The 56,759-nt window shown below is 63.8% G+C and carries 54 protein-coding genes (1 of these 54 running past the window's edge); 39 read left to right on the top strand and 15 right to left on the bottom strand.

Annotation, left to right across the window (positions count from 1 at the left end; all coding sequences use genetic code 11):
- Positions 1-174: 174 nt before the first annotated feature.
- The 7 genes from RUW20_RS06080 (at position 175) to RUW20_RS06115 (ending at position 7,474) form a co-directional block, all read left to right on the top strand.
- The gene (locus RUW20_RS06080; protein WP_313951308.1) at positions 175-1,155 is read left to right on the top strand and encodes a YafY family protein; all 981 of its coding nucleotides are present in this window, start codon (positions 175-177) and stop codon (positions 1,153-1,155) included.
- 544 nt (positions 1,156-1,699) lie between these two features.
- Entirely contained in the window at positions 1,700-2,179 is a 480-nt protein-coding gene (locus tag RUW20_RS06085; RefSeq protein WP_313951309.1) for a mobile mystery protein A, read from the top strand.
- A 384-nt stretch (positions 2,180-2,563) separates the two neighbouring features.
- Entirely contained in the window at positions 2,564-3,211 is a 648-nt protein-coding gene (locus tag RUW20_RS06095; RefSeq protein ID WP_313951310.1) for a DedA family protein, read from the top strand.
- Positions 3,208-3,861 (top strand): phosphoribosylglycinamide formyltransferase, encoded by a 654-nt coding sequence (gene purN, locus RUW20_RS06100; RefSeq protein ID WP_313951311.1) that lies wholly within the window; start codon positions 3,208-3,210, stop codon positions 3,859-3,861. The genes RUW20_RS06095 and purN overlap by 4 nt, the downstream gene beginning before the upstream one ends.
- 12 nt (positions 3,862-3,873) lie before the next feature.
- Positions 3,874-4,887, top strand: a complete 1,014-nt coding sequence (locus RUW20_RS06105; protein WP_313951312.1) for a DUF3108 domain-containing protein — start codon at positions 3,874-3,876, stop codon at positions 4,885-4,887.
- 2 nt (positions 4,888-4,889) lie between these two features.
- Positions 4,890-6,146: an RsmB/NOP family class I SAM-dependent RNA methyltransferase gene (locus RUW20_RS06110; protein WP_313951313.1), complete on the top strand. Its 1,257-nt coding sequence runs from the start codon at positions 4,890-4,892 to the stop codon at positions 6,144-6,146.
- Positions 6,143-7,474: a mechanosensitive ion channel family protein gene (locus RUW20_RS06115; RefSeq protein ID WP_313951314.1), complete on the top strand. Its 1,332-nt coding sequence runs from the start codon at positions 6,143-6,145 to the stop codon at positions 7,472-7,474. The genes RUW20_RS06110 and RUW20_RS06115 overlap by 4 nt, the downstream gene beginning before the upstream one ends.
- 66 nt (positions 7,475-7,540) lie before the next feature.
- Here RUW20_RS06115 and RUW20_RS06120 read toward each other — a convergent pair whose 3' ends face one another.
- The 4 genes from RUW20_RS06120 to RUW20_RS06135 form a co-directional block, all read right to left on the bottom strand.
- On the bottom strand, positions 7,541-7,729 hold the full coding sequence (locus RUW20_RS06120; protein ID WP_313951315.1) for a hypothetical protein: 189 nt from the start codon (positions 7,727-7,729) through the stop codon (positions 7,541-7,543).
- A 5-nt stretch (positions 7,730-7,734) separates the two neighbouring features.
- Positions 7,735-7,890: a hypothetical protein gene (locus RUW20_RS06125; protein WP_313951316.1), complete on the bottom strand. Its 156-nt coding sequence runs from the start codon at positions 7,888-7,890 to the stop codon at positions 7,735-7,737.
- Between the two features lie 78 nt (positions 7,891-7,968).
- Positions 7,969-9,375, bottom strand: a complete 1,407-nt coding sequence (locus RUW20_RS06130; protein WP_313951317.1) for an ATP-binding protein — start codon at positions 9,373-9,375, stop codon at positions 7,969-7,971.
- Positions 9,362-10,084 carry a winged helix-turn-helix domain-containing protein gene (locus RUW20_RS06135; protein ID WP_313951318.1) on the bottom strand — a complete coding sequence of 241 codons (723 nt, stop codon included), beginning with the start codon at positions 10,082-10,084 and terminating at the stop codon, positions 9,362-9,364. The genes RUW20_RS06130 and RUW20_RS06135 overlap by 14 nt, the downstream gene beginning before the upstream one ends.
- 406 nt (positions 10,085-10,490) lie before the next feature.
- On the opposite strand from RUW20_RS06135, the gene RUW20_RS06140 reads away from it, so the two are divergent.
- From RUW20_RS06140 to RUW20_RS06195, 12 genes are all read left to right on the top strand, one after another.
- The gene (locus tag RUW20_RS06140) at positions 10,491-10,613 is read left to right on the top strand and encodes a hypothetical protein (RefSeq protein WP_313951319.1); all 123 of its coding nucleotides are present in this window, start codon (positions 10,491-10,493) and stop codon (positions 10,611-10,613) included.
- Between the two features lie 5 nt (positions 10,614-10,618).
- Complete coding sequence (locus RUW20_RS06145; RefSeq protein WP_313951320.1) at positions 10,619-11,152, top strand: flavodoxin; 534 nt, start codon at positions 10,619-10,621, stop codon at positions 11,150-11,152.
- Positions 11,153-11,475: 323 nt separating this feature from the next.
- Positions 11,476-12,942, top strand: a complete 1,467-nt coding sequence (locus tag RUW20_RS06150) for a metallophosphoesterase (protein WP_313951321.1) — start codon at positions 11,476-11,478, stop codon at positions 12,940-12,942.
- Between the two features lie 298 nt (positions 12,943-13,240).
- Positions 13,241-13,657, top strand: coding sequence for a YciI family protein (locus RUW20_RS06155; RefSeq protein WP_313951322.1), 417 nt, complete (start codon positions 13,241-13,243; stop codon positions 13,655-13,657).
- A gap of 92 nt (positions 13,658-13,749) precedes the next feature.
- Entirely contained in the window at positions 13,750-14,226 is a 477-nt protein-coding gene (locus tag RUW20_RS06160; RefSeq protein ID WP_313951323.1) for a VOC family protein, read from the top strand.
- 1 nt (position 14,227) lies between these two features.
- Entirely contained in the window at positions 14,228-14,590 is a 363-nt protein-coding gene (locus tag RUW20_RS06165; RefSeq protein WP_313951324.1) for a YciI family protein, read from the top strand.
- Entirely contained in the window at positions 14,517-15,083 is a 567-nt protein-coding gene (locus RUW20_RS06170; protein ID WP_313951325.1) for a nuclear transport factor 2 family protein, read from the top strand. Before RUW20_RS06165 ends, RUW20_RS06170 begins: the two co-directional genes overlap by 74 nt.
- A gap of 167 nt (positions 15,084-15,250) precedes the next feature.
- Positions 15,251-15,598, top strand: coding sequence for a GFA family protein (locus RUW20_RS06175; RefSeq protein ID WP_313951326.1), 348 nt, complete (start codon positions 15,251-15,253; stop codon positions 15,596-15,598).
- 46 nt (positions 15,599-15,644) lie between these two features.
- Complete coding sequence (locus RUW20_RS06180; RefSeq protein ID WP_313951327.1) at positions 15,645-16,040, top strand: VOC family protein; 396 nt, start codon at positions 15,645-15,647, stop codon at positions 16,038-16,040.
- Positions 16,037-17,314 (top strand): RNA polymerase sigma factor, encoded by a 1,278-nt coding sequence (locus tag RUW20_RS06185; RefSeq protein ID WP_313951328.1) that lies wholly within the window; start codon positions 16,037-16,039, stop codon positions 17,312-17,314. Before RUW20_RS06180 ends, RUW20_RS06185 begins: the two co-directional genes overlap by 4 nt.
- Positions 17,311-17,940, top strand: a complete 630-nt coding sequence (locus RUW20_RS06190; protein WP_313951329.1) for a class I SAM-dependent methyltransferase — start codon at positions 17,311-17,313, stop codon at positions 17,938-17,940. The genes RUW20_RS06185 and RUW20_RS06190 overlap by 4 nt, the downstream gene beginning before the upstream one ends.
- A 579-nt stretch (positions 17,941-18,519) precedes the next feature.
- Complete coding sequence (locus RUW20_RS06195) at positions 18,520-18,927, top strand: SH3 domain-containing protein (RefSeq protein WP_313951330.1); 408 nt, start codon at positions 18,520-18,522, stop codon at positions 18,925-18,927.
- Positions 18,928-19,065: 138 nt separating this feature from the next.
- Here the strand turns inward: RUW20_RS06195 and cynS are convergent, their stop codons facing one another.
- On the bottom strand, positions 19,066-19,509 hold the full coding sequence (gene cynS / locus RUW20_RS06200; protein ID WP_313951331.1) for a cyanase: 444 nt from the start codon (positions 19,507-19,509) through the stop codon (positions 19,066-19,068).
- 524 nt (positions 19,510-20,033) lie between these two features.
- Between cynS and RUW20_RS06205 the strand changes: the two genes are divergently transcribed.
- The 6 genes from RUW20_RS06205 to RUW20_RS06230 all read left to right on the top strand — a co-directional run bounded on the left by RUW20_RS06205 (position 20,034) and on the right by RUW20_RS06230 (position 28,877).
- Positions 20,034-20,888 (top strand): formate/nitrite transporter family protein, encoded by an 855-nt coding sequence (locus RUW20_RS06205; protein WP_313951332.1) that lies wholly within the window; start codon positions 20,034-20,036, stop codon positions 20,886-20,888.
- A gap of 55 nt (positions 20,889-20,943) precedes the next feature.
- Positions 20,944-22,680 (top strand): protein kinase domain-containing protein, encoded by a 1,737-nt coding sequence (locus RUW20_RS06210; protein WP_313951333.1) that lies wholly within the window; start codon positions 20,944-20,946, stop codon positions 22,678-22,680.
- A gap of 507 nt (positions 22,681-23,187) precedes the next feature.
- Positions 23,188-23,754 carry a DUF2760 domain-containing protein gene (locus RUW20_RS06215; RefSeq protein ID WP_313951334.1) on the top strand — a complete coding sequence of 189 codons (567 nt, stop codon included), beginning with the start codon at positions 23,188-23,190 and terminating at the stop codon, positions 23,752-23,754.
- Entirely contained in the window at positions 23,751-25,598 is a 1,848-nt protein-coding gene (locus RUW20_RS06220; RefSeq protein WP_313951335.1) for an Hsp70 family protein, read from the top strand. The genes RUW20_RS06215 and RUW20_RS06220 overlap by 4 nt, the downstream gene beginning before the upstream one ends.
- Positions 25,599-25,603: 5 nt before the next feature.
- On the top strand, positions 25,604-28,429 hold the full coding sequence (locus RUW20_RS06225; protein WP_313951336.1) for an Hsp70 family protein: 2,826 nt from the start codon (positions 25,604-25,606) through the stop codon (positions 28,427-28,429).
- Between the two features lie 250 nt (positions 28,430-28,679).
- On the top strand, positions 28,680-28,877 hold the full coding sequence (locus RUW20_RS06230; protein WP_313951337.1) for a hypothetical protein: 198 nt from the start codon (positions 28,680-28,682) through the stop codon (positions 28,875-28,877).
- Between the two features lie 59 nt (positions 28,878-28,936).
- Here the strand turns inward: RUW20_RS06230 and RUW20_RS06235 are convergent, their stop codons facing one another.
- The 5 genes from RUW20_RS06235 to RUW20_RS06255 form a co-directional block, all read right to left on the bottom strand.
- A complete protein-coding gene (locus RUW20_RS06235; RefSeq protein ID WP_313951338.1) occupies positions 28,937-29,434 on the bottom strand; it encodes an LEA type 2 family protein in 498 nt (165 codons plus the stop codon).
- A gap of 5 nt (positions 29,435-29,439) precedes the next feature.
- Positions 29,440-29,853: a secondary thiamine-phosphate synthase enzyme YjbQ gene (locus tag RUW20_RS06240; RefSeq protein WP_313951339.1), complete on the bottom strand. Its 414-nt coding sequence runs from the start codon at positions 29,851-29,853 to the stop codon at positions 29,440-29,442.
- A gap of 66 nt (positions 29,854-29,919) precedes the next feature.
- Positions 29,920-30,459 (bottom strand): DUF924 family protein, encoded by a 540-nt coding sequence (locus RUW20_RS06245; RefSeq protein ID WP_313951340.1) that lies wholly within the window; start codon positions 30,457-30,459, stop codon positions 29,920-29,922.
- A 394-nt stretch (positions 30,460-30,853) separates the two neighbouring features.
- Positions 30,854-32,497 (bottom strand): cation acetate symporter, encoded by a 1,644-nt coding sequence (locus RUW20_RS06250; RefSeq protein ID WP_409559319.1) that lies wholly within the window; start codon positions 32,495-32,497, stop codon positions 30,854-30,856.
- Positions 32,498-32,538: 41 nt separating this feature from the next.
- Complete coding sequence (locus tag RUW20_RS06255; RefSeq protein ID WP_313951342.1) at positions 32,539-32,856, bottom strand: DUF485 domain-containing protein; 318 nt, start codon at positions 32,854-32,856, stop codon at positions 32,539-32,541.
- Positions 32,857-33,206: 350 nt separating this feature from the next.
- On the opposite strand from RUW20_RS06255, the gene RUW20_RS06260 reads away from it, so the two are divergent.
- Both RUW20_RS06260 and RUW20_RS06265 read left to right on the top strand, forming a co-directional pair.
- Complete coding sequence (locus RUW20_RS06260) at positions 33,207-33,890, top strand: response regulator transcription factor (protein WP_313951343.1); 684 nt, start codon at positions 33,207-33,209, stop codon at positions 33,888-33,890.
- Positions 33,877-35,400, top strand: a complete 1,524-nt coding sequence (locus RUW20_RS06265) for a sensor histidine kinase (RefSeq protein WP_313951344.1) — start codon at positions 33,877-33,879, stop codon at positions 35,398-35,400. Before RUW20_RS06260 ends, RUW20_RS06265 begins: the two co-directional genes overlap by 14 nt.
- A 166-nt stretch (positions 35,401-35,566) precedes the next feature.
- On the opposite strand, the gene arfB is transcribed toward RUW20_RS06265, so the two are convergent.
- Positions 35,567-35,992: an alternative ribosome rescue aminoacyl-tRNA hydrolase ArfB gene (gene arfB / locus RUW20_RS06270; RefSeq protein ID WP_313951345.1), complete on the bottom strand. Its 426-nt coding sequence runs from the start codon at positions 35,990-35,992 to the stop codon at positions 35,567-35,569.
- Positions 35,993-35,999: 7 nt separating this feature from the next.
- Positions 36,000-36,575: a DUF1415 domain-containing protein gene (locus RUW20_RS06275; RefSeq protein WP_313951346.1), complete on the bottom strand. Its 576-nt coding sequence runs from the start codon at positions 36,573-36,575 to the stop codon at positions 36,000-36,002.
- Positions 36,576-36,808: 233 nt separating this feature from the next.
- On the opposite strand from RUW20_RS06275, the gene RUW20_RS06280 reads away from it, so the two are divergent.
- Complete coding sequence (locus RUW20_RS06280; RefSeq protein ID WP_313951347.1) at positions 36,809-37,942, top strand: NAD(P)/FAD-dependent oxidoreductase; 1,134 nt, start codon at positions 36,809-36,811, stop codon at positions 37,940-37,942.
- Between the two features lie 4 nt (positions 37,943-37,946).
- Entirely contained in the window at positions 37,947-38,378 is a 432-nt protein-coding gene (locus RUW20_RS06285; protein WP_313951348.1) for a putative toxin-antitoxin system toxin component, PIN family, read from the top strand.
- Positions 38,379-38,440: 62 nt separating this feature from the next.
- Here the strand turns inward: RUW20_RS06285 and yaaA are convergent, their stop codons facing one another.
- Positions 38,441-39,208, bottom strand: coding sequence for a peroxide stress protein YaaA (gene yaaA, locus RUW20_RS06290; RefSeq protein ID WP_313951349.1), 768 nt, complete (start codon positions 39,206-39,208; stop codon positions 38,441-38,443).
- A 170-nt stretch (positions 39,209-39,378) separates the two neighbouring features.
- Between yaaA and RUW20_RS06295 the strand changes: the two genes are divergently transcribed.
- Genes RUW20_RS06295 through maiA form a run of 3 tightly spaced genes read left to right on the top strand, consistent with a single transcriptional unit; the run spans position 39,379 to position 43,142 of the window.
- Positions 39,379-41,370, top strand: coding sequence for a site-specific recombinase (locus RUW20_RS06295; RefSeq protein ID WP_313951350.1), 1,992 nt, complete (start codon positions 39,379-39,381; stop codon positions 41,368-41,370).
- Positions 41,371-41,422: 52 nt separating this feature from the next.
- Positions 41,423-42,445: a fumarylacetoacetate hydrolase family protein gene (locus tag RUW20_RS06300; protein ID WP_313951351.1), complete on the top strand. Its 1,023-nt coding sequence runs from the start codon at positions 41,423-41,425 to the stop codon at positions 42,443-42,445.
- A gap of 49 nt (positions 42,446-42,494) precedes the next feature.
- Entirely contained in the window at positions 42,495-43,142 is a 648-nt protein-coding gene (gene maiA, locus RUW20_RS06305; protein WP_313951352.1) for a maleylacetoacetate isomerase, read from the top strand.
- Between the two features lie 152 nt (positions 43,143-43,294).
- On the opposite strand, the gene ppk2 is transcribed toward maiA, so the two are convergent.
- The gene (gene ppk2 / locus RUW20_RS06310; RefSeq protein WP_313951353.1) at positions 43,295-44,545 is read right to left on the bottom strand and encodes a polyphosphate kinase 2; all 1,251 of its coding nucleotides are present in this window, start codon (positions 44,543-44,545) and stop codon (positions 43,295-43,297) included.
- A 448-nt stretch (positions 44,546-44,993) separates the two neighbouring features.
- Here ppk2 and RUW20_RS06315 point away from each other — a divergent pair, with 448 nt between their 5' ends.
- From RUW20_RS06315 to RUW20_RS06325, 3 genes are all read left to right on the top strand, one after another.
- Positions 44,994-46,076 carry an ABC transporter substrate-binding protein gene (locus tag RUW20_RS06315; protein ID WP_313951354.1) on the top strand — a complete coding sequence of 361 codons (1,083 nt, stop codon included), beginning with the start codon at positions 44,994-44,996 and terminating at the stop codon, positions 46,074-46,076.
- An 80-nt stretch (positions 46,077-46,156) separates the two neighbouring features.
- Positions 46,157-49,819 (top strand): EAL domain-containing protein, encoded by a 3,663-nt coding sequence (locus RUW20_RS06320; RefSeq protein WP_313951355.1) that lies wholly within the window; start codon positions 46,157-46,159, stop codon positions 49,817-49,819.
- Between the two features lie 112 nt (positions 49,820-49,931).
- Positions 49,932-51,464: a DUF2235 domain-containing protein gene (locus RUW20_RS06325; protein ID WP_313951356.1), complete on the top strand. Its 1,533-nt coding sequence runs from the start codon at positions 49,932-49,934 to the stop codon at positions 51,462-51,464.
- Between the two features lie 81 nt (positions 51,465-51,545).
- Here RUW20_RS06325 and RUW20_RS06330 read toward each other — a convergent pair whose 3' ends face one another.
- Positions 51,546-53,834, bottom strand: a complete 2,289-nt coding sequence (locus RUW20_RS06330) for an SUMF1/EgtB/PvdO family nonheme iron enzyme (RefSeq protein ID WP_313951357.1) — start codon at positions 53,832-53,834, stop codon at positions 51,546-51,548.
- A gap of 223 nt (positions 53,835-54,057) precedes the next feature.
- On the opposite strand from RUW20_RS06330, the gene RUW20_RS06335 reads away from it, so the two are divergent.
- From RUW20_RS06335 to RUW20_RS06350, 4 genes are all read left to right on the top strand, one after another.
- Positions 54,058-54,765: a glutathione S-transferase N-terminal domain-containing protein gene (locus RUW20_RS06335; RefSeq protein ID WP_313951358.1), complete on the top strand. Its 708-nt coding sequence runs from the start codon at positions 54,058-54,060 to the stop codon at positions 54,763-54,765.
- A 110-nt stretch (positions 54,766-54,875) separates the two neighbouring features.
- Positions 54,876-55,724 carry an alpha/beta hydrolase gene (locus tag RUW20_RS06340; RefSeq protein ID WP_313951359.1) on the top strand — a complete coding sequence of 283 codons (849 nt, stop codon included), beginning with the start codon at positions 54,876-54,878 and terminating at the stop codon, positions 55,722-55,724.
- A gap of 103 nt (positions 55,725-55,827) precedes the next feature.
- Positions 55,828-56,376 carry an inorganic diphosphatase gene (gene ppa, locus RUW20_RS06345; protein WP_313951360.1) on the top strand — a complete coding sequence of 183 codons (549 nt, stop codon included), beginning with the start codon at positions 55,828-55,830 and terminating at the stop codon, positions 56,374-56,376.
- 61 nt (positions 56,377-56,437) lie between these two features.
- On the top strand, positions 56,438-56,759 hold the 5' portion of the coding sequence (locus RUW20_RS06350; protein WP_313951361.1) for an NAD+ synthase. Its footprint extends 1,289 nt past the window's final position; only the first 322 of its 1,611 coding nucleotides appear in the window; the start codon lies at positions 56,438-56,440; its stop codon lies off the right edge, out of view.

Below are 56,759 nucleotides of genomic sequence, written 5' to 3' on the forward strand. Positions count from 1 at the left end.
GAGAGCGAAGGCCGCGGCGCAGCAATGCCCACCTGGGAGTTTTGCAAGAGGCTCAAGCATGACGATTCTCGCTCTCTATCCCTATCTACCGTTCGGTTCCATTGAGTACCGTACCGGCCAGAATCTCAACGAATCAGTAAATCGGGCTGAGCTACGGCATAGCCAGGGGCAGCCATGAGTTGCATGGAACGCATCTACCAGATCGACCAGATTCTCGGCGCTCGCCAGTCGGTCACCCGCAAGGAGTTGCAGGAACGCCTCGGCGTTTCGTGGGCGACGCTGAAGCGTGATATCGCCTACATGCGCGATCGCCTGAACGCCCCGCTGATCTTCGACCGCGACCTGGGCGGCTATCGCTTCGAGAAGACCGCAACGCGGGTCGGCCAGCAATATGAACTGCCGGGCCTGTGGTTCACCGCCGAGGAAATCCATGCCCTGCTGACCATGCAGCACCTGCTCTCGAATCTCGACACCGGCGGCCTGCTCGGGCCGCAGATCCAGCCTCTGCTCGCCCGCCTCAGCGGTCTGCTCGGCACTGCCGACAACCCGGTGGAGGAAGTGCAACGGCGCATTCGCATCCAGACCGTCGGCGCCCGCGCGTTTCACCTCGACCACTTCCAGGCTGTCGGCTCCGCCCTGCTGAGGCGAAAGCGCCTGGTCATCCGCTACCACGCGCGCGGCACGGATGTGGTCAGCGAACGGGAAATCTCGCCGCAACGCCTCAACCATTACCGCGACAACTGGTATCTCGACGCCTGGTGCCACCTGCGCGACGCTCTGCGCGCCTTCTCGGTGGATGCCATCGAGCATGCCGAAATCCTCGACAAGCGGGCCAGGGACGTTGCCGACCAACGTCTCGACGAAGTGCTGGGATCCGGCTACGGCATCTTCTCGGGTGACGAGGTTTCCTGGGCGGTGCTGCGCTTCACCCCGGAACGGGCGCGCTGGGTTGCCGCCGAGCGCTGGCATCCCAAGCAGGAGGGCCAGTTCCTCGACGACGGCAGCTACGAGCTGCGCGTGCCCTACGCCGACGACCGCGAATTGATCATGGACATCATGAAGTACGGTGGTGATTGCCAGGTGATCGAGCCGGACGCGGTGAAGGCGCGGGTGGCGGCGGAGTTCGAATCGGCGTTGGCGCGATATCGGTCGTGAACCACGCTTCATCCTCTTGCGGCAGGGAAGCGAAACATCGCCCGATGAATCGCGCTCCTACCCACAAAACGTCTCGCCTGCCTCTGTAGGAGCCCGATTTATCGGGCGACAAAACCTTGTCGTTCGCTGATCACCCCGATCGGGGTTGGTGGCGACAACGATCAGGGCGCAATCGTTCTCAATCGAGTACAGCACGGCCTACGGAAATACCTTGGTCAGGTCACGACGCGCACCGCCTTCTACGATGCGCCCCGCTGCGGGATTTGGCTTATCTCCCGCTCTTCAGCCGGGATCGAGGCTTTCCACCAAACGGTCCGCCGGTATGGTGCGCGCTTCGCTGGACAACGCCAGAGCTTGATCCAGGATTTAGTCCGCGGACACGGGGATGTTTGGTCTCCTGTATCAGTTCGTGCGTAATCGGCCATCCTTCGGGTTTGTTTCTGACTCGAGATTGACTATTGCACCCTGATGCAATTTACAGTTTCTTATTTTTGTCTTTTAATGCAAACTTGTATCCGTCAAAAATGCATCAGGATGCAATGTTATGAAAACGAACTTTCCAGGACTCAGGCTTCGCCAACTTGACGCCGCGCTGGAGCGCTGGCGCAGCGCGGACCTGCCACAGCGTCCGGCTTCCGGCTGGATCAGAGCCATTCGCGAAGGTCTGGGTATGTCGGCAACGTATCTCGCGGGCAGTTTGGGAGTCGCCACCTCGACGGTGACCCGCATGGAGAGCTCCGAGGCTGACGAAACCATCAGCCTGGCCACCTTGCGCCGGGCTGCCGCAGCCCTGGACTGCGAGTTGCACTACGCCGTGGTGCCGAGGCAATCACTCGAAAAGACCCTGGACGGGCGTGCCACGGCACTGGCGCGCGAGCAGATGGCGGCGATCAGCCACAGCATGGCGCTGGAAGCTCAGGCAACGTCGCCGGACGCGCGCGACACGCAAGTCCGCGCCCTCGTCGACGCCCTGCGCAAAGCTTCCCCGCGCGCGCTCTGGAAGACCTCTGCGCGGGATCACTGATCGACATCAAGGCCAATGTCGACGATGCGCCAGCGCCAGCCGCGGTTCACCTGGGGTAGCGCTGGGCTGGTTGATGCGCATGAAACGCGGCAACGCTACATCGCCGCATTGCAGGCCGCGGATGCACGAGATATCGCCCCCCTGCTTGCCTTTGCGCGTAGCTGATCTCCCGAGACAATAGCAATGAAAACCAGGCTCTCCCGCGATTGGCTTGCCCTGGCCGCTTGCTCACACAGCTACCGCGCCAGCCTCATGGGACTCCCCGGGATTTGATGCGATGGCCCTGGAATCGGCTCAAGCAAGGCAGCGAGCGGGTTCCGCTTCCGGTAGAATCGCGCCTTACCGCATCACGCCCGCCTTCCGTCTCCCCTCGCCTGCCCGCCAATGGAATATCTCACTTACTTCATCGACATCATCCTGCACCTGGACAAGCACCTTGCGATGCTGGTCCAGCAATACGGCGCGTGGATCTACGTGATCCTCTTCGTGATCATCTTCAGCGAGACCGGCTTCGTCGTCACGCCTTTTCTGCCCGGCGACTCGCTGCTCTTCGTTGCCGGCGCACTGGCGGCACTGGGTGGCATGGAGATTGGCCTGCTGATGATCGTCCTGATGGCCGCGGCGATCCTCGGCAACATGGTCAACTACCAGATCGGCCGCTATCTCGGCCCGAAGGTCTTCCACTGGGAGCAATCACGCTTTTTCAACAAGGCGGCGCTGGACAAGACGCACGCCTTTTACGAGAAGCACGGTGGCAAGACGCTGATCATTTCGCGCTTCCTGCCACTGTTTCGTACCTTCGCGCCTTTCGTGGCGGGAATCGGCGCGATGACCTATGCCCGTTTCACTTTTTTCAACCTGATCGGCGGCGTGTCGTGGGTCGGAGCGCTGACCCTGGCAGGTTACTGGTTTGGTAATCTGCCGTGGATTCAGAAGAATCTGACGCTGGTGATCCTGGCGATCATCGTCATTTCCCTGATCCCGCTCTTCATCGGCTGGCTGCAGCACCGCAAGGCAGGGCCTGGCGCATGATAGCGGTGGTGATTCTGATCTCCGGGCGTGGCAGCAACATGGCGTCGCTGCTCGCCGCCGTCGACGCGGACAGCTTGCCCGTACGCATCGTCGGCGTGCTCGCCAACCGGCCCGAAGCGGCCGGACTGGAGACGGCGGCCACGTACGGCGTGCCGACCCGGGTCGTCGACCATCGCGCTTTCAGCGAACGCGAAGATTTCGACGCGGCGCTGGCCGAGGCGATCGACGGCTTCGAGCCGGACCTGGTCGTGCTGGCGGGATTCATGCGCATTCTCGGCGATGTTTTCGTCCGCCACTACCACGGCCGGCTGATCAACATCCATCCGTCGCTGTTGCCAACCTTTCCCGGCCTGCACACGCACCGCCGCGCGTTGGACGAGGGCGTGCGGATTCATGGCTGCACGGTACACTTCGTGACCCCGGATCTCGATCACGGGCCGATCATCGTCCAGGCCGCGGTGCCGGTGCTCGATGGCGACGACGAGTCGACGCTCGCCGCGCGCGTCCTGGCGCAGGAGCACCGGGTCTATCCGCTGGCGGTTCGCTGGCTCGCCGAAGGGCGACTTCGACTGACCGAAGGGCGCGTCGTGCTGAACCTGCCACAGGATGGCGCCGATGCGCTGATCTCGCCTCGTGCCGCCGGAGCGTAAACCGGCTGCCGGATGCCGATCGTCCTGATCATCGCCTTCGCTACGTCAATGGGCATGCATGCCCTGGTACTCTTCGGCCCGGATATCGACTTGTCGATCGCCAGCGAGCCTCCTCCCCGGCTGATCGCCGAACTGCTACCGCCGCCGGCAGCGGAGCTGCCCGTCGAGGCGCCGCCAAAGCCGGTCGCAACAGCGGCCAAAAGTCGGGCGGCGAAACGCAAACCGCAGGTGCTGGCCAAGCGGGCACCTGTCTTGAACGTACCCGAATCGCCGGCGCTGATCCCCGAAACGCCGCCCGGGCTCGCTCGCGAGCCGGCGTCGGGGTCCAGGTCGACCGCTGCCCTGGCGCCGGCCGCGCCATCCCCCGAGGCGCTGCCGGTACCGGCTGAGTCCCGGCTGCCAGCGCAGGGAATGATTCACTACCGCATCGATCGCGGTGACCAGGGCTTCATGATCGGTGAGTCGACACACCACTGGGCGATGGTCGACGGAACCTACCGGATCACCGCCGTCACGGAAACCAACGGCCTGATCGCACTGTTCAAACCCTTACGAATCGAACTCGAGAGCCGCGGCAAGCTAAGCGCTGAGGGATTGGTGCCGGAGCGCTTCGTCACCCGTCGCAAGGGTCGCGAGACCAATGAGCAAGCCGAGTTCGACTGGGACGAGATGCAGGTACGCATCGGCAAGCGGCCGGCGCAGGCATTGCGCCCCGGTTCACAGGACCTTCTCTCCTTTCATTACCAGTTGGGATGGGTCTCCGACCTGGCTACCGGCACCACCCTGCCGATTGCCACCGGCAAGAAATACGAGCAATACCGGATCGAGCTCATCGGCGACGAGGAAATAAAAACGCCGGCCGGCACCTTCCGCTCACTGCATCTGCGCGTGCCGGGCGAATCGACAACCGAACTCTGGCTGGCCTACGATCGTTCCCTGCTCCCGGTGAAGATCCAGCATACCGACCGTGATGGCGCGATCTACGTGCAGACGGCGACGACCATCGAACTCAGCCAGGAGCCCTAAACGTGCGTTTTACCCCCGCCCTCTTTCATCATTCCAAGACCCTGCTGTCGGAAGTGCTGCGCTTCGATTTTCCGGCCGACCGGCTGGTCTCGGACTATTTCCGCCAGCATCGCGAACTCGGTCATGCCGACCGCGGCTTCGTTGCCGAAACGGTGTTCACCGTGCTCCGCCGCAAGCGCTCGCTGTCCGCCCGCTGTGCCGGTGAGCTGACCTCTCGGCGGCTGCTGCTGGCGACGTTGGCCTGCCTGCAGGGCATGAACCGGCGCGAGTTGGACGTGGTGTTGACCGAGGCCGAGCGTCACTGGCTGGCCCACGCCAAGGCCGTACAGATACGCGAGCTGCCAGCAGCGGAGCGCCTCGATCTGCCTGACTGGCTGTACGAGCTGCTGGTCGCGCAGTTTGCTGCCGATGAAATCGAGCCCTTGGCAGCCGGGCTCAATCAACCGGCTCCTCTTGATCTGCGTGTCAATTCGCTCAAGGCCGGACGGGCGGAGGTATTGGAGCGCTTGCGCGCCGACGGTCTGCCGGCCGAGCCGTGCCCCTATTCACCGCTGGGCATTCGTCTGGCCGGCAAGCCGGCGCTGTCGAAGCACCCCTTGTTCATCGATGGCAGCATCGAAGTGCAGGATGAAGGCAGCCAGTTGCTCGGCTTCCTGCTGCAGCCCCGGAGGGGCGAAATGGTCGCCGATTTCTGTGCCGGAGCCGGCGGCAAGACCCTGCTCCTGGGCGCCCTGATGCGCTCGCAGGGTAGACTCTACGCCTTCGATGTTTCCGACCAGCGGCTGGCCAGGCTGAAGCCGCGGCTGGCACGTTCCGGCCTGTCGAACGTCCATCCGGTGCGCATCGACTCCGAGCGCGACATCAAGATCAAGCGTCTGGCCGGCAAACTGGATCGTGTGCTGGTCGATGCGCCATGCTCGGGGCTGGGCACCTTGCGTCGCAATCCTGACCTGAAATGGCGGCAAACGCCAGAAAGCGTTGCCGAACTGAGCGTCAAACAGGCGGCGATTCTGGCCGCTGCGGCCAGTCTGGTGAAGAAAGGCGGACGGCTGGTTTACGCCACCTGCAGCCTGCTCGAGGCGGAGAACGAGGCGGTGGTCCAGGCCTTCCTGACGCAGCACCCGGAGTTTGCCGTGCGCTCGGCGCAGGAGATCCTCGGCAAGCAGGAGATTTCGATCGACTGCGGCGAGCGGCTCCGACTGTTGCCGCATCGCCACGGAACGGACGCTTTCTACGCGGCGACCATGGAGCGGCAATGAACGAAACGACCCACGCAAAAGGGAGCTTTGCCTCGCTGTTCTTCGATCTCTGGCGGGACTTTCAGGACCCGGGTTTTCTCTGGCAGGTGCTGGCCCTGCTGATCTGCCTGCTCCTCGCGTGGGGCCTGTCGCGCTACTGGCTACAGCAGGATCACGCCCAGTCGAGCGCCGACCATGGGCTGCTGCGCGCTTTCGGGACCGGCAGCCTGAAGCGCATCGCTTTCCCCCTGCTGGCGCTGCTCCTGATCCTGATTGTGCGCAAGATGTTCCGCTACTGGGAACTCGGGCCGGTCAGCCTGCTCGACCTGGCGGTACCACTACTGTTGTCGATGGCCCTGGTGCGCACAGTGATCTACGTCGTGCACCACGCTTTCGCCCCGAGCAGCTTGCTGGCCACCTCGGAGCGCTTGATCGCGACCTGTATCTGGATCGGCCTGGCGCTCCACCTCACCGGCCTGGCGACGCCACTGATCGAAATGCTCGAACAGGTGAGTTTCAATGTCGGCAAGGAGAAACTGGATCTGTGGGCACTGCTCACCGGTCTGGTAACAGTGGTCATCACGGTGCTGCTCGCGCTGTGGATCTCCGGCGTCATCGAAACGCGCGTGTTGTCCCGACAGAGCCTCGACGCCAGCATACGCGTGGTTCTCGGCCGGCTGGTCAAGGCCGTGCTGACGGTGCTTGCCCTGCTCCTGAGCCTGTCGATCGTCGGCATCGACATTACCGCCCTGTCGGTATTCAGCGGCGCGCTTGCGGTCGGCCTCGGATTCGGGCTGCAGAAGATCGCCAGCAACTACGTCAGCGGCTTCATCATCCTGCTCGACCGTTCGATTCGCCTCGGCAACGTGATCGCCGTCGACCCGCTGACCACCGGCGTGGTGATGCTGATTACTGCCCGCTATACGGTGGTGCGCACGCTGACCGGCACCGAGGTGATCATCCCCAACGAGTATCTGGTGTCGAACATCATCCGCAACGAGTCGTACACCGATTCACGGGTACGCTTCCAGGCCTCGGTTCAGGTGGCCTATGGCACTGATCTCGATACAGCGATACGCCTGATTGGCGAGGCTGCCCATGCGCATCAGAGAGTGCTGGCCGACCCGGCGCCGCAAGTTCTGGTCCTCGCTTTTGCCGAGAGTGGCATCAATCTCGAGCTGCGCTTCTGGATTGCCGACCCCGAGAATGGCACCGGCAGCATCGTCTCGGCGATCAACCTGGCGATCTGGCGGTTGTTTCGCCAGAACGGCATCCAGATTCCCTTCCCGCAGCGCGAGGTGCGGCTGGTTGGGGGCTTGCCACCGGCAGTCGCGCCAGCCGCGGATTGAGCTTGCCGACCGCGGTGGCCGGCGGCGATCGGGTAAACCATCCCGCGGCTACTCAGCGGCGGTTACTCAGTGTCGCTTGCGGCGACTGGCTGTCCGCCAGCGACGCGCGCCGTACCACACCAGCGTCGTGGCAGCGGCGATCAGCAAGGCCTTGAGCAGGTCCATCTGACCGACACTCAACATATCCCAGGCGGCGATACCGACAAAGATCCCGACCCCCTCGGCCGCCGGAAAGGATACTTGTGGATCGGCCAAAACGTTCAGTCACCTGCCAGCACGAAATGATGGGTCTCGCCGCAACCCCCTGAAAAATCGTCCTCGCCACTGCCTTGCGCGGAGGAGACTCCTTCGCTGGCAAAAAAATGTTGGCGCGCTACGGCCAGAAATTGCTCGCAGCTCAGCTTGAATTCGCTCATGTCGTCTTCCTCCATCGTTATTTTAGGAACAGCCGCCGATGATAGGGGCGACGAGCCGGAAGCTGTGCAGTGGTTACGTCAGCTTTCAGTGACGCTCTGTGACAGTGGCCAGCTGACCGTGAAGCGGGCGCCACCCAAAGGCGACTCGCTGGCACTGGCCGTGCCGTGGTGCTGCTCGAGGACCAGTTGCACGATCGCCAGCCCCAGCCCGTAGCCGCCGGTTGCGCGGTCGCGTGAGCGATCAAGCCGCGTAAACGGCGAGAAGATGCGCTCGCGCTCCTCCGGCGGAATGCCGATGCCGTCATCGTCAACGTGCAGCCGGACCTGGTCGTCGACCAGCTCGGCGCTGATTCTGATGCGCTTCTGGGCGTACTTGATGGCGTTTCGCAACAGGTTGGTGATCGCGTGCGGCATGGTCCTGCGATCGAGTTCGACGTACAGCATCGGTGGCAAGGCAGAGGTGTCGACCTGCAGTTCGAGCTTGCGCTCCAACAGGCGAGTCCCTTCCATGTGTTCCTCCAGCCAGGGCGCGAGCTCGACCGAGGAGAGCTGCAGATCAGGCTCTTCGCGGCCGAAGCGGGCGTAGGTCAGACTGGCGTCGATCAGGCCATCGAGCTCATCGAGGTCGGCTTCCATCAATCGCCACAGCCGCTCCCGCTCGGCCGGCACATCGGAGTCGGCGAGCATTTCGAGGGCGAAGCGGATACGGGCGATCGGCGTACGTAGCTCGTGCGAAATGGCGCTCGACAGCTGCTTCTGTGTGGCGATCAGCCGCTGAATACGTTCGGCCATGCCGTTCAGGGTCTCTGCGAGGGGCCCGAAAGCGCTGCTGCGCATGGTGGGTGCCCGTGCTTCGAACAGTCCCTCGCCCAATGCACGCGCGGTCTGCCGCATCGCCTCGAGATCGCGCCAGACGGGGTGCACCCAGAACCAGACGAGGATGGCCAGGCAGACGCCGATCAGGCTCCAGGTCAGCAGGCTGATGCGCAGATCGAGCGGCAAACCCCGCCGGTACTCGGGGTTACGCTCGGGCGAGATCGGCCCGACGACGAGAATCTGCGGCGTCTGCTTGAGGCGGTGATAGATGACGTCGCCCTTGGCGTCGATCACCAGTTCGCCATTGTCGAGTTTCTCGGCCTGTTTTGGCGGCAGTTGCAGCGTCCAGCGATCGACGATATCGAGCTTGTAGGCAAATTTTTGGTCCAGCGCCTCGATCGTTTGCGGCCATTTCGCCCGCGGTTTGCGGAACAGTTCATCCTCGATCAGGACGATGGTGCCGTGCATGAAGCGGCTGGTGTAGTCATCGGTGATCCCCTTGACCGCAGTCGAAATGACGAAATCGGCGAAAATCGCGATGGCCACGAAAGAGCCGAGGACCAGCAGGTAGAAGTTGAAAAACAGCCGCGACAGGCTGTAGCGCCCGCGCCATGGCGCTGGCCTGTAAGGCCCGAGGATGGAAAACAGCTTGTTGCTATTGCCAGTCATGCTTGCTGAACAAATAGCCTTTGCTGCGTACGGTCTTGATTCGGGTCGGGTTCTCCGGGTCATCACCGAGCTTGCGCCGCAGGCGTGAAATACGCGCGTCGATCGATCGATCGAGCCCGTCAAAACCGATACCACGCAGTTGCTGCAGCAGGTCGTCGCGTGAGAGAACGCTGCCAGCGTGACGAGCAAGCAGCCACAGCAGATCGAATTCTGCCGTGGTCAGGTCGATGCTGTCCGGCCCCAGATAGGCACTGCGGGTTGCCTGGCTGATGCGGAAGCTGCCAAAGGCCAGTTCGGCGGGATCGGCCGCCGCAGCGCGCTCGCCAGCGATGCCGATCTGGATCGCCGGTGCACGGCGCAACAAGGCCTTGATTCGCGCCAGCAGGAGGCGGGGCTGTACGGGTTTGGCGATGTAGTCGTCGGCACCCAGTTCGAGACCGAGGATCTGGTCGAAGTCTTCTTCACGGGCGGTGAGCATCAGGATCACGCCATGGTAGCGGGCGCGAACGGCACGGCAAATCTCGAAACCGTCCTTGCCCGGCAGCATGACGTCGAGAATGACCAGATCGGGCCGTTCGTCGAGGATGCGTGCCTCGGCCGTGTTGCCACGACCCTCGACCAGGACCTCGAAATCGTTCTTGCGCAGATACTCGGCGGTGAGTTGGGCCAGGCGCTCATCGTCCTCGACCAGCAGGATTCGTGTCTTCATGGCCCAATGATAACGGCTGTCGGTGCCGCATGAACGGTTCCGCGAGCGATCCCGCCAAACAGCCGTGGTTCGTCGATCTAATCGCCCGATCCCGTGCGCATCGCCGGCTGTGCACCGCGATCACTGGCTGCGGGAACGGCGGACCCTGTGGCTCACCCAGAAACACTTCGCAGGATGACGCCGGACGAGTCTGGTGCATGGCGCTTTCCCGGTGCACCCAAGCAGGGCATGGCCACTGGATCGGCGTGCCCCGACAGCGGAGACCACGGACAGCGGTTGGCTAGCCGTCGCCCACCACTACTGGATTCAACGAGCATCGCCAGACCTGGCGCGGGGCCGAATCGCCGCAGCAGCGCATGGCATGCTGCTTGCTTAGGGAAAACCTGTGCGACGACAGGAGATCGACATGGGCAACATTCGCCATCAGAGCAGCCAGCGCGCCGGCGCCGCCGAGAACATCCGCGAGGAGCGCGGCCTATCCGACGTCGAGGCAGAAGCCTTGACGCAATTCAAACCTCTACCGGGGTGACTACAATGGCAAAAATTGGCATTTTCTACGGCACCGAAACCGGCCGCACTCAGCTGGTGGCAAGGTATATCGCCAAGACTCTGGGTGACGCCGCCGCGGCACCCAGCGATATAGGACAGGCCACACTGGCTACTTTCCTCGCCTACGACGCGCTGATTCTCGGTAGCCCAACCCATGGCGGGGGCCAGTTGCCAGCGCCAGGAGTCGCTGCGTGCCCACGGAGCTGGCAGGCGTTTCTGCCGCAGCTCGAAGGCGCCGATCTGTCCGGCAAAGTGGCGGCGATTTTCGGCGTCGGCGACCAGAAAACCTATCCCGGCGCCTTCGTCGATTCCATCGCTGTCATTCAAGAGGCATTGTTGGCACGGGGAGCGCGGATCGTCGGCCGCTGGCCGACCTCCGGCTACGAATTCAGCGCCTCGAAATCCGTCGACGGAAAGCATTTCCTCGGGCTGGCTCTTGACCAGAGCAACCAACCGGGATTGACCGGACAACGCGTACAAAGCTGGCTGGCACAAATCCGACCGGTGCTGCTACCGTAACTCGTTGTTCACCGCTTCTCGCGGCTGCTCGCATGCCGGCCAGCCCGAATTGCCGGGCGTTCGGCCGACAAAATCCATCCCGACCTGCTGCTGAACGCCCACTGACTACCGGCTGGGCAATGCGCCACTCTCGCGCTGGCCCTTGCATCGGCCCCCTGGTTAGCCCCCGGTCAGCCGGCAGCCAGCCACCCCACAAGGCCGCAATGGCCCGCAAAACGACGCCTGCGAGGTCTCGGCGCCTGCCCTTGCCAGGCAATTGCGGCAATCGCCGGCGACCGCCTATACTGAGCTGCCCCCGCAGCCCGGAGTTCACCATGCGAGCCATGACCATGCTTCCCACGGCGGCTATCGTCGCCGCGCTGATCCCCACCCCTGCCCTCGCCAGCGAGCCGCCGCCGGGGACCATCCTCGGCGCCTACACGGTACTCGCAGCGAACAAGCAAGGGGCGACAGTCGCCATCGCCAGAACCATCGTGCAGGGCGCCGATTCGAGCTGCCCCAAGCTGATCCCGATCACCGGCTCGAGTGCCCCGGTGGCCACCGCGCCGCGCAAGAACCCGGATCCGAAGAATTTCCCGATCCGCGTCTGCGAAGCGATCATCAGCGCGCGAATGAAGGTGGATGGCGGCCAGCAAGTGCTGCCCGGGCCGCCACAAAAAGCCGATGCCATCACCGTGGTTGGCGATTCCGGGTGCAAACCAGCGGATCAGGACGGCTGCAGGCTCGGCAGCAAGGCCTGGCCTTTCCAGCAAATCGCCCACTCGGCAGCTACCGCCAGGCCGGACCTGATCCTGCACATGGGGGACTACAACTATCGTGGCACCCCCGGCCATGTGAGCATCGACGGCAAGAAGCAGCCCGTCTATGACGCCGGCGACAACACCGGCTCGGCAAGCTGCCAACTCAGCGGGCCATACCATGGTCAGAACAGCCGGGGCAGCAGCGACCCCGACCGCTGGAGCAACTGGTGGCTTGATCTCTTCCAGCCCGCTGCGGAATTGCTCGCCGCTGCCCCCTGGGTGGTCGCCCGCGGCAACCATGAACTGTGCAGCCGCGCCGGACCGGGCTGGTTCTACCTGCTCGATCCCGGCTCAGACATCGCGGGGGTCGACACCGGTCAGCCCACTTGTCCGCCGGCGGAGAGCCACGACCCCCTGGTATTCGACGAGCCTTATCGACTGGACGTGCCCGGTCTTACGGTCCTGGTCCTCGATTCAGCCAATGCCTGCGACCAGGGTGACCTGCATCAGACGCATTTCGACCAGCAATTCCAGAAAATCCAGCAGCTGCTTGCGCTGGCCCCCGGCCAGGCTCTGCTCACCCTGCTGTCACATCGGCCGATGTGGGGCGTGAACAAGGCAGACGAGACGACCGCGCTTGGCCACACGGACCCCACGGGTGCCTACGCGATCATCGACCAGACCTTGCAGCAGGCCTATCACACGCATCCACTGCCGCGTGCCCTGGACCTGGTGCTATCCGGCCACATGCATCGATTCCAGGCTATTGGCTTTGGCCACGACAAAGCAGCGTCCTACCCTGATCAGCTCATCGTCGGCACCAGTGGAATCTCCCTGGCCAAGAACCATCCGACCAAGCCTTTCTCGTTTCCGATCGACGGCCTGCCGGGCAGCGGATTCGGGCTCAGCGAGTTTGCTTACATGGAGATTGTGCCGAGCAAGAAGCACGGCTGGCAAGGGACGCTGAAGGACCCTTCGGGCAGGAAGCTGGCCGCTTGCGAGGGTGGCACGCGAGCGAAGAACGCGGCCCCCTGCTCGCCAGCCAAATGACCACCCTCCGGGAGCCGCCGCCTGTTTTGCCGCCAGCGAGCGGCTCGCGGCGATGCGGGTTGCTACACCAGCAGCAGGGGACAGGCCCCTGCGCTTGCTCGGGATGCACGAGCGCGTCGTCGTAACGGGTAGGGCGGGCGTGATTGTCGGCGACGCTACCGTACTGTGCGGTGTAAGTGATCGCCAGACTGCCACTGAAAGTGCTGCGGGTCGTGCGCTGGTGTCGACTTCGGCCTTCATCGTCCGTCGTACGCTGTGAATCCGCCATTTCGGCGGCCCCGTTGCAGAGGAGCAGAGCATGCGTTTTCTGATCATCGTCAAGGCGACGCCGGAATCGGAAACGGAAACCTCGCCGGCGTCGGATGAACAGCTGCTGGCTGCCATGGCCGGCTTTCACCAAGAGCTGGCAAAGGCAGGCGCACTGCTCGACGCCGCCGGCCTCAAGCCGAGCTCGGCAGGCTGGCGTATCCGTTACCACGGCCAGCGGCGTGAGGTGGTCGACGGCCCGTTCGCCGAAGGCCAAGAGCTGATCGCCGGCTATACGCTGATTCAGGCACGCGATTGCGAGGAGGCTTTGGCATGGAGCCGACGCTTTCCCAATCCGCGTGGCCAAGGCCTGGCGGCGGAGATCGAAGTACGGCCGCTGTACGCGATCGAGGATTTTCCGCCGCCGGCTAAGCTCGAACGCTTCAAGGCACTGGAGCTGCCGACCTGAAACACCTCTTGTGGCCCGTGTCGTAATGTCGCAATGTCGATCTTGCGCCGGCCGCCACCTCGACGAAAGCATCAACAACCCAGGAGATCACCATGAGCCAAGCCATTCCGCCGAACATGACGGCAATCACCCCGCACCTCACCTGCCGCGATGCCGCCGAGGCGATCGATTTCTACAAGCAGGCGTTCGGCGCCAGCGAAAGCGGCCGCCTGGACAGTCCCGACGGCAAGCTGGCACACGCGCTGCTGCGCATCGGTGGTGCCTGCCTGATGCTGGTCGATGAATATCCCGAGCAAGGGATGCTCAGCCCCCTGTCGCTGAAGGGCTCGCCGGTGACCATCCATCTCTACGTTGCCGATGTCGATGCCACCGTTGCCCAGGCCGTCGCTGCCGGCGCACGGGTGACCATGCCGGTTGCCGACATGTTCTGGGGCGACCGCTACGGCCGGCTGGTCGATCCCTTCGGCCATCACTGGTCGATCGCCACCCACCAGCGCGACCTCAGCCCGGAAGCAATCGCCGCAGCGATGATGAGCGACTCTGGCTGCCAGCAAAGCGGGACGACCTGACATGCCCTACCTGCTGATGATCATCGAGCCCCGGGGCCAGCGTGCCACCCGCCAGCCGGCCGAAGCGGCGGGCCTCTACGATGCCATGATGGCCTTCGCTGCCGACCTGCAGCAGCGCGGCGTCCTGCTGCGCGCCGAATCGCTGCGCCCCGACGAACACGCGGTGCGAGTCAGCGCCAGCACCCCGGGCGGCAAACCGCGGATGCTCGACGGACCTTTTGCCGAGGCCAGGGAAATGATCGGCGGCTTCTTCCTGATCGACGTGGCAACGCGCGACGAAGCCGTGGCGATTGCCCAGCATTGCCCGGCGGTCAACTGGGCCAGCGTCGAGGTGCGCGAATGCGCGCCGTGTCACGTGCGGTGAGGAGAGCGAGATCAACGACGAAGACAGAAATCCGGCGATCCTGACCATCCGCGCCGCCATCGCCGAGTGGGGCGAAGCTTTCTGCAACAAGAACGTGGACCGCCTGATGGCGCTATACGCGCCGGATGCGGTGATGTTCGACGCCATCCCGCCCTTCTCCAGCGGCATCACAGCCATGCGCGACAAGGTAGCGAGCTGCTTTCCGTATTTCCCCGATGGCTTTGCCGTCGACACGCGCGATCTGACGCTCGAGGTCGGTGGTGAGATGGCCCTGGCGCATTTCGTCTGGCATTTCACCGACCTGCCGGCCGACCATCCCGCCGGCAAGCACTGGCTGCGCAGCTCGATCGTCTGGCGTCTGCAGCCGGACGGTGGCTGGCTGATCGTGCACGATCACTGTTCGGCGCCCTTCGACCCGTACACGGAAAGGGTCGTCCTCGACCCCGACGCGCCTGTTGACCAGGCAACCGCCGCCAACTGCAGCGACCACTAGCCACCATTAGCCACCACTGGCCAGGCTTGCAGCAGCCGCGCAGGGCATGATCGCGCCTTGTTCGACCCGCTCGGCGGCGCACTCCGGCTATCATGTCCCGACCCTGCTCCACGCAGAAGATCGGCCGCTTGGCAACAAATCACCGCCCTACTCGGAAAGGAAAGGTCATGATGTACAAAGGAAGCTGTCATTGCGGCAAGGTCGCCTTCGAGGTCGACGGTGAACTGAGCGAGGTTGTCGATTGCAACTGTTCCATCTGCACGCGCAAGGGGGCCCTGCTGTGGTTCGTGCCACGCCAGCAACTGCGCTTGCTGACGCCCGAAGAAGCGCTCAAGACCTATACTTTCGGCAAGGGCGTCATCCAGCATCGTTTCTGCCCTGAATGCGGCATCCACCCGCTGGGCGAAGGCGCCATGCCGGATGGCACGCGCTTGGCGGCGATCAACGTGCGCTGCCTGGAAGGTGTCGATCTCCCCGCTTTGCCGGTCAAGCACTACGACGGCCGTTCCCTCTAGCCACTTTAGCCGCGTTACCCTTTCTGCACTCTGCCCCGGAGACAATATGGCCAGCCAGATTTTCGTCAATCTCCCCGTCGCCGATCTCCAGCGCAGCGTCGGGTTTTTCACCGCGCTCGGCTTCAGCTTCAACCCGCAATGGACCGACGACTCGGCCACCTGCATGATCATCGACGACAACATCTTTGTCATGCTGCTCACCCGCGAGCGCTTCCAGAGCTTTACCCCCAAGCCGGTGGCCGACGCCACGAAGAGCACCGAAGTGCTGGTCTGCCTGTCACGTGCGAGCCGGGCGGCGGTCGATGAGACAGTCTCCAGGGCAGTGGCCAATGGCGGCAGCACCTGGAAGCCGGCCGAAGACCACGGATTCATGTACGGCCACGCCTTCCAGGATCCCGACGGCCATATCTGGGAGCTGATCCACATGACCCAGGCTGCATGAGCGTCGCCGACGCTTCCCGCCGCCGCATCGATGCTGTCTGGCACATCGAGGCAGCGCGAGTCATCGGGCGGGCCGCGCGTATCGTCCGCGACATCGGCCTGGCCGAAGACTTGGCGCAGGATGCGCTGCTCGCCGCGCTGGAAACCTGGCCGCGCGACGGCATCCCGGACAATCCCGGCGCCTGGCTGATGACCACCACCACACGGCGCGCGCTGGATCATTTGCGCCATGCGCGAATGGCGGCGGGCAAGGCGGTCGAGGTCGGCCTCGCCCTCGACTCGCAGCACGACGGCGCCCGTGCCGCCGAGCTGGAAGCGGTGGACGCCCGGCTCGATGACGACATCGGCGACGAGCTGCTGCGCCTGATGTTCACCGCCTGTCACCCGCTCCTCTCGCCCGACGCACGCAGCGCGCTGACCCTGCGCGTGATGGGTGGCCTGACCACCGACGAGATTGCCCGCGCCTACCTCAAGCCGGAGCCGACCATTGCCCAGCGCATCGTCCGTGCCAAGCGCAGCCTCGCGGCCGCCCGCGTCCCTTTCGAAGTGCCGCGCGGCGCTGAACTGCGACAGCGCCTGGGCTCGGTGCTCGAAGTGATCTACCTGATCTTCAACGAAGGCTATGTCGCCACCGCCGGTGACCACTGGATGCGGCCAGCGCTGTGCGAGGAGGCGTTGCGCCTGGGGCGCGTGCTCGCCGGTTTGATGCCCGACGAAAGTGAGGTCTTCGGCCTCGTCGCGCTGATGGAAATTCAGGCCTCGCGCATCGGCGCGCGGCTCTCGGCGAGCGGCGAACCGGTGCTGTTGCTCGACCAGGACCGCAGCCGCTGGGACCAACTGCTGATCCGCCGCGGGCTCGAGGCGCTGGCCAGAAGCGAGGCCCTGTCGACGACCGGCCATCTCGGCCCCTATGCGCTGCAGGCGGCCATTGCCGCCTGTCATGCCCGCGCCAGCACGGTCGAGCAGACCGACTGGCAGCGCATCGTCGCCCTCTACGACGCCCTCGACCAGATCGCGCCGTCGCCGGTCGTGCGCCTCAATCGCGCCGTCGCCGTCGCGATGGCCTATGGCCCGGCTGCCGCGCTCGACCTGGTCGATGAACTGCAGGCCGAACCGGCCCTGCACAACTACCATTTGCTGCCCAGCGTACGCGGCGAGCTGCTGGAGCGTCTGCAGCGCCCAAACGAAGCACGCACGGAATTCGCACGCGCCGCAGCGCTTGCCCATAACGCCCGGGAACGTGCACTATTGCTGGCTAGAGCAACCGCCAAATGACAGACACTCCCTCGCCCAATCACTTCGATCTGCACGCCGCTACCTGGGACGCGGATCCCGTCAAGCAGGCTCGTGCACTCGCGGTCGGCAAGGGGATTCAGAGCCAGGTGCCCCTGTCACCTCGCATGGGCGCACTGGAATACGGCTGCGGAACGGGCCTGCTCAGCTTTGCCCTGCAGCCACAGCTCGGGCACATTACCCTGGCCGACAGCTCGGAGGGCATGCTGGCGGTGTTGAACGACAAGATCGCCGCCAAGCGCATCACGAACATGCGGGCGTCGAAGCTCGATCTGCTCACCGACCCCCTGCCACCGGAACGGTATGAGCTGATTTACAGCCTGATGACCTTGCATCACATCCGGGACACCGACGCCCTGCTGCGCAGTCTGCACGCGCTACTGACTCCTTCCGGCTATCTTTGTGTCGCCGACCTCGACGCCGAGGACGGATCTTTTCATGGCCAGGGATTCGACGGTCACAACGGTTTTGATCGTCGCGACCTGGCGGCAAAAGTGGAATCGGCGGGATTCCGAACGCCAGGTTTCACGACCGTGTTCAGCATGACCAAGGGCGAAGGCTCGGCGCAAACGGCGTATCCGGTCTTCCTGATGGTGGCGCAGAAGTAGTCGCACCCAGGGCCACAGCGACGGCCCGGACGGGCGCCGGGCGCTTTTTCCGACCAGCGTTGGCGACTGTGGCTGCGACGCCAGGCGCCCAGGTCTGGCGGCGGCTTTGACCGACAGGCGGCAGTCGTTGGTCGGTGAATTCGACGAAATGAATGCCGGCGGCCGCGGACGGCGGGTGCCTCTGCAGGGCATTTTCAGAGGCTTCCGGGGCCAACTTCGCGATTGACGCCGCTTGATGGGCACTCATATACTGTCCCCGCGACTGTTGAATTTCCTGTCTTTCGCGCGCAATAAATGCTCCGCAACGCTCCCGGACCTGCATCGAACTCGACACCTGCCGGCGCGTCATAGCGCAGAGCGCCACATGGCGACAGCAACCGCCTATTCACGCCAATGCCGCTTGTTTCGACCGTGAGGTCAGGCAACAAGCGTTGCGACCCGTTGCATCGGTAGCCGCTTCTTGCTCCCCGGCGCCGGGTCTGCGGCCGACTGCCACGACAGTCGCAACAACAATGGAGGCTTTACTGCATGAATCTGATGCGCACCGCGATACGCTTTTTCACCTTGGCCTGCTCTTGCATGGCGCTTATGCAGTCACCTGCGCTGGCACGCGACATGGTCAGCATCAAGGGCTCGATCGTGAACATGCGGTCGGGACCAACTACCCGATCCGAAATTCTCTGGCAACTCAAGCGTGGCTACCCGCTGCAGGTGCTCAAGCAAAAGGGCCGCTGGCTGCAGGTGCGTGACTTCGAGAACGACAAGGGATGGGTCGCCAGGGCTCTCACCAACCGCACACCCCACTATATCGTCAAGGCGTCGAAGGCCAATATGCGCAGCGGCCCCGGCACGCGCTACCGCCTCGTTGGCAAGACCCAACGCTACGATCTACTGCGTACCCGGGGTGCCAAGGCCGGTTGGGTGAAGGTGGAACGCTCCGATGGCGTCAAGGGCTGGATCTCGAAACGCCTCTTGTGGGGTTGGTAAGCTGGTGATAGCCGGCGTATAGGGCAGGCTACCGCGCGACCACCGTCGCTGGCCGGCGTGCGGAAGACCGTGACCGAAAGGCCGGCATCTCCCTTGCCAGACAACGCCCAGCCGATCCGGCCTAGCCAGACAATTCGGTCAGTAGGTCTTGTAGGGCAGGAACTTGCCTGACATGACGATGCTCACGCGGTCACCGGCGGCGTTCGCTTCGCGCTCGAGATTCACCTTGAAGTCGATCGCCGACATGATGCCGTCGCCGAATTCCTCGTGAATCAGTTCCTTGAAGGTCGAGCCGTAGACATTGATCAACTCGTAGAAGCGATAGAGCAGCGGATCCGCTGGCACGGCGGTGGGCAAGGAGCCCTTGTAGGGAACCACCTGGAGCAGCGCGATGGCCTCGGCCGAGAGGGAAAAAAGCTTGCCGACGGTCGTCGCCTGCTCCTTGTTGAAGGTCATCTGGCCCAGACAACCGGCCGTCACCCACTCCTTCGACAGGCCAAGCTCCCTGGCCACATCCGCCCACTTGATCCCTTTCTGGATCTTGGCGGCGACGATCATTTCGGTGACTTCAATGCGATTCATGGGTAGCTCCTTGTCAGCGGGAATTTTCGCGGTTGAAAACAGCGCGGAGGCTCAAGCCCCTTGTGCTCGCAACGGCTCCAGCAGGTTTCGTGCCATGCCGCATATCGCTGGTTCACGAGGCGCTTGACCCCGCGGCGCACCCGCTTGCCAAGACCCTCTCTCGCCCGAGAAGAGCGGCAACCTGGGCGTCGCGCCAGCAGCTGGCCCGCATCCGGCCTCTAGCCGCTCTCGCGATGCCAGCGATTGCCACGCCGCCGCCCCTTGCGGTCTTGGTTGCTGCGCCGCACCACGAGCAGGCACGGACCTGCTTGGCGCGCCCCAAGTGAGGGCGCAAATCGCTTCCAAAACGCGGCCAGAACCAGCGGAAAAGCGGCCTTTTACTCCGTTTCAGCGGGTTGGCACGCTACCTGCTTAGTGTGATTGGAATCAGACAAACGACGGCTTGATGCAGATACGGGAAAGCGGGAATCTCTGCTGACGCTTGTTTATCGGAACCATCTATCACTCACCCAGGGGAGCACCTCATGTCCTACCTAGCACCTACAGAGTTCGTCACCAAAATGGTGGATGCAGGGGAAGCGAAAATCTTCATGTCCACGCGCGACACGCTCGTGCGCGCCTACATGGCCGGCGCCATCCTCGCCCTTGCCGCCGCCTTTGCCATCACCATCAACGTGCAGACCGGCCAGCCGCTCGCCGGCGCCGTTCTTTTTCCCGTCGGCTTCTGCATCCTGTACCTGCTCGGCTTTGACCTGCTGACCGGGGTGTTCACGCTGTGCCCGCTGGCCTTGATCGACAAGCGACCGGGGGTAACCATGGGCGGCATCATGCGCAACTGGAGCCTGGTCTTTGTCGGCAACTTTGCCGGCGCCCTGACCGTGGCGGTGATGATGGCGATCATCTTCACCTACGGCTTTACCACCGAGCCCAACATCGTCGGGCAAAAGATCGGCGTCATCGGCGAGGGGCGTACGGTCGGCTACGCAGCCCACGGCGCGGCGGGCATGTTGACCCTGTTCATCCGTGGCGTGCTGTGCAACTGGATGGTGTCCACGGGAGTCGTCGGCGCCATGGTGTCGACCAACGTGTCGGGCAAGGTGCTGGCGATGTGGATGCCGATCATGCTCTTCTTCTACATGGGCTTCGAGCATTCGATCGTCAACATGTACCTCTTCCCGTCGGGCCTGATGCTGGGCGGCAACTTCTCGATCTATGACTACATGGTGTGGAACGAAATCCCGACCGTGCTCGGCAACCTGGTGGGTGGCCTGGCCTTCGTCGGCCTGACGCTCTACTCCACCCACGTGCGCACGGCGCCGAAGCGCAACGCCAACTACGCTGGCCAGCTGAACACCAGCGGCAAGCACAACGCTGCCTGATCTGTATTCGGCGCGAGGGTCTCGCTCCCGGAGCGAGACCCTCCAGCGATGCACAATGTCCAGCAAACTCACTCTCTCCGCCGGTCAATACTCCGACAAGGGCCGCAAGGAAATCAATCAGGATTTTCACGGGCTGTGCATCCCTGACGAACCACAACTGAGTTCGAAGGGAATCGCCATCGCTCTGGCCGATGGCATCAGCAGCAGCGACGTCGGCCACATTGCCAGCGAGTCGGCGATCAAGAGTTTTCTCGACGACTACTACTGCACTTCGGAAGCCTGGTCGGTCAAATCATCGGCGCAACGCGTGCTCACCGCAGCCAACTCCTGGCTGTATGCGCAGAGCCGGCACGGCCAGTACCGCTACGACAGGGACCGCGGTTATGTGTGCACCCTCAGCGCACTGATCATCAAGTCCAACACTGCCCATATCTTCCATGTCGGCGACAGCCGCGTCTATCGCCTCCGTGGCGACAGCCTGGAGCAACTGACCAACGACCATCGGCTGGTGGTTTCGGAGGACCAAAGCTATCTCAGCCGCGCCCTCGGCATCAGCCCGCAACTCGAGATCGACTATCTGGCTCTACAGGTCGAAGAAGGCGACCTGTTCATCCTGGCCACCGATGGCGTTTACGAATTCGCTGCGCCGCCGTTCATCATCGACGCCATCAAGAAAGCCGGGGAAGACCTGGACACGGCGGCCAGACGCATTGCCGAGGAAGCCTACGCCCGTGGCAGCAAGGACAATCTGACGGCCCAGATTGTCCGCATCGAAGCCCTGCCGCAGCTGGCGACCCACGAGCTCTACCAGCACTGGGCGGAGCTGCCACCGGCTCCGGTTCTGGAATCGCGGATGAACTTCGACGGCTACCGGATCATTCGCGAGGTGCACGGCAGCAGCCGCAGCCACGTTTATCTGGCCGAGGATGTCGACAGCGGCGCGCTGGTCATCGTCAAAACCCCTTCCATCGATCTCCGCGATGACCCCGCCTATCTGGAGCGATTCATGCTGGAAGAGTGGATCGCGCGGCGCATCAACAGTGCGCACGTGCTCAAACCCTGCCCGCAAACGCGGAAACGCCACTACCTCTACGTGGTTACGGAGTACATCGAGGGCCAAACGCTGGCGCAGTGGATGGTCGATAACCCGAGCCCGGAACTGGAAACGGTACGCGGTATCGTCGAGCAAATCGCCAAAGGCCTGCTCGCCTTCCATCGCATGGAAATGCTGCATCAGGACCTGCGCCCGAACAACATCATGATCGATGCGTCAGGCACGGTAAAAATCATCGATTTCGGTGCCGCCCGCGTGTCCGGACTCGCCGAAGCCGCAACGGCAAACCTGCAGCCGCACATTCTCGGGACGGTCCAGTACACCGCGCCGGAGTACTTCCTCGGCGAACCGGGCCGGCCGTGCTCCGATCTGTTCTCGCTCGGCATCATCACCTACCAGATGCTCTCCGGACGGCTTCCCTACGGGGCAGAGGTCGCAAAAGCCAGAACCAGCGCCGCACAAAGGAAACTGCAGTACCAATCGGTACTCGACGAGAATCGCGAGATCCCGGCCTGGATCGACGCGGCCCTGGCCAAAGCAGTCCGCCCGGACCCCAACCAACGCTACGCAGAACTATCCGAGTTCATCTACGACCTCAGGCACCCCAACCAGGCCTTGCTGAAGGAACGCCCGCCGCCACTCATCGAGCGCAACCCGCTGCGCTTCTGGCAAGGCCTGTCCTTGGTGCTGGCAGTGATCATTCTCGTCTTGCTGAGCAGCAACTCGCTGGTCAAGTGAATCGGTCAAGCGAAGAGTCACCCGTGGCTGCAGCACCTGACAACAGCGATGGAAACCTGACCCAGCCGGTTGGCACGGATGACGTGCTCCAAGTTCCCTGGACACCTCGAGAGGTGGCTGATCGACCCCTGGAGGGCGCAGTTCCAGATCGATCGAGCGCTCACTGCCACCGCGTTCTATTGCGTCCCCCTCCCACTCCTACCACTCCTTGCCGATATCGGAGCGCCCTGCGCACGCTCGCGCGCTACCCGAAACCGGCGAATTAAGCTATATTGCACCGCAGCAAACACAGCTGCGGAGACTGCAGCGGGCGTTTGGCAGGTCCGATCGCGTCTGCCGACCGGCGTTGCATATCGATGCGGCCATGGCTACCATGCGCAAGCCAGGAAAACAGTCCCTGCTCGAACACCCTCCCGGCATGCCGCAGCCGCCAACTCTGGCGCTGCCGCCGCCGGGTGTTGAAACACCCCATCCAGCCGCTTCGGCGGCCAACACCAGGATCATCCCATGAAGCCAGACAATCCTTCCTTTTTGAGCAGAATCGGCATCGCCATCGCCAGTTTCTTCCGCATTCTCGGTGATGCCGAGTTCGCCGGTGGCGTCCAGGCCTTGCGTGCCGCCGGGCGGCACCCTGCAGCGTCGCAGGACGCAGCGGCAGCCCCCGCACCGGCCGCTGCCCCGCCACTGCGCGAAGCAGCGCCCGACGGCGCTTTGCAGCTCCTCGGGCTGTTGCAGCGCGAAGCCCGTTTCATCGACTTCATCCAGGAGGATGTCGCCGCCTATGCCGACGCCGACGTCGGTGCGGCTGCCCGCCTGGTCCATGAAGGCTGCCGCAAGGTGCTCGGCGACAATTTCACCATCGACCCGATCCGCGCGGAAGCCGAAGGCAGCGCGGTGACCCTGGAGGAAGGTTTCGATGCCACGGCGATTCGTATTACCGGCAACGTCGTCGGCCAGCCGCCGTTCAAGGGCAGCATCACGCACCGCGGCTGGCGGGTGGTCGACACACGCCTGCCCAAGCTCGCGGAAAGCCATGATCTGCACGTCGTCGCGCCAGCGGAGGTGGAACTATGAGTGAGCCAAAATTTTCCATCGGCATCGATCTGGGAACGACCCATTGTGCGCTGTCCTACGTTGACATCGCCGCCAGCGAGGGCGAACAGATCGCCCAGACGGTCCTGCCGATCCCGCAGTTGACCGCGCCCGCTTCGATCGAATCGCCGGGACTGCTGCCCTCGTTCATTTACCTGCCGCACGCCAGCGAACTGACGCCCGGCGATCTGCATCTGCCGTGGACCGCCGAGCAGGACTACGCGGTCGGCGAAATGGCGCGCAGCCGCGGTGCGGCGACGCCGATTCGACTGGTGTCGAGTGCCAAGAGCTGGCTCTGCCACGCCGGCGTCGACCGGCGTGCGGCGATCCTGCCGAGCGATGCGCCAGCGGAGGTCGAACGCGTGTCGCCGTTCGAAGCAACGCAGCGCTACCTCGCCCATCTACGCGCTGCCTGGGATTATGCTCACCCCGAGGCGCCTTTCGTCGATCAGGAAATCGTCGTCACCATTCCTGCTTCCTTCGACCCCGCGGCCCGCGAACTGAGCGCCGAAGCGGCGCGCAGCGCCGGCTGCGAGCACATGATCCTGCTCGAGGAGCCGCAGGCGGCGCTGTACAGCTGGATTCAGAAGAGTGCCGGCAGCTGGCGCAAGCAGGTACAACCGGGCGAGATCATCCTGGTCGTCGACGTCGGTGGCGGCACCAGCGACTTCTCGCTGATCGCCGTGCTCGAACGCGAAGGCGTGCTCGAACTGCACCGGGTGGCGGTCGGGGAACACATCCTGCTCGGTGGCGACAACATGGATCTGGCGCTGGCTTTTGCCGTCGCCAGCAAACTGGGTGCGCAGGGCATCAAGGTCGAGCAATGGCAGCTGCGGGCGCTGACCCATTCCTGCCGCGCGGCCAAGGAAACCTTGCTCAACGACCCGGAGGTCGGTGCCGTGCCGCTGCTCATCGCCAGCCGCGGCGCCAAGCTGATCGGTGGCTCGGTGCGCAGCGAGCTGACCCGTGACGAACTCACCGCCACCCTGCTCGACGGTTTTTTCCCGCCGGCAGCGATCGCCGACCGTCCGCAGAGTCGCGGCCGTGCCGGGCTGACCCAGCTTGGCCTGCCCTACGCGCAGGACGCCGCGGTGACCCGTCACCTGGCCGCCTTCCTCGCTCGCCAGGTGGCGGCAACCGCCGACCTCGAAGGCTTCAGCGGCGCCTTGCCGGCGGGCGCCACCTTCCTGCATCCGACCGCGGTGCTGTTCAACGGCGGCGTTTTCAAGTCCGAACTACTCGCCGAGCGCACGCTGCAAACGCTCAATTCCTGGCTCGCCGCCGAGAGCGCCCCGGCCGCCCGCCGGCTGGCGGGCGCCGATCTGGATCTCGCCGTCGCTCGTGGTGCCGCCTACTACGGTTACGTGCGCCGCGGTCAGGGCGTGCGTATCCGTGGCGGTACCGCGCGTTCCTACTACGTGGCGATTGAATCGGTGATGCCTGCCGTTCCCGGCATGCAGCCACCGGTGCAGGCGCTGTGCCTGGCGCCCTTCGGCATGGAGGAAGGCAGCGATGCCGCCTTGCCGGCGCAGGAGTTCGGGCTGGTGGTCGGCGAGCAGGTGCGCTTCCGTTTCTTCGGTTCGTCGGTACGTCGGCAGGACCAGGTCGGTACCCTGCTCGACGACTGGGAGCCGGACGAACTGCAGGAGCTCGATGAAATCCAGACGACGCTACCCGCCGAGGGTCGTGCCGTCGGTGAGGTAGTACGGGTCAGGCTGCACGCCCGGGTCACCGAAGCCGGCACGCTCGAACTCGAAGCGCTGCCGCACGACGGACCCGAGCGCTGGAAAGTGGAGTTTGACGCGCGCGGCGGCGCGGCGGACTGAGCGCCGTGAAGCAGCAGTACATCGTCGGCATCGATCTCGGTACCAGCAATACCGTCGTCGCCTACACCGCGCCCGGGAGCCGGCAGGTCGAGTTGTTCGAGATCGAGCAGCTGGTCGGTGCCGGCGAAGTGGCCGCCAGACCGCTGCTGCCTTCGGTTCGTTTCCATCCGGCGCCCGGCGAGATCAGCCCGGGCGACCGGCAACTGCCGTGGACTGCCGAGGATGGCGTCGAGCCGCCGCTTACCGGCCGCTTCGCGCTCGAACTCGGTGCGCAGGTTCCCGGCCGTCTGGTGGCCAGCGCCAAGAGCTGGCTGTCGCACGCTTCGGTGGACCGCATGGCGGACATCCTGCCGTGGGGTGCCGACGAAGATGTGCTCAAGGTTTCGCCGGTCGCCGCCAGCGCCAGCTATCTGGCGCACGTTCGCGCCGCCTGGCGGCATCGTTTTCCGCAGGCGCCGCTCGAACAGCAACAGGTCATCCTCACCGTCCCCGCCTCCTTCGACGAAGGCGCACGGGCGCTGACCCTGGAGGCGGCGCGACAGGCCGGGTTGCCGAAGCTACGCCTGCTCGAGGAACCGCAAGCGGCGTTCTACGACTGGCTGTTCCGCCATCAGGAGAGCCTCGCCGAGGAGCTCGCCGAAACGCGGCTACTGATGGTCTGCGACATCGGCGGCGGCACCACTGACCTGACGCTGATCCAGGTGACGATCAAGGACGGCGAGCCGCAACTGACGCGCATCGGTGTCGGTGACCACCTGATGCTCGGTGGCGACAACATGGACCTGGCGCTGGCCCATCTGGTCGAATCGCGTCTGCCGGCGAGCGGCGGCAAGAAGCTGTCGGCGGCGCGTTTCTCGCAACTGACGGCGCGCTGTCGCGCCGCCAAGGAGCAACTACTGGCCGCTGGCGCGCCTGAATCGGCATTGCTGACGCTGCTCGGTGGCGGCGCCAGGCTGATCGGTGGCGCCCGCACCGTCGAACTGCAGCGCGACGAAGTCGTGAAACTGATCATCGACGGCTTTCTGCCGCGCGTGGCGTCGGATCAGCCGCTGCTGCAGCGGCGTGCCGGGCTGGTCGAGTTCGGACTGCCGTATCCCGCCGACCCGGCCATTACCCGCCATGTCGCGGCCTTTCTCAAGCGGCACGAGCAAACGGCGCGCCGGGCGCTAGCTGGCGAGAATGACCAGCTCGACAAGCCTTCCGGCGAAGCGCGCCTGCCGGTACCCGATACGCTGCTGCTCAACGGCGGCGTGTTTCGTGCCGAGATGCTCGCCGAACGCCTGCAGGCCACCCTCGGCGATTGGCGCGGCGCGCCGCTACGCTTGCTGCATAACGACCATCCGGACATCGCCGTCGCCCGCGGCGCGGTCGCCTACGCGCTGGTCCGCCAGGGGCATGGGCGGCGGATCGGCGGCGGATCGGCCCGCAGCTACTTCCTGGTTCTCGATGAAGGCGAGCAGCAGCGACGCGGCATCTGCATCCTGCCGCGTGGCAGCGAAGAAGGGTACGAAATCCGCCTGCCCGAGCGCACCTTCAGCCTGCGGCTTGGCCAGCCGGTGCGCTTCTACCTTGCTTCGTCGGTCGCCGACACCGATTATCTGCCTGGCGAGATCAGCGCGCTCGACGACGAGGACTTCGTGCGCCTGCCGCCAATCGCCACCGTCGTACAGCCACAGGCCGGCAACAACCAGCGCGAGGTGCGGGTAGAGCTGATCACCGGCATCACCGAGGTCGGTAGCCTGGAGCTGCACTGCGTCAGCATCGACAACGCCGCCCGTCGCTGGCTGCTCGAATTCCAGCTGCGTGGCGACGGCGAGGCGACCACGGCCTCGTCGGCGTTACTGCCATCACGCTTCGCCGACGCCGTGAAAGCGGTCGAGCACATTTTCGGGGGCCGATCGCAGGCCGTCGACAACAAGGAGGTGCGGCGCCTGCGTGGCCAGCTCGAGCATCTGCTGGGCAAGCGCGACGACTGGGAGATGCCGCTGCTACGCGCCATCTTCGATGCCCTGCTACAAAGAGCGAGGCGCCGGCGTCGCTCGCCGGAACACGAGCGGCTATGGCTCAACCTCGCCGGCTACTGCCTGCGGCCGGGCCTTGGCGATGCACTCGACGACTGGCGGATCGAGCAACTGAGCGCCCTGCTGCCGCAGGGAATCCAGTACGTCAACGAGAGTCAGAACTGGTCCGAGTGGTGGACGCTGTGGCGCCGCGCGGCCGGTGGCCTGCCACCGGAGACACAGGAACTGCTGCTGGCCGAGATCCTGCCCTCCTTGCAGAGCGAAATCGTCAAGGCGCGCAACCGCCAGCCGGCGCCAATCAGCGGCAGTCACGACGACATGCTGCGCCTGGTCGCCTCGCTCGAAAGATTGCCGGTCGAGCGCAAGATCGAAGTCGGCGACTGGCTGCTGGACAGGCTCGTCAGGGCGTCCGAGAAGCCGCTCGGCTGGTGGGCGCTCGGCCGTATTGGCGCGCGGCAACCACTCTACGGCAGCGCCCACCAGGTGATTCCGACCAGCGACGCTTGTCGCTGGCTCGCCGGTCTGCTCGCCGTGGATTGGAAGAAGGTCGAGCCGGCCGCTTTTGCGGCCACCCAAATTGCGCGCCTGACCGGCGACCGGTCGCGCGACCTGCCGGACGGCAGCCGCGACGAGGTTCTGGCGCGCCTGACGGCGATCAATGCCAGCGGGAGCTGGATCGATCAGGTCAGGACGGTGGTCGAACTCGACAAGGCCGACGAACGCCGCGCCTTCGGCGAGTCCTTGCCGGCTGGACTGCGGCTGGTGCCGGAAAACAGGCCAACGCAGGCGGTCGCCGCAGATCAGGTTTGACAGGGCACCGCGACTGCTGACGAGCCGATTGGCAATCGTCCGACAGGATGGGAAGGGTTGGCGTTGAATGGCCCTGTTGCTAGTCCGGGGCGATTTTCCCATAATGCACGGGCACGCGTTGTGGAATGGGGCGGTGGACTGCTCGCCAGGCGCGACCACCGCGGTTGCGCACGGTGGCCAAGTCGGAGCGGCCAGCCGGTCGTCCTCCACCACGGTGTCGACCAGGCGATTTTCAAGGAGTGAGCAATGCGTGCGCAAAGAGGAGCAGATCGACGCCAGCGGCAGGTCGGGCGACCGCCCGGACAGCCTGAACGCCGCTGCGGCGCTGACCGTCGCCGACTACACTTTTCAGACGAAGCTATCGCTGAAATGGAAGCGCGCCTGGCAGCACTCGGGCGTGGCCAAAACGGCACCACCGACGGCGAGGGTTCCGGGTGGGACAAGCTGATCATCCCGCTCAAGTAGGCAAGCGATAGCCAGCGATGCGCCGGCCCACGCGGCGCACGCTCAACTCAAGTCCGCTCGCTCCCCTCTGGCGGGCTTCCCCGCTGGAGCGCTCGATCCGGGCATCTGCAGCTCCCCGCGCCGCTCAAAGGGTACGGAACCGATGCCGGAGACGTTGAGACGGCCGACGATGCGGTATTCGACCCGGTCACGACCGCCCTTGCGCAACTCGTGGAACTGTTTCAGCGCGCCCGCCAGCGTACTGCTGGCGATCACCTCGAGCAGCGCTTCGCCAAAACGCGGAACGCTTACCCGCTTGTCCGACAGCCCGGAGACGAATGACTGTCCGTTGACCTCGATCTCGAAACTCAGGCCATCGATCGGCAGGTCCACATCGTTCGGATTGCGAATCCGCAGCTGCAGAGCAAAGCGCTGTTCCAGAAAGCCGAGCTGGAGCAGATCGATACCGACGATAGCGACTTCCGGCTTCTGTGTCAGTCCGTTGAGGCTCGCGCAAGCGCTAAGCAAGGCGAACAAGACGATGAACAGGCCTTTTCTCATGCCGTTCAGCCAATCACCGTGACGACCACCCGGCGCCGGTGCGAAATCGTCCGATGCTCCCACAGGTAGATTCCTTGCCAGGTGCCGAGTCGCAATCCGCCGTCGCCGACGGGAATGCTCAGCGAGGCGCCGGCCAGGATGTTTCGCCCATGCGCGGCCATGTCGTCGTCGCCCTCGTTGTCGTGCTGGTAGGCGGCATCGCCGTCTGGTGCCCAGCGGGCGGCGAGCGTTTCCAGATCCCGGCGCACCGACGGGTCGGCGTTCTCGGTCAGCACCACCGAGCAACTGGTGTGCTGGACGAAGACGTTGGCCAGACCGGTGGTGATTCCCGACGCACGGACCATCCGCGCCACCTCGGCGGTGATCTCGCTGGTGCCGCGGCCACGGCTGGTGACCTCAAAACTCTGCTGGTAAGCCATGTCCTTCTCCTGGTTCCACTATCCGTGTTGGTCACGCGCGCGTCCGCGTGCTTGCCCGGTCTGCGCCTAGAATGCTGACCCCGGCGTTTTGAGGAAGGCGAGTTCTTCCGCCGTCGACTGGCGGCCGAGAATCGCGTTGCGGTGCGGATAGCGACCGAAACGGTCGATGATTGCCTGATGCCGCCGCGCGAAATCGAGGTTTCTTTCCATCCCCGGCGCGGCGAACAAGCTGACCGCCAGCGCCTGTATGGCGGGCGACTCGCTATGCATGTAGGGCAGGTAGAGAAAAGCGCGGCGCGGCGGATCGAGGGCGCTGTCGGCACCGGCGGCGACAGCTTCCTGGGCGAGCACCAGGGCCGTTGCGTCGGTGGCGAAGGCTTCGGGACGATCGCGAAAAATATTGCGCGAAAACTGGTCGAGAACGATGATCTCGGCCAGCCGACCGTCGGCGCTGCTGCGCCAGGCGTACAACTCACCACGCCGCGCCGCCGCGTGCACGGCAGCAAAGCGCGTTTCGACCAGGCGATCGAAGGCGGCCGATTTCGCCCACCACTGCGCCGGTGTCGCCTCTTCGAACCAGAAGGCGAGAACCGCTTCGGGGGTCATCGAGGCACCGCCGCAACACACTGGCCAACAATCAACATGGCAAGCCCCTTCACCATCATGGTGCACCTTGTTCGCCAAACCGCCGGCCCTGGCGTTGCGGCGCATCAACGCCTCGAACTGCCGTCAAGCGCGCGGTAGCGAGCCGCTGATCACCCGTCGCCAGCCAACAAGCCAACATTCCGGGGCCAGCCACCGCAGGCAGTTTAGCGACTCACGGCGAAGCAGGCAAAGAACCGGGAAAACAGCCGACTGAAAGCAGCGCCGCCGGGGGGTGCCTATCCATTCGCGAGAAGGCGCCGGGCTCGGAAAAAGCCCGGCGCAACCCGTACCAAAGCGAAAAAAAAGCCCGGGGAGACCCGGGCCTTTTTGCCGTCCAGCCGGTCGATACCCTTGCTCAGTGACCGGATGCCCCCGCTGCACCCATGCCGGTTTCGGAGCGAACCTTCTGTGCCGGATAGAGGGCACGTTCGCGTTGAGCCTGCTCGCTGTTGTCCATCCGCGAAACCAGGTAGATCGCCAGGAAAGCCGCGGACATCGAGAACAAACCCGGGGAAGAATACGGGAACATTGCCGAGCCTTTCGGATGGCCCATCACCGCTTCCCACACCGGAGCCGAGACGATGGTCAGCGCAACCGAGCTGATCAAACCAACGACCCCTCCAGTAACGGCACCCTTGGTCGTGCAATCCTTCCACAGCACGGACATGAAAAGGACCGGAAAGTTGGCCGAGCAGGCGATGGCAAAAGCGAGCATGACCATGTAAGCAACGTTCTGCTTTTCGAAGGCGATACCCAGAACAACCGCGACGACGCCCAGGCAAATCGTGGTGATCTTGGAAACCCGCAATTCGTGTGCCGAGTCAGTTTGCCCTTTCTTGAAAACCGTCGCGTACAGGTCGTGCGACACGGCCGAGGCCCCGGACAGCGTCAGACCGGACACCACCGCCAGGATGGTGGCGAATGCCACTGCCGAGATGAAGCCGAGGAAGACATTACCACCGACCGCGTTCGACAGATGGATGGCCGCCATGTTGCCGCCACCCTTCAGACCCTTGGCCAGATCGCCATCGACGTAGTACAGCTCGGGCGATTGCGTCAGCATGACGACAGCGCCAAAGCCGATGATGAAGGTCAGGATGTAGAAGTAACCGATCCAGGTCGTCGCCCAACCGACAGACTTGCGGGCTTCCTTGGCACTGGGCACGGTGAAGAAGCGCATCAGGATGTGCGGCAGCCCCGCGGTGCCAAACATCAGGGTCATGCCGACCGAAATGGCCGAGATCGGATCCTTGATCAGCGCGCCCGGTCCCATGATGGCGTCGTGCTTGCTATGGATCTCGACGGCTTTGGCAAACAGCGCCTCGGGGTTGAAGTTGAACTGCCACAACACGGCTAGGGCCATGAAGCTTGCACCACAGAGAAGCATGATCGCCTTGATGATCTGGACCCAGGTGGTGGCCGTCATGCCGCCGAACAACACGTAACACATCATCAGCACGCCGACGATCATCACCGCGTAGGTGTACTCGAGGCCGAACAACACCTTGATCAACTGGCCGGCACCGACCATCTGGGCGATCATGTAGAACGCCACCACGACCAGCGTGCCGCAAGCGGCAAAGACGCGGGTCGGGGTCTGCGCAAAACGGTAGGAAGCCACATCGGCAAAGGTGAACTTGCCGAGGTTCCGCAAGCGCTCGGCCATCAGGAAGGTAAGTACCGGCCAGCCGACCAGCCAGCCGATCGAAAAGATCAGGCCGTCAAAGCCGTTGGCGAAGACCAGGCCGGAAATACCAAGGAAGGACGCGGCGGACATATAGTCGCCGGCAATCGCCAGGCCGTTCTGGAAGCCGGTGATGCCGCCACCGGCAGTGTAGAAGTCAGACGCGGTCTTGGTTTTGCTGGCTGCCCACTTGGTGATGAACAGCGTCATGATGACAAAACCGCCAAACATGGCGATGGCGGTCCAGTTGGTTTCCTGTTTGATGGTGGTACCGAGATCGGCACCGGCGGCCATGACCAGCCCCGCGGCCAGCATCCCTGCCAAAAGACAGAGGCCGTTGCGTAAAAGTGTCTTTGTCATTTCTGGCTCGCCTCATTGATGATTTCATTGTTCAGCGAGTCGAATTCGGTATTGGCTCGACGGACGTAGATATTGGTGATGAGGATCGTCAGAATGATCACGCCAACGCCCATCGGGATACCGATAGAGGTGACCATGCCGGCGCCCATTTTCTGCGCCAGGAACTCCTTGTCAAAGGCGATCAGCAGGATGTAACCGTAGTAGATGACCATCACCAGGATGGTCATCGAGATGCTGTAGCTGGAGCGCATGCGCACCAGCTTTTCGTACTTGGGGTTGGCGGTGATACGCGCAACCAGTTCTTCTTGTCTCATCGTTGCCTCCTCGCAATGGAACAGTTGGTCGAGTCATTCGGGATGACTGCGGAGGCAACGGTAGGGCGAAGAGCTTACGCCGCGCTTACAAAACGGCCTGCTTTGTTTTTAAAAACAGACACTTAAATGTCTCTTGCAGACTTCTGAAAGGTCTCTTACCGGTGGCATGCTTGTTCATTCAGATTTCGCCAAACCGACTCCTGTGGAACGCCAGCGGGTCAAGTCGGCACCTGATGTTGCTTAAGGCAGCCGCCGCGTACAATCCGTGGTGTAGCCAAATGCAGTGGCGATAGCCGCTGTCTCGTGGCACGATCCGCTCCCCTGGTTTCAGTTTGCGATTGAGGTGTGACATGCTGGTACTACTGATAGAAGATGATCCGGAACTGTCTGACGGCATTGCCACCTTCCTGGCCGGGCAAGGCGATAGCGTCGTCGTTGAGTCCAATGGCATGGCAGCCGACCGCTTGTTGCAGGAAAGGAAATTTGATTTCGTTCTGGTCGATGTCGGCCTGCCGGGACTCAGCGGCTATGAAATAGTTCGACGTATCAGAGAACGGCGCCAATCGCTGCCGGTAATCATGATTACTGCCCGCGACGCACTCGATGATCGAATCTACGGCCTGGACCTGGGGGCGGATGATTACCTGTCGAAACCGTTCGAACTTGCCGAACTGACCGCGCGCATGCGGGCGAACAGCCGCCGCGGCAGCAATGCCATTGCGCGCCGGATCGACTTCGGCCCGTTATCGATGGACACCAGTGCTCGCCATGCCTCGCTGGCAGACCAACCCTTGATACTTTCCAGCCGGGAATGGGATCTGCTCAGCGCCCTTGCCGAGGCCGACGGGCACACCGTACCGAAGGAACGCCTGCAAGCCGACGGCAGCGTCAACGCCCTCGAAGTCTACGTCTACCGCCTGCGCCGGCGACTGGAACCAGCGGGCCTGAGAATACGCATGGTGCGCGGCTTTGGCTACCGTCTGGAAATAAGCACCGACGTCGCCGACAAGGCGCGGCGCGATGCGAACAGCTAGTCCCGGCAACGCCAAGGCTGGCGCCAGCGCCGCAGAAGCAGGGGTTGGCAATGCGGCCCGTGAGCCGGAGGCTGGCACCAGCCTCCGGCGTAGTCTGCTGCGTGCGCTGGTAGTCCCGATTCTGGCGGCGCTATTTACGGCAAGCATCTTCGGCTACGGTGCGGCAGAAAAGGTCGTCAGCACCGCCTACGACCAAAGCTTGTTGAACCTCGCGAACGGCATTGCCAACCGTGCCCGGGTCGACAATGGCAAAATCACCATCGGCCTGACGGCAGAAGCGGAAGCACTGCTGCGCACCGACACGGTGGACCGCATCTACTTTCGGGTTCGCGACGAGGAGGGCCGAATCATCGCCGGCGACGCCGACCTGCCGCCGCCAGAACTCCCGGGCAGCGTTTCGCCCGTCAACGTGTCCGAGGCTGCGCTGCCAGAAGAGCCGGTGGGCGTCAGACGCCCCAAGGGCCCCGAGATTTCCTTCTTTGACGGCCACTTCCGCGATCAAGCCATCCGTGGGGTGCGCTTCCACCCAACGGTTGACGACCACGGCATTTACGTCACTGTCGCGGAAACACTGGGCAAGCGCCGTGGCGCAATTCGCGATCTGTTGCTCGGTTTTGGGCTGGCCGTCCTGCTGCTGCTCGCTGCCGCCGCGGCAGTAGTACGCTATGGAATCACTTACGGTCTGGCATCGCTACGTCACCTCGAAGCGCAGCTTGCCGAACGCTCCGGGCAGGACCTTGCCCCGGTAGATCTGAGCCGCGTGCCACTTGAAATCCGCGAACTGGTGCGCGCGCTTAATGCCCTTCTGACACGTTTGCGGGAAGCCAATACCGCGCAAAGGCAATTCCTGCAAGATGCCGCGCATCAATTGCGCACGCCTCTCGCGGGTCTTCAGGTCCAGATCGAATTGCTGCGCAGCGAGCAGACTGATCAGACGGTATCGAACAATCTGCGCAAGTCCGTAAAACGCCTCACTCGACTGGCCAACCAGCTACTGGCACTTGCCCGCGCCGAAGCCGGTCAGCATCTGATGGCCAATGCATCGGTGGTCGATCTGGCGAAACTGCTTGATGAAATGCTTGACGAGTGGTTGCGCATCGCGGACGAGAAAAGCATCGGCTTTGGCCTGCAACGTGATCTGTCGACGATTACTGGCGATCCAACTCTGATCAGGGAACTGATCGCCAATCTGGTCGACAACGCGCTCAAATACACGCCCGCCGGAGGACAGGTCACCCTGCGCTGCGAGCGTGTCGGTGACGTAGTCGAAATCGACGTCAGTGATAATGGTCCCGGTATTCCGGAGCACGAGCGAGAGCGGGTATTCGAGCGTTTTCACCGCCTGCCTGATGCAACGGCTACCGGTAGTGGCCTGGGCTTGCCAATCGCTCGGGAGATTGTTACCGGTCACGGCGGGGCCATCGCCATTGGCAGCGGCCCGAACGGCAAGGGCACCTGCGTAGCGGTTCGCTTGCCGGCAATGCCCGCGCCAGCGCCGTTTCGACCATGAGGCAGGTGGGCGAGCGCACTGCTTGCGCCTGCAACCGGTCGGCCACCTGCCGCCAGCCCGACACCAGGCAATGGCTCAGCCTGGCGTGCTATCGCTCAGCGACGGCTATCCCGGTGGGCACGCTGCGGGCTGCCTGGTGATCACCGTTTCCGCAGTCGCTCGCGATTCATGACTCGAACTGCGCTTTGACCCGCCCGCGCAGCAGTTTCACGGCGCCGCGCCGCACCTTGCCGTCGACACGGCGCGTCTGCGAGCCGCGTGTCGGTCGGGTCGGGCGCCGCGTGGTCGGCGTAAACGCCGCCCGGGCGATCAGTTCGCGCAGGCGGGTGAGCGCGTCGATGCGATTGCGCTCGAGGCTGCGATGCGCCTGCGCCTTGATGACCACCACGCCATCGGCGCTGATCCGCTGATCGCGCAGCTGCAGCAGCCGCTCCTTGATCTCGTCGGGCAGTGACGAGGGGCCAATGGCGAAGCGCAAGTGAATGGCGTTGGATACTTTGTTGACGTTCTGGCCACCAGCGCCCTGCGCGCGAATGGCGATGAATTCCACCTCTTCCTCGCGCAACTCTATTCGCGGGTTCAGCGCCGACATGCCGGGCCTAGCTGCCGTCGCGCTGCGGCGCGCCGACATCGAGCGCCTGCCAAGCTTCGCCGCCCAGCTCCCTGAGGGTCTGCATGTTGCGCTCGTAGATCGCGGCAGCATCGGGAAACGCCGCCACCGCCCGGTCGAGACTGGCCTCGCGCAGCAGGTGCAGGGTGGGGAAAGGCGCCCGGTTGGTGTAATTGGTGATGTCGTTCGGGTCGCTATCGGCAAAGACGTAATCCGGGTGGAAACTGGCGACCTGCAGGATGCCCTCGAGGCGATGGGTGCGCAGGACGACAGTCACCAGGTCGAGGAAACCGGCAAAGTCCTCGAAAGCGTTCAACACCCAGGGGTGGATCAACAAGGTGGTATCGACCTCTGCCGGGTCGACGGTCTGCAGTGCCTGCAGTTCGCGTTCGAGATCGGCGAGTAGGCTTTCGTCATCGCGCGCGTCGCTGACCACGTAGCGCACCTGGCCCTTGACATGAACGCTCTTGGCGAAGGGGCAAAGGTTGAGGCCGATGACGGCGCGCTCGAGCCAGCGCTGCGTCGCGGCGATCACTTCCTGTTGGCTGAGTATCGATGGGTTCATCTTGGCAAGGCTGTCGCTGATTGTCTTCTGGCGTTCATTCCCGCACTATTGCAGGCCGAACTGGTGCTGCTCAACTCGAGAGTGGCCTCTGCTTCAAGGTGCCGGGTTACCGGCTGCGGCCCAAGCCAAGCGACGACGGTGTCGTGCGGCAGACCCCGGAAGTGTAGCGACTCCCGGCCGGACAGGCAAAGAACAGCCGTTACAATGCCTGATCAGCAGCTGGAGAGCGAGCCATGGAGAGCATCGAAGCGGTGGTGATCGGCGCCGGCGTGGTTGGCCTGGCTTGCGCCCGTGCACTGGCCAGGCGCGGCATCGAGACGGTGATTCTCGAGCGCAACGGCGCTTTCGGCAGCGAGACCAGCGCTCGCAACAGCGAGGTGATCCATGCCGGGCTCTACTATCCGACCGGCTCGCTCAAGGCACGCCTGTGCGTCGCCGGCAAGCGGCAACTCTACGAATTCTGCTCGACGCACGCTATCGCTCACCGGCGCTGCGGCAAGCTGGTCGTTGCCACCTCAGCGGCCCAGGAAAGCCGGCTCGCCGTCCTGCAGCAACAGGGGGAGGCAAACGGCGTGGACGATCTGCAGCTCCTGAGCGCGGCTGAAGCCCATGCCCTAGAGCCCGAGCTGGCGTGTACCGCCGCCCTGCTCTCGCCCTCCACCGGCATCATCGACAGCCACGGCCTGATGCTCGCGCTGCTCGGCGATGCCGAGCACGATGGCGCCGCGCTGGCGCTGCACAGTCCGCTGAGCACAGGCTCGATCGACAGTCGCGGCATGGTGCTGGAAACCAGTGGGGCGGATGGCCTGCGCTTCAGGGCGAGGATGATGATCAACGCCGCCGGGCTGTGGGCGCCGCAGGTCGCCGCCTCGCTGGCGGGTTTTCCGGCCCCCCTGATCCCGGCCAACTTTCATGCCAAGGGCAGCTACTACGCGCTGACTGGCCGCGCGCCGTTTTCACGCCTGCTCTATCCGTTGCCGGAAAGCGGTGGCCTGGGCGTTCACCTGACACTGGACCTCGGCGGGCAGGCGCGCTTCGGCCCGGATGTCGAGTGGTTGCCGGATCCGCTCCCGGGTCAGCCGATCGGCGAACTCGACTACCGCGTCGACCGCGCGCGCGGCGACGCCTTCTATGCCGAGATTCGCCGCTACTGGCCAGCCCTGGCGGACGACGCCCTGGCGCCGGCTTACGCCGGCGTGCGGCCGAAGATCGCCGGCCGCCACGATCCTGCCGGCGACTTCCTGATCCAGGGGCCAGCCAGGCATGGCGTTCCCGGCCTGGTCAATCTGTTCGGTATCGAATCGCCGGGGTTGACCGCCTGCCTGGCCATCGCCGAGCAGACGGTCGCCGAGTTGCAAGTCGCCTGACGGCATGCGCGCGGTCCTCGATACCAACGTCGTCATCGATCTGCTCCATTTTTCCGACCCGCAGACGTTGGCGCTGCGCTACGCCATCGACGACGGTGCGCTGCAGTGTTTTTCGGACCAGCAGTGCCTCGGCGAACTCGAACGTGTCGTCGCCTACCCGCAGTTCGCTCTCGACGTCTCGGCGCAGCAGGCGCTGATCGCCAGCTACCGTCGCCTGGTTACCCTGTGCGAGGCCGAGGGGGACGAGGACTACCCGCTGCCGCGTTGCCGTGACGTCGACGACCAGAAATTCCTCATACTCGGGGTGCGCTGTCGCGCCGAGCTGCTGATCACCCGCGACCGCCAATTGCTCAGATTGGCCGGCCATCGCCGTCCACCGCCGCCTTGCGCAATTGTTAGTGCGGCCGCGGCGTGCGCCCTGGTCAAGAGCCAGTAAGCAAGGTCCGCACGGCGCGGAAACTCATGCCGCTGGCCTGGCCGGTACGTGGCGGGCTGGTCCTATCGGCGCCGAAAGACCCAGACGCTGTCACTCGAGGCGTCCTCTGCGTAGCCATAGCCGGCGATCGCGAAGTCCTTCAGGCCAGCGGGTTCGGTCAGGCGATTGATGATCGCGAAGCGCGCCATCAGTCCGCGCGCGCGCTTGGCGAAAAAGCTCACGACACGAAATTTTCCGCTGCCCCAGTCCTGGAAAACCGGCTGAATGACCGGTACCGCCAATTTCTTCGGTTTGACCGCCTTGAAGTACTCCTCCGAAGCCAGATTGAGCAGCACCGGCGCAGCCGCTTCACTCACTGCCGAGTTGAGTGCTTCCGTGATCCGTTCTCCCCAGAAAGCGTAGAGATCCTTGCCGCTGGGGTTGGCCAGCCGAGTACCCATTTCCAGCCGATAAGCCTGCATCAGATCGAGCGGACGCAGCACGCCGTACAAACCCGAAAGGATGCGCAGGTGCTGCTGTGCGAATTGCAGGTCCTCCGCCGACAGCGTCGTGGCGTCGAGCCCGGCGTAGACGTCACCATCGAAGGCCAATACCGCCTGCCTGGCATTTTCCGGCGTGAAAGGCTGCGCCCACTCGGCGTAGCGGGTTACGTTGAGCACCGCGAGCTTGTCGCTGATCTTCATCAGGCTTGCCAGTTCGGATGGAGACAGCTCGCGCAGCCGTTCGATCAGCGTCTGCGCCTGCTCGACAAAAAGGGCTTGCGAATGCTCGCCAGGCCCCTGTGGCGCCTGGGAAGCGAAAGTCTTGGCGGGTGAGAGAATGATCATCATCGGCATGCTCCAACCAGGAGGATTCCCGGCACGAATGTTTGCTAGTATGCCGCGATTATAAACGACGACGCGATGACGCAACGACGCGGGCCCGGTACGACTCTTGCCGCCGCTTCAACCAGCTTCGCGCGCGCCGTTCGACCCCGCCTGCCAGAAACGAAGCCAACGCAATGGAACAACTGCTCAGTGAGCTTGCCAGCCCGGACGCCCATCCGACGCGATTGCTCACGCAACTGATCGACGTAATTCGGCCCGCCGATGCGCACGATGTCGACTCGGCCCGCCGGCAAATGGCGGCGCTCAGCGAGATTCTGCGCCGCCGCTCCGATCTGCGCACCAACTTGCGCGACGCCCTCACTCGACTGGCGCAGACGCACCGCCACATCGAGTTGTACACGGTGACCGGCATCCTGCCGAATAGCGGATTCGTCGCCGAGGCCCTGCACCGCATCGGCCACAAGATCCTGCCCGAAGTGCTCGACCGCGGATTGTTGCGCACGGTCCTGCGCCGGATGTACCACCAACCCGGTGACCGGCACTGGGTGAGCGGCGTCGGCGAGGAGGCCTGGCTGGAACTGATCAGCGCCATGCATTTCGACGAGGTTCCGCCCAGCGCAACGATGCCAGCAGCGGTGGCCGAGATCTTGCGCTCCTTGCGCGTGCTGTCGTACTGGATCGCCGCCTGCGGTATGGAGCCCGAACTGCTACGCCTGGAGCCCGCGCTCGAAACCTATGAATCGCCCTTTGTCGCGCAAAGTCTCGAAATGACCGCCTATATCGCCGCCACCCCGGAACACTGGGGCAAACCGGTCAGCGGCGAAACCGACGACCGGCAGTTGCGCGTCCTGTTCAGTCAATGCCAGGAAGTGATCGGGCGAGTCCGCAAGAAGGCAGCCAACGACGGAACAAGTATCCGCCTGACCTATCATCTGCAGCGCCTGCGGCAGTTGTTGCGCCGTGGCGAGCAGCTGCTGGACATTCTGGCCGCCCTGCAGAGCGATCGGACCAGCGTTGCCGCCTACCCACCAATCGTCAGGCTGGCAATCCAGCTGATCTGCGACGAATGCCTGCGCGACAATCTGCGCCGGCACGTGCGCCAGAACACCGAGCTGATCGCCCTGCGGGTGACCGACAATGCCAGCCATCGTGGCGACCATTACATCACGGATACCCCCCGCGAGTACTGGTCGATGGCCCGTTCAGCGATGATTGGCGGCTGCGTCATCGCCTTCATGGCCTGCCTCAAGCTGGTGCTGGTCGAAACCCATATGCCGCCGCTGACCGGCGCCATTCTCTTCTGCCTCAACTACGGGCTCGGCTTCTGCCTGATCCACCTCCTGCACGGCACGGTGTCCACCAAACAGCCGGCAATGACCGCCAATACAATCGCTGCCAGTATCGAAGAAAGCGGCGGCAAGCTGCGCAATATAGAGGTGATGAGCGACCTGATCGCGCGCACCTGTCGCAGCCAGATGGTGGCCATTCTCGGCAACATCTGCATCGCCATTCCACTCGCGGCGCTGATTGCACTCACTATTTCAACGCTCAGTGGCAGGCCTTTCGCCAGCCCCGAGGAAGCGCTCTATTTGCTTGAGGCACAGAGTCCGGTGCATGGTGGGGCTCTGTTCTATGCCGCCATTGCCGGCGTCTGTCTGTTCATCTCCGGCCTGATCAGCGGCTATTACGACAACTACGCGGCCTACAACCGCATCCCGGAGCGCATCCTGCAACTCGACTGGCCGAAGCGCCTGTTCGGGGAATCACGCCGGCGCCGTTTTGCGACCTACCTCGGCGACAATCTCGGCGCACTCGCCGGTAACTTCCTGTTTGGCGTTCTGCTTGGCGGCGTGACGCTTTTCGGGCTGCTTCTGGGGCTGCCGATCGATATCCGCCACGTCGCCTTTTCGTCGGCTTTCGTCGGCATCGCAGTGGTCGGGCTGGGTTCTTCGCCGGACCTGTGGCTGTTGTTCTGGGCCGCACTCGGTGTCGCCGCCATCGGTTTCATCAATCTGGCAGTCAGTTTTGCGCTAGCCCTCGAAGTCGCGCTACGCTCCCGGCAGATCTCGGACCCGCAGTGGAAGACGCTGGCCCGATCACTGATGGATCACTTGCTACGCCAGCCGATGGATTTCTTCTTACCACCCCGGAAGGCCCCTGACTAACAGCCGGCCCACGGAAAGCATCACCGCGAAGTAGCAGCCAAGGACTCGAACGATGAAACTCGCCACTCTGAAAACCGGTGGCCGCGATGGCCAGCTGATCGTCGTCAGCCGCGACCTGAGCCGCTGCCAGCCCGTGCCGGCAGTCGCCCGCACCTTGCAGGCGGCGCTCGACGATTGGCAGCACTGTGTGCCGCAACTTGGCGAGGTGTACGCGGCCCTGAACAACGGTGCCGCTCGCCACGCGATGCCCTTCGTCGAGGAACAGTGCCACTCGCCGCTACCACGCGCCTACCAGTGGGCCGATGGCTCGGCGTACCTCAACCATGTCGAACTGGTGCGCAAGGCGCGCGGCGCCGAGCTGCCACCGTCGTTCTGGACCGACCCGCTGATCTACCAGGGCGGCTCGGACTCCTTTATCGGGCCTCGCGATCCGATCCATGCGCTATCCGAAGACTGGGGAATCGATCTCGAGGCCGAAGTGGCGGTCATCACCGGCGACCTGGCGATGGGCGCGACTGCAGACGAATGCGCAGGGGCCATCCGCTTGCTGATGCTGGTCAACGATGTGTCGCTGCGCCAACTGATCCCCGGCGAGCTGGCCAAAGGCTTCGGCTTCTTTCAGTCCAAGCCGGCCAGCGCTTTTTCGCCAGTCGCCGTGACGCCCGACGAACTGGCGGACGCCTGGAGGGGCTGCAAGCTCCATCTGCCGCTATGCGTCGAGATCAATGGCCAGCCTTTCGGCAGACCGAATGCCGGCGAGGACATGACTTTCGATTTCAGCCAGTTGCTGGCACACGCGGCCCGGACGCGCGAACTCGAAGCCGGCTCGATCATCGGTTCGGGCACGGTCTCCAACCGGCAAGGGAACCTGCACGGCTCGAGCATCGCCCACGGCGGGGTCGGCTATTGCTGTCTGGCCGAGCTGAGGATGTACGAAACCATCGAAAAGGGTGCGCCACAAACCGGCTTTCTCAAGTTTGGCGACAGCGTCCGCATAGAAATGCTGAACGGCGACGGCCAAAGCATCTTCGGCGCGATCGAGCAGACCGTCACACCCCATCGCGCCGCGCTTTGAAGGATGGCGTCTGCCGATTGCTCCCAGACCTCAACACACGGGGACGACCATGCTCAAGCTCTACACCTACTATCGTAGCTCTGCCGCTTATCGGGTGCGCATCGGATTGCAGCTCAAGGGGCTGGCGTACGAAAGCGTCCCGGTTCACCTCACCCGCAACGGCGGCGAACACCTGCAGGAAGACTACCGCGCGATCAATCCAGGCGCCCTGGTTCCCTGCCTGCAAGATGGCGAGCTGACCATCAGCCAGTCCTTGGCCATCCTCGAATACCTCGAGGAGAAGTATCCGCGGCAGCCGTTGCTACCGGCTGACGCGGCTGGCCGGGCGCGCGTGCGCGCGCTCGCGCTGATCGTCGCCTGCGACATCCACCCGCTCAACAATCTCCGTATTCTGAAATATCTGGGTGACCGGCTGGCGCTTGGCGAGGAAGCAAGGAACCGCTGGTACCGGCACTGGGTTGAGGAAGGTTTCATGACTATCGAGGCGCATCTGGCACACGACAGCCAGACCGGCGAGTTCTGCCATGGCGACACACCAGGACTCGCCGATTGCTGCCTGGTTCCGCAGGTCTTCAACGCCGGACGTTTCAACGTCGCCCTGAACCCCTACCCCAACATCCGGCGGATCGCTCGGCGCTGTGAGGAATTGCCGGAATTTGCAGCTGCCCACCCGGCCCGGCAGCCGGATGCCGAATAGCAATGGTAATGCTCTCGCGCCGGGGAGTTCTCACATATAACTTCAACATACACTTCTATCTATTTGTTTTTATGGTATTGCAAAGACTGCGCAGCGAAAAAAAAGGGCGCAAAAAGCGCCCCTTGCCTTGCTGCGACTCGGCAGTCGACAGGCTAGAGGATCGGCGTGTGCTCCCCTGCCGGGTGAGCCGTTCCGCTAGGTTCGTACACCACGTGCGGCCGACCGACCAACAGTGGATCGATCGGGCCAATGGCATCGATGTCCTTGCCGGTGTAGTTCAGCTTGTGCAGGACGTAGCGCATGGCATTGAGACGTGCGCGCTTCTTGCAGTCCGACTTGATGACCGTCCATGGCGTTTCGGCGGTGTCGGTATGGAAGAACATCGCCTCCTTGGCCTTGGTGTAGTCATCCCATTTGTCGAGCGAGGCGAGGTCGATCGGCGACAGCTTCCACTGTTTGAGCGGGTGAACCTGACGCTCCTTGAAGCGGCGACGCTGCTCCTTGCGGCTGACCGAGAACCAGAACTTGATCAGGTGGATGCCGCTGCGCACCAGCGTGCGTTCGACCTCCGGCGTCTGGCGCATGAACTCGGTGTAGTCCTCCTCGGTGCAAAAGCCCATTACCCGCTCGACACCGGCACGGTTGTACCACGAGCGGTCGCAGAAAACGACTTCGCCGGCAGTCGGCAGGTGCCGCACGTAGCGCTGGAAGTACCACTGACCACGCTCCTGCTCGTTCGGCTTTTCGAGTGCGACGACGCGCCCGCCACGCGGATTGAGGTGCTCGGTAAAACGTTTGATGGCGCCGCCCTTGCCCGCCGCATCCCGGCCCTCGAAAATGACGACGACGCGTTGTCCTTTCTCCTTGATCCAGTTCTGCAATTTGAGCAGTTCGACCTGCAGCCGGTATTTCTGCTTCTCGTAAGCCTTGCGCGACATCAGGTTGCGGTAGGGGTAGGAACTCGTTTCGCGCCAACTGGACGCCAGTTCGTCGTCCGGACTGCTCGGCGCCTTTGCTTCCGGCGCCCGCTTGTTTTCCATCAAAGCCTTGCGCAGGGCGGCTGCGTCATCTGGGGACGAGCCGGTCATGATGGTCTCAAGAGTCTGAGCCAGCGACGCCATATCCCCGACCTTGGCGTGCGCGATGATGTCGTCCAGGGCGACCTTTTTGTGCTCGAGCGCAGAACTGGTCGCTTCGGCGATATCGCAGGCCTCCATGCCGGCAGGCGTGCGGGCCGGCGCGACATCACCGTCCGACACCTTGCGAGGCCGCGCCGATGCCGAAGCGGCCCGCGCTCTGGGGGCCCGTGCTGCGGCCTTGACCACGGCACTTGCGGCTAGTGTCGGTGCTCCCGCCGTGCTGCTGTCGGTGTTCGGGTTGGGCGGCGGAGTTCTCTTGTCCATCTATCTCTCTCCCTGTGGGTGTGATTTGCTGCAAAAAATCGGCGTCAAGTGAAGCATCGACGGCGCCTGCCATCATAGCGCCGATATGTCTGATCCTTCAATGGCTTGAGCTTCTTTCGGCGGATGTTTTCGAGGCTTTTCGGCGTTTTCCACTGCCCACCGTCACAAAGTTCGACTGGTGATCGTTGGCCGCGCCGGTCAACGCCGGTCAATCTGCGCTCCTGAAATGTGCCCGCACCTGCGTCGGCAAGCGCCTTACCGCGTCATCGAAAGGGTGAAAACCTTCAAAAGTGTGGTCATGGCACGTTGCCGCCCATACTTTCGTACAATCATGGTTAATTTCTGCCATGATCGCCGGACGTAAACCGGGCGCGCCCCGGAGGTCTGCATGCTCCCGTCAAGAAACACGCCCGTGATACGGGTGCCGGTTGTTTGGTTGCAGTTGGTCATGCTACTGGCCAGCATGGTCACCGGCATGGTCGCCTGCACGCCTTCCGAGCCGGTACGAATCGGTTTCCTGGGTGGTCTGTCCGGGCGGGTCGCCGACCTCGGTATCGGCGGCCGCAACGGCGCCACCCTGGCGGTCGAGATGCGCAACCGGCAGGGCGGCATCAACGGCCGGCCAATCGAACTGATCGCCGAGGATGACCAGCAGGACGCGGAGGTGGCCACACAGGCCGTCGCTCGCCTGCTGGCTCGCAAGGTCGACGTGATCATCGGGCCGATGACCAGTGCGATGGCCGTGGCGGTGTTACCGCAGGTCAACGCGGCCGGCATACCATTGATCTCCCCGACCGCCACGACCAACCTGCTGACCGGTCTGGATGACCAGTTCTTCCGCGTCGTCGCCGCCACAGCAGCGCATGTCTTCAAATCCGCCGAGCACCATTTCCGGGACAACGGTCTGCGGCGGGTGGTGCTCGTCTGCGATCTCCGCAACAAGCCCTACACTGACAGCTGGGCGACAGATTTCCGTAACGCCTTCGAGCGCATGGGCGGGCAAGTGGTCAGTGCCGTCGGTTTCGATGCCGGCGAGTCCCTGACGGCTGTGGCGATCCGCGTGCTCGCCAGCAAGCCTGACGGCGTGGTGATCATTGCCAATTCGGTGGACACCGCTCTGCTCGTCCAGCAGATCCGCATGCGCGATAAAACAATTCGCCTCGGCGCGGCCGAATGGGCAGCCACCGAACGTCTGCTGGAACTTGGCGGCCGGGCGGTGGAGGGCCTGGTCGTCGCCCAACACCTCGACCGCGACAGTCAGGCGCCTGCGTACCTGGCCTTTCTCCGCGCCTACCGCGAGCGCTTCGCGCACGAGCCGGGTTTTGCCGGGCTGACCGCTTTCGACGCCACCAACGTTGCGCTCGACGCAGTCGCCGGCAACGAGAGCGGCCAGACGCTCAAGCAGGCGCTGCTCGGACGCGCCGAATTTTCCGGTGCGCAGGGGCCGATCCGCTTTGACGCCAGCGGCGATACCCAAGGCGAGACCTTTCTTTCGATGATCCACGATGGCAAATTCGAGCCCCTGCGCTAACCCCGCTCGGCCAGGTTCACCGTGGCAGGATAATCCGCCCTTCACCCCACCTGACGCCGTTTCGGAATAACATTCGCTGCATGGCCCACTCACTTCGCTTCTGGCTTGCGCTGGGCCTGTCTGCCATGGTCGCCGTGGCCCTCGCGGTATTCGTCGCCATCCTGCTCGGGGTGCTGGTACCGCGTCTGAACGATCAGGTAGAAAGCAGCAACAAAGCCCTTGGCGTGGCACTGTCGCAGCAAGTGGCCGATTTTATGCAGCAATCGGCAGCCGAACTGGAACGCGTGGCGGCCGAACTCGAGGCGGAGCCCGCCACCCCGGATCGCACTCGCACCATCATCGATAGCCAAGCCAACGCGCATGCACCTCTGGCGGCACTCTACATCCTCGACACCGACGCCCGCGTATTGGATGTCGGCCTGCCGCTAGAGCGCCGGAACGGGCGCGGCGACCTGCTGGGACTGGACTTTTCGACGCGCAGCTTTTACCGCGCCGCAGAATCCACCGACAGCACGGTCTGGTCTGACACCTACCTGTCGCAACGCGGCAAGATCGTCGTCGCCATCACCGTGCCACTCGGCGTTCAACCCGCACGCGACAGCGTGGCGCACCGGATGCTGGTTGGTGAACTCGATCTCGAACAGCTTTCGGAACATATTGGCGAGCTCGGCCAGTCGGTCGCCGTGCTGCCGATCATCATTGACCACCTCGGTCAGGTGGTCGCGCATCCGGTGGCCAGCCACGCCGTCCGTCAGGAAAGCCTGGCTTACCTGCCGCTGGTAAAAGCCGGCCTTGCCGGTCACTTCGACACCGGCCTTTTTTCGCTCGATGGCCGGGAGCACATCGGGACAGTGACGCCGATTGGTGGTTCCGGCTGGTTGACCCTGGTCGCACAACCGACCGATGTCGCCTTCGCCACCATGCGCTCCACCCTGCTGGCAATCGCCGGGGGCCTGGCCGCGGCCCTCGCGCTGGCTGTACTCAGCGCCTACCTGTATGGCCAGCAGCTGGTACGTCGGGTCGCCGACTTCGGCCGCCACGTCCAGGCGATCGCCGACGGTGATTACACCGCGCCGCTGCCGTCATCGCGTGCTGAAGAGCTGGCGAATCTGGCGGTGAGCATGCGCCGCATGGCCAATGCCATCCTTGAGCGCGAAGCCGCCCTGGCCGCCTCCGAGGAACACTATCGAGCCTTGTTCAGCGACGCACCGCTTGCCTATCAGTCGGTCGACCTGAGCGATGGGAGCTTCGTCGAGGTCAATGAGGCCTGGCTGACCCTGCTCGGCTACCGGCGTGACGACGTGATCGGCCACCCGATCAGTGAGTTCATCGACGAAAACTCCGCGCGCGTGCTGGCCGAGAACTTGCCGAACCTGGTCAACCACGGGCGGATTGACGAGCTGTTGTTCAACTTCCGGCACCAGGACGGTCAGACCGTCAAAGTGCTGCTCAATGGTCGTATCCATCAGACCGGGCACGGCACAACACGTACCCATTGCATACTCACCGACATCACCGAACGCCAACGCGTCGAGGAGGCCCGACGGCGATCCGCTGCCCTGCTCGAACATCAGGCCGACCGGGCACTGGCCATGCTCGAGCTGCCCAAGGCGGCCGAGCAGATGGACGAAGACGCATTCATCCAGCACGGACTGGCCGTGGCCGAAGGCCTGACCGGCAGCCCGATCTCCTTCCTCTATTTCATCGACGCCGATCAGCAGACAATCGACTCGGTCAGCTGGTCGCGTGGCACCCGCCGAGGCCAGTTCCAAGCAGTCGCCGAGCAGCTCTGTGCGAGCAACCTGGCTGGTCTCTGGGCCGCCGCGCGACGGCAACGCTCGCCGGCGGTCTTCGATGAACTACCGACACCCTTCGCCAGCCCCCTCCCCGCTGCCGTTGCCGGGCTCACCAGACTGGTCAGCGTACCGGTAATCGAGGGTGGCCTCGGGCGCATGATGCTCGGCGTCGGTAACAAGGCGGAGCCCTACAGCGAGCACGAGATCGAGACCGTTCGCCTGATCAGCCAGGACATCTGGCGCATCGTCAATCAGCGTCGCGCCGAGCAGGCGCAACGTCTGGCGGCGAACGTGTTCGCGGCGAGCACCTCGGCGATCTGCATCACCGATGCGGATGAACGCATTGTCTCGATCAACCCGGCGCTGACCGTGATCACCGGCTATAGCCTGCACGAGATCGTCGGCCAAACGCCCAGACTGTTCTCGGCCGGGCACCGCAACGACAGCTCTGGTCACGAGATGTGGAGCCGAGTCGCTGCGCACGGGCTGTGGCAAGGCGAGGTCTGGAATCGTCGCAAGAATGGCGAGGTGTTTCCGGCGTGGCTGACAATTACCTCGGTCACCAACAGCGACGGCGCCGTGACCCACTATACGGGCAGCTTCGAAGACATCAGCGAGCGCAAACGATCCGAGGAGCACATTCACTTCCTCGCCCACCACGACGCGCTGACAAGGCTGCCGAACCGCACTTTGCTCGAGGATCGCATTCGCCAGGCGATTGCCAAGTCGCGGCGTGACGGGACGCGTACAGCGGTGCTTTTCCTCGACCTCGACCGCTTCAAGCTGATCAACGACACGCTTGGTCACAACACTGGCGACCAGCTGCTGACGCGCGTCGCCGAGCGCCTCAAGGACCTGCTGCGCGAAACGGAAACGGTAGCGCGGCTGGGCGGCGACGAATTCATCATTGTCATCCCGGGGCTCGCCGACATCGAGCGGGCGGCGCACGTCGCGCAAAGGATCCTCGATGTCATTGCGGCGCCGCAGGTGATCGACGAGCGGCCACTGCACGTGACGCCGAGCATCGGTATCAGCATCTATCCTGACGACGGCGAAGACGTACCGACACTGCTGCGCAATGCCGACACCGCGATGTATCACGCCAAGGAACGCGGCCGCAACAACTTCAAGTTCTTTACCCAGGACATGAATCAGGCCGTGCAGGAGCGGGTATCGATCGAGAGTGACCTGCGTAGCGCTATCGAACGCCAGGAGTTCGTCCTTTTCTATCAGCCCCTGGTCGACTGCCGCAGCGGCGCGGTCTCGGGCATGGAGGCGCTGATTCGCTGGAACCATCCGCGGCACGGCCTGGTGCCACCGGATCGTTTCATTGCGGTTGCCGAAGAAACCGGACTGATCATCCCGATCGGCGCATGGGTGTTGCGCGAGGCCTGCCGTCAGGCGAAGTGCTGGCACGACGCGGGGCACAACGGCCTGCGCATCAGCGTGAACCTTTCTGCGCGGCAGTTGCGGCAAGCCGATCTGTGCCAGCAAATCAGCGCTACTCTCGCCGAATTTGGTTTGCCGCCGTCGAGTCTCGAACTCGAATTGACCGAGAGCTTGCTGGTAGACGACCCGACCACCGCCACGGCCTGGCTGCAGACGCTGGCCGAGCTCGGCATCCGGATGGCAATCGACGACTTCGGCACCGGCCACTCCAGCCTTGCCTATCTCAAATGCTTCCCGGTCGCGCGACTGAAAATCGACCGCTCTTTTGTCCGCGACTTGTCGACCGACGCCAACGACGCGGCAATCGTCCGCGCCATCGTGGCGATGGCCAAGAGCCTGCAGATCGACGTCATTGCCGAGGGCGTTGAAACCGTCGAACAACTGCGGTTTCTCGAAGCACAGGGCTGCTTCGAGGTTCAGGGCTATCTCTTCAGCCGGCCGCGGCCGGCGGGCGACTTCGAGAGTTTCCACTTCACCGTACCCCCGGCCGCCCGATAGCTTGCATCGGCGAGAAGCGCGCCGCCAGTCGATCGGGATTGAAGTCTGCTCGACGCGCGGACTATAGTGACCGGGATCCCCGCGATCAGCCTTCACCCAAGGGAGAACAACCATGCCGCGCAATCTCGTGGTCTGCAGTGACGGAACCTGGTGCACCCCCGAGCAGCAGATGGGCGCCCTGCCCTGTCCGACCAACGTGGTCAAGCTGTACAACCTCTGCCTGCGCGACGATCGGCAACTGACCTACTACCACCCGGGTGTCGGTGCGGAAGGTAGCCTGGTCGAGCGCGTGCTCGGCGGGGGTATCGGCTTCGGTCTCAGCCGCAACATCCTCGGTGCCTACCGCTGGTTGTGCGACCACTATTGCACTGGCGACAGGATATTCCTCTTCGGCTTCAGTCGCGGCGCCTATACCGCGCGCAGTCTCGGCGGCTTCATCACTCGCTGCGGCCTTCTCGACCTCGGCGGTGCCAGCGACCGGCAGGCCTGGAAAGCGGTCGAGGCAGCCTACGAACGCGGCTACCGGCAGCGCGAAGCTCCCGCGGTCTGGCAGGCAGGCCACACCTTTCTTCGCGGCGACCTGGCTGATGGCAGCGTCGGCATCCACCTGATTGGCGTCTGGGATACCGTCGGTTCGCTCGGGGTGCCCGACGACCTGATTCTCTTCGACCAGATTCTCGATGACCCGCACAACTACCGCTTCCACGACACCCAACTCAGCACCGCCGTGCGCCATGGTCGGCACGCGGTCGCCATGGACGAACAGCGGGCGAGTTTTGCGCCGACGCTGTGGACCGGCGGCACACGCCCGGCCGACGGCAGTCTGAAGCAACTGTGGTTTGCCGGCACCCACAGCGACGTCGGTGGCGGCCACGCCGAGTGTGGTCTTTCCGACGATGCGCTGCAGTGGATGAGCAAGGAAGCCGTCGCCCTCGGCCTGCGCGTCAATCCGGCTCTCGCCAAGCAACTGGCGCCCGAGCCGCGCGGTGTCCTGCACGATTCGGCGACCGGCGTCTGGAAACATCTGCGAACGCTGCCCCGCCCCACACCGCTGGTCGCCGCGAGTAGCGTCGGCAGCGAGCTGGCCGCCCAGGTTTGGGACCGGCACCAGGTGCCGCCTCTGGCGCAGGCACCGTACTGGCCAACGCGGGTCCTCGGCGCCGACGAATCGGTCAGCGCGGCAGTCTTTGCCCGTCCCCACTGGAACGCCGTCGGTCTCTACCTGGAAGGGGGCGTGAATTACGCTTTCGTCGCCCACGGCGAATGGCTGGACAGCAGCGTCCCCTGCGGCCCGGGCGGCGCGCGCGACGGACAATTCAACGTTGGCGAGGTCGCGCACCTTCTGGGTAGTGCGATCGGCGAGGCCGAAGATATTTACCGGCGGTTGACCGGCAAGCAGAACGCAGACTGGTGGGGATCACGCCGTTGCGAGGATGCACCATGGTTCGCCCTGATCGGCATGGTCGCCAACCAGCCGAACGCGGATGGCAGCGGCACGGCGATCGAAGGCGAGACTTTCGTCATTGGCGACCGCTGTACGTTCAGGCCGACACGTTCCGGCTATCTGTACTGTTATGCCAACGATGCCTGGAAGTTCTACGGCAACAACCGCGGCCAGATCACGCTGACCGTCAGCCACAAGTGATCGAAGGCGGACTGCGCCGCGTCGCGCGTGCGGCGTCGGCCGGGCGGTCTTCGCAAGCAGCAACCAGCAGTCAATGACCGCTTATTCGAGCGGGCCGGCAAGGACGATCCGGAAACCGATGTCGCCGTCACGATCATCGGGCGAAAAATAGTCGCGCTTCGCAGTACGCAGATCGCCCGGAAAATCGAGCCAGGAGCCGCCGCGCAAGGCGCGCGAGTTGTCGCCGCCGATCTGCGTATGGCCGGGTTGATCGTACTCGTTCAGGCACCATTCCCAGACATTGCCGGCAAGATCCGCGACCATCCCGCCAGCGGGCGCACCGCGGGGATACATGCCGACGGCCATCGTCCTGCCGGTGCCACTTTCGTGACTGTTGGCATGGGCCGGGTTCCAGTCACTCCCCCATGGGTACTTGCGCTTTTCGACACCTCCCTGAGCCACCCACTGCCACTCGCATTCGGTCGGCAGACGAACGATCTCGGCCCCAGAGAGGCCCCACTGCTCGCTGAGCCAGCGGCAGAAAGCAACCGCATCGCTCCACGCGATGTTGATCGCCGGATGGTTGTGGAAAGCCCAGCGCGCTTCGCCAGCCTGTTTGCGCTGAACCAGCTTGTGCCACCAGCGGCGGTCGTGATAGCCATCGTCAGCATTGACAAAGACGTTGTACTGCTGCCACGTAATCGGATACCGGGAGATACGCAGTGGCCTCACCGCAAAGACCTCGCTGCCCCGCCCTTCGAGGTTCACTTCGCCGCCCGCAACGTCGACCCACACGATATCCGGCAGCCCGTTGGCCGCAAGCCCGACGCCGCGCCGCGGATCGTCCATCTGATTGAGCCGTACGCCGATCTCTTCACGGCGATGGTGCGGCGTCTCGTCAGCCGCCAGTTCTTCGAGCAGGAACAGCGGCTCGGGCCGCAGGAACTCGCGCAGCGCCTCTTCCAGTTGGCCTTCCAGCGCCCGCCAGGCCTCAATGCCCGGATCGCGAAAATCAGGGTCGGCCGGTGTCGCTCGATGACTTAGCTCGAGTAAGGCCAGCAGCAGTGGCTTCTGACGTTCCCAGCTCCAGCGTAGTACATCGTCTTGCCCGGCCGGGCCGCCAGACCTCTGCCCCCCATTCTGCTGGATCGCCTGCCACCATTCCCTTGCCGCCTGTTTTACCTGCCGACGCAGCGACAGGCTGTCCCGGTAGCGGGCGCACCACTGGCGGAGTCGCGGCCAATGGCTGAGCAGCGTCTCATGGGCGAGTTCGACATGCTGGTCGTCGTGATCGGTGAGAAAGCCCTGGCGGCGCAGCGCGTCGACCAGCCGGCCGACCTGCCGGTCCGCACGCAGCGGTTCGATTTCGGCCGTGCGACGGGTCGGCAATCCATCGATCACCGTCGCCAGCTCCGAAAACAGACGTGCGCAGGCAAGTTCCAGATCCGGTTCGCTGTCGATCAATCGTTCAATAGCGGCAGCGGCACTATCGACGATGCTCTCGAGGCCACCCATGCGCTGGTAGGCCTCCAGCGTCAGGCCCTGTTCGGGGTCGTGCTGTTCGAAGAGCCTCTCCAGGGTCAGTGCGATCAACGGCAACGCACCCTTCGTTGCGCCGGCCGCCGCGACCAGTGTCGACACCAGCTCGGCCTGAACCGGGACGCCACTGGCTTCGGCCGGACCGGTAATGATCGCTTGCAGCTGCTCTTCGCTCCTGATCGGCTCGAGCGCAACCAAGGAGGCGCGAAACAGGTCTTCACCCAGCCATTCCATCAGGCGATCGGTAAATTCGCTGCGCAGAGTCAGCACCAGGTACAGGCTCTCGATACCGATCAGGACACCGAACAGCTTGCGGAATCGCCGCGAACTCGCCGGCGAGGTATGCGTAAACAGCTCTTCGAACTGGTCGATCAGCAGCAGCAGGGGACGACCATGCTGACCGAGCAGCTCGGCGCTGGCGGCAGCCAGATGGTCTTCGGACTGCTTCGACTCTCCCGCCTCGGCCAGCAAGCGCTGCAAATGGTCGACCGACTCCCGAACGTCACTTTCGCCGTCGCTAGGCAGCGCACGACAGAGCGCGTCCGCCAGCTGGTGAAATGGAGCGGCCTGTGGCTCGAAGTGCAAATAGCTTGATTCCGCAAGCGACGCAGCAAAACGGGGGACGACCCCGGCCGCCACCAGTGAAGATTTGCCCGTGCCCGAACGGCCGACGACGCTGATCAGCCGCGTCTCGGCAAAACGCTCGATAACCCGAGCGGCATCCTGGTCGCGCCCGAAAAACAGGCGATAAGCCTCCGGTTTGAACGCGGCAAGGCCGGGATAGGGATTACTGACCAAGACTCCCGTAGCAGGCGCGGCGGGCGGCGTGCCGGTCTGGCTTTCTGCGGACATTTCCGCCTGCCTGGCGATATTATCGGAGGGCGGTGGCGCGGCAGTGGAGCGAGTCATTTCAGATCAAGCCTCGAGCGACATCCCGGGAACATCATAGGCCCAAAGCCGGGCATTCGGAAGCGACGGGCCGAATGCCCGGATGATCGTTCGCTTGCGGTAAGATTCCTGATCCCCTCTCCCCACCCCGACCCTGCGTCGACCCCCAGCTGAGGAAAGCACCCGAATGATCGATCTGTACACTGCCGCGACACCGAACGGCCACAAGATATCCATCGCCCTCGAGGAACTCGCCCTGCCCTACCGCGTGCACCTCCTGAGCCTGTCGAAGCGCGAGCAGAAGGAGGCCTGGTTTCTGGCGATCAATCCGAACGGTCGCATACCGGCGATCGTCGATCGCGCGGCCGACGATTTTGCCGTCTTCGAGTCTGGCGCCATACTGCTCTACCTCGCCGAAAAGACCGGGCAACTGATGCCCCATGATGTCAAAGGCCGCTCGCGGGTGATCCAGTGGTTGATGTTCCAGATGGGGGGTATCGGGCCGATGATGGGCCAGGCCAACGTCTTCTTCCGTTACTTTCCGGAAAAGATCCAGCCGGCCATAGACCGCTACCAGGGCGAGAGCAGACGACTGTTCCGCGTCCTTGACGGCCACCTCAAAGACCACGAATTTCTTGCCGGCGACTACTCGATTGCCGATATCGCCAACTGGGCCTGGGTGCGCACACATCGCTGGTCGGGCGTGGACATCGACGACCTGCCGCACCTGCAGCGCTGGCGCGACCAGATTCGCTGCCGCCCGGCGGTGGAAAAAGGGATCAACACCCCGCCATCGGCGATCGACCGCGACGCCGACGACGAGCAAGCGCGGCAGTTCGCCGAGGACGCACGTCAGATGGTCGAGACCGGGCAGTCGCGCGCGGGTGGCCTCTAAGCCCTCCAGAACTTCCCGGTAGCGCTTGTGCGGTTCGGCGATCGATTGCTGCGGCGTGAGCGCCGAATCTGTCCTATAGTGGTCTGGCGACTCACTTTCGGAGATTTCCGATGCCCCAGTGTCAACTTCACACGCTCCACCGTGCCCCGGACGCCGCCTCGAACAAACCGCCGCTTCTCTTCCTGCATGGCGGCTATGTAGACGCCAGAAGCTGGGATACGCACTTTCTTCCCTATTTTTCGCGTGCTGGCTACGATTGCCACGCCATCGACTTTTCCGGGCATGGCCAGAGCGAGGGACGTGAACACCTGGACGCGTTGAGCCTCGACGACTACCTGGCCGACGCCTTGCGGGCCGTCGACGCTCTGGACAGGAAACCGGTGGTGATCGGGCATTCGATGGGCTCCTTCATCGCCGAGCGTCTGCTCGAGCAATCGCTCGTCCAGGCGGCCGTCCTGATGTCTCCGGTCCCGACCAACGGCACTCTCGCGTCAGGAACCAAGCTGCTCCTGGCCTACCCAAAATTCCTCGGCGAAGTACGCAACGTCACCAGGGGTCGAGTCAGCGCAGACGCCCTGCACCTGATCAAGGAGGTCTATTTTTCGCCGTCGACGACACCGGAAACGCTGCTGCGCTTCGTTGAACTGGTGCAGCCGGAATCGGCACGGGCCATCTGCGACCTGGCTCTCCTGGGCTGGAGGTGGCTACCGACACCACCGAAGCTGCCTGTGCTGGTGATCGGTGGTGAGCTCGATACGGTGTTTCCGCCATCCCTGATCTGGCCGGTGGCAAAGCGCTGGAATGCCGAATTGCAGGTCATTCCCGATACCGGCCATGCCCTGATTCTCGACGAGCACTGGTCGGTGTGTGCGGAGAGCGTACACGGCTGGCTCGAACAGCTCGACGAACAGCACCCACCTGGTCGGATGCACGAAGAAGCGTCCGCCTGCGCGATCTGAGTCGTTACCGCCGCGGGCTGACCCGACACGCCAGCGCGGCAGCAACCGGCGCCATCGTAGCCGCGTATAATGGGTGTTTTCGCAACCAGTAGAGAGAGCTCACATGGGCCTTGATCGCGTCCCTTCCGGCAAAGCACTTCCCAATGATTTCAACGTCGTTATCGAAATCCCGATGCACGCCGATCCGGTGAAATACGAAGTGGACAAGGAAAGCGGACAGGTTTTCGTCGATCGCTTCATGTCCACCGCCATGCACTATCCGTGCAACTATGGCTATATCCCCCACACCATCGCTGGCGATGATGACCCGGTCGATGTGCTGGTGGTCACCCAGTTCGCGCTACCGCCCGGCGTCGTCGTACGCTGCCGGCCGATCGGCCTGCTGGCGATGGAAGACGAGGCCGGGCAGGATGGCAAGCTACTGGCGGTTCCGGTGGACAGCCTGACGCAGATGTATCGTGACATCGAGTCGCCGCGCGACTTTCCGCAGGTGATCCTGGATCAAATCTCGCACTTTTTTGCCCACTACAAGGATCTCGAGCGCGGCAAGTTCGTCAAGGTCGCGGGCTGGCTGGGTGTTGACGAAGCCAAGAAGGAAATCATGGAAGGCGTCAAGCGTTACGCCGAAGCCAAAGAGAAGCCAAACTTCTAGATTTCTTTCGTCACCTTGATCAAGGGGCGCGCAGGCGCCCCTTTCGCTGATGCCCGCGCCCATGTCCCTCAAGATTGCCATTGCCCAGATCAATGCGACGGTCGGCGACTTTGCCGGCAACGCGGCGCGCATTCTCGATTTCGCCGCCCGCGCGCGGACACAGGGTGCCGACCTCCTGCTGACGCCGGAACTGGCGCTCTGCGGTTATCCACCAGAGGACCTGCTGCTGCGCGAGGACTTCGCTGCGGCCTGCGAAGATGAGCTCGATAGGCTCGCGGCCAGCGTGCAGGGAATTGCCGTCCTCGTCGGCCACCCGGAGCGGCGCGGCTACCGCTGCTACAACGCCGCGACCCTGCTCAACGACGGCAAGCGTGTGGCGACCT

It is taken from the genome of Accumulibacter sp. (assembly GCF_032229525.1).
Taxonomy (GTDB): Bacteria; Pseudomonadota; Gammaproteobacteria; order Burkholderiales; family Rhodocyclaceae; genus Accumulibacter.

What these genes read in the sequence shown, in the direction of transcription:
- RUW20_RS06080 (WP_313951308.1), top strand. Translation starts at nt 175, where the DNA reads ATGAGTTGCATGGAACGCATCTACCAGATCGACCAGATTCTCGGCGCT.
- RUW20_RS06085 (WP_313951309.1), top strand. Translation starts at nt 1,700, where the DNA reads ATGAAAACGAACTTTCCAGGACTCAGGCTTCGCCAACTTGACGCCGCG.
- RUW20_RS06095 (WP_313951310.1), top strand. Translation starts at nt 2,564, where the DNA reads ATGGAATATCTCACTTACTTCATCGACATCATCCTGCACCTGGACAAG.
- purN (WP_313951311.1), top strand. Translation starts at nt 3,208, where the DNA reads ATGATAGCGGTGGTGATTCTGATCTCCGGGCGTGGCAGCAACATGGCG.
- RUW20_RS06105 (WP_313951312.1), top strand. Translation starts at nt 3,874, where the DNA reads ATGCCGATCGTCCTGATCATCGCCTTCGCTACGTCAATGGGCATGCAT.
- RUW20_RS06115 (WP_313951314.1), top strand. Translation starts at nt 6,143, where the DNA reads ATGAACGAAACGACCCACGCAAAAGGGAGCTTTGCCTCGCTGTTCTTC.
- RUW20_RS06125 (WP_313951316.1), bottom strand. Translation starts at nt 7,890, where the DNA reads ATGAGCGAATTCAAGCTGAGCTGCGAGCAATTTCTGGCCGTAGCGCGC.
- RUW20_RS06130 (WP_313951317.1), bottom strand. Translation starts at nt 9,375, where the DNA reads ATGACTGGCAATAGCAACAAGCTGTTTTCCATCCTCGGGCCTTACAGG.
- RUW20_RS06135 (WP_313951318.1), bottom strand. Translation starts at nt 10,084, where the DNA reads ATGAAGACACGAATCCTGCTGGTCGAGGACGATGAGCGCCTGGCCCAA.
- RUW20_RS06140 (WP_313951319.1), top strand. Translation starts at nt 10,491, where the DNA reads ATGGGCAACATTCGCCATCAGAGCAGCCAGCGCGCCGGCGCCGCCGAG.
- RUW20_RS06145 (WP_313951320.1), top strand. Translation starts at nt 10,619, where the DNA reads ATGGCAAAAATTGGCATTTTCTACGGCACCGAAACCGGCCGCACTCAG.
- RUW20_RS06150 (WP_313951321.1), top strand. Translation starts at nt 11,476, where the DNA reads ATGACCATGCTTCCCACGGCGGCTATCGTCGCCGCGCTGATCCCCACC.
- RUW20_RS06155 (WP_313951322.1), top strand. Translation starts at nt 13,241, where the DNA reads ATGCGTTTTCTGATCATCGTCAAGGCGACGCCGGAATCGGAAACGGAA.
- RUW20_RS06160 (WP_313951323.1), top strand. Translation starts at nt 13,750, where the DNA reads ATGAGCCAAGCCATTCCGCCGAACATGACGGCAATCACCCCGCACCTC.
- RUW20_RS06165 (WP_313951324.1), top strand. Translation starts at nt 14,228, where the DNA reads ATGCCCTACCTGCTGATGATCATCGAGCCCCGGGGCCAGCGTGCCACC.
- RUW20_RS06175 (WP_313951326.1), top strand. Translation starts at nt 15,251, where the DNA reads ATGATGTACAAAGGAAGCTGTCATTGCGGCAAGGTCGCCTTCGAGGTC.
- RUW20_RS06180 (WP_313951327.1), top strand. Translation starts at nt 15,645, where the DNA reads ATGGCCAGCCAGATTTTCGTCAATCTCCCCGTCGCCGATCTCCAGCGC.
- RUW20_RS06185 (WP_313951328.1), top strand. Translation starts at nt 16,037, where the DNA reads ATGAGCGTCGCCGACGCTTCCCGCCGCCGCATCGATGCTGTCTGGCAC.
- RUW20_RS06190 (WP_313951329.1), top strand. Translation starts at nt 17,311, where the DNA reads ATGACAGACACTCCCTCGCCCAATCACTTCGATCTGCACGCCGCTACC.
- RUW20_RS06195 (WP_313951330.1), top strand. Translation starts at nt 18,520, where the DNA reads ATGGCGCTTATGCAGTCACCTGCGCTGGCACGCGACATGGTCAGCATC.
- cynS (WP_313951331.1), bottom strand. Translation starts at nt 19,509, where the DNA reads ATGAATCGCATTGAAGTCACCGAAATGATCGTCGCCGCCAAGATCCAG.
- RUW20_RS06205 (WP_313951332.1), top strand. Translation starts at nt 20,034, where the DNA reads ATGTCCTACCTAGCACCTACAGAGTTCGTCACCAAAATGGTGGATGCA.
- RUW20_RS06210 (WP_313951333.1), top strand. Translation starts at nt 20,944, where the DNA reads ATGTCCAGCAAACTCACTCTCTCCGCCGGTCAATACTCCGACAAGGGC.
- RUW20_RS06215 (WP_313951334.1), top strand. Translation starts at nt 23,188, where the DNA reads ATGAAGCCAGACAATCCTTCCTTTTTGAGCAGAATCGGCATCGCCATC.
- RUW20_RS06220 (WP_313951335.1), top strand. Translation starts at nt 23,751, where the DNA reads ATGAGTGAGCCAAAATTTTCCATCGGCATCGATCTGGGAACGACCCAT.
- RUW20_RS06235 (WP_313951338.1), bottom strand. Translation starts at nt 29,434, where the DNA reads ATGAGAAAAGGCCTGTTCATCGTCTTGTTCGCCTTGCTTAGCGCTTGC.
- RUW20_RS06240 (WP_313951339.1), bottom strand. Translation starts at nt 29,853, where the DNA reads ATGGCTTACCAGCAGAGTTTTGAGGTCACCAGCCGTGGCCGCGGCACC.
- RUW20_RS06245 (WP_313951340.1), bottom strand. Translation starts at nt 30,459, where the DNA reads ATGACCCCCGAAGCGGTTCTCGCCTTCTGGTTCGAAGAGGCGACACCG.
- RUW20_RS06250 (WP_409559319.1), bottom strand. Translation starts at nt 32,497, where the DNA reads ATGCTGGCCGCGGGGCTGGTCATGGCCGCCGGTGCCGATCTCGGTACC.
- RUW20_RS06255 (WP_313951342.1), bottom strand. Translation starts at nt 32,856, where the DNA reads ATGAGACAAGAAGAACTGGTTGCGCGTATCACCGCCAACCCCAAGTAC.
- RUW20_RS06260 (WP_313951343.1), top strand. Translation starts at nt 33,207, where the DNA reads ATGCTGGTACTACTGATAGAAGATGATCCGGAACTGTCTGACGGCATT.
- RUW20_RS06265 (WP_313951344.1), top strand. Translation starts at nt 33,877, where the DNA reads ATGCGAACAGCTAGTCCCGGCAACGCCAAGGCTGGCGCCAGCGCCGCA.
- arfB (WP_313951345.1), bottom strand. Translation starts at nt 35,992, where the DNA reads ATGTCGGCGCTGAACCCGCGAATAGAGTTGCGCGAGGAAGAGGTGGAA.
- RUW20_RS06275 (WP_313951346.1), bottom strand. Translation starts at nt 36,575, where the DNA reads ATGAACCCATCGATACTCAGCCAACAGGAAGTGATCGCCGCGACGCAG.
- RUW20_RS06280 (WP_313951347.1), top strand. Translation starts at nt 36,809, where the DNA reads ATGGAGAGCATCGAAGCGGTGGTGATCGGCGCCGGCGTGGTTGGCCTG.
- RUW20_RS06285 (WP_313951348.1), top strand. Translation starts at nt 37,947, where the DNA reads ATGCGCGCGGTCCTCGATACCAACGTCGTCATCGATCTGCTCCATTTT.
- yaaA (WP_313951349.1), bottom strand. Translation starts at nt 39,208, where the DNA reads ATGATGATCATTCTCTCACCCGCCAAGACTTTCGCTTCCCAGGCGCCA.
- RUW20_RS06295 (WP_313951350.1), top strand. Translation starts at nt 39,379, where the DNA reads ATGGAACAACTGCTCAGTGAGCTTGCCAGCCCGGACGCCCATCCGACG.
- RUW20_RS06300 (WP_313951351.1), top strand. Translation starts at nt 41,423, where the DNA reads ATGAAACTCGCCACTCTGAAAACCGGTGGCCGCGATGGCCAGCTGATC.
- maiA (WP_313951352.1), top strand. Translation starts at nt 42,495, where the DNA reads ATGCTCAAGCTCTACACCTACTATCGTAGCTCTGCCGCTTATCGGGTG.
- ppk2 (WP_313951353.1), bottom strand. Translation starts at nt 44,545, where the DNA reads ATGGACAAGAGAACTCCGCCGCCCAACCCGAACACCGACAGCAGCACG.
- RUW20_RS06315 (WP_313951354.1), top strand. Translation starts at nt 44,994, where the DNA reads ATGCTACTGGCCAGCATGGTCACCGGCATGGTCGCCTGCACGCCTTCC.
- RUW20_RS06320 (WP_313951355.1), top strand. Translation starts at nt 46,157, where the DNA reads ATGGCCCACTCACTTCGCTTCTGGCTTGCGCTGGGCCTGTCTGCCATG.
- RUW20_RS06325 (WP_313951356.1), top strand. Translation starts at nt 49,932, where the DNA reads ATGCCGCGCAATCTCGTGGTCTGCAGTGACGGAACCTGGTGCACCCCC.
- RUW20_RS06330 (WP_313951357.1), bottom strand. Translation starts at nt 53,834, where the DNA reads ATGTCCGCAGAAAGCCAGACCGGCACGCCGCCCGCCGCGCCTGCTACG.
- RUW20_RS06335 (WP_313951358.1), top strand. Translation starts at nt 54,058, where the DNA reads ATGATCGATCTGTACACTGCCGCGACACCGAACGGCCACAAGATATCC.
- RUW20_RS06340 (WP_313951359.1), top strand. Translation starts at nt 54,876, where the DNA reads ATGCCCCAGTGTCAACTTCACACGCTCCACCGTGCCCCGGACGCCGCC.
- ppa (WP_313951360.1), top strand. Translation starts at nt 55,828, where the DNA reads ATGGGCCTTGATCGCGTCCCTTCCGGCAAAGCACTTCCCAATGATTTC.